51 protein-coding genes (1 of these 51 running past the window's edge) are annotated in these 56,807 nt (G+C 67.9%); 36 read left to right on the forward strand and 15 right to left on the reverse strand.

All coding sequences use genetic code 11. The annotated features are described in order from the left end of the window. Positions 1-216 precede the first annotated feature (216 nt). The gene (locus AC1DJ5_RS06300; RefSeq protein WP_441456069.1) at positions 217-606 is read left to right on the forward strand and encodes a DUF805 domain-containing protein; all 390 of its coding nucleotides are present in this window, start codon (positions 217-219) and stop codon (positions 604-606) included. 195 nt (positions 607-801) lie between these two features. Here AC1DJ5_RS06300 and AC1DJ5_RS06305 read toward each other — a convergent pair whose 3' ends face one another. Next, positions 802-1,530 carry a hypothetical protein gene (locus AC1DJ5_RS06305; RefSeq protein ID WP_477020031.1) on the reverse strand — a complete coding sequence of 243 codons (729 nt, stop codon included), beginning with the start codon at positions 1,528-1,530 and terminating at the stop codon, positions 802-804. A 450-nt stretch (positions 1,531-1,980) separates the two neighbouring features. Here AC1DJ5_RS06305 and AC1DJ5_RS06310 point away from each other — a divergent pair, with 450 nt between their 5' ends. Then, a complete protein-coding gene (locus tag AC1DJ5_RS06310; RefSeq protein WP_477020032.1) occupies positions 1,981-3,840 on the forward strand; it encodes a hypothetical protein in 1,860 nt (619 codons plus the stop codon). 327 nt (positions 3,841-4,167) lie between these two features. Here AC1DJ5_RS06310 and AC1DJ5_RS06315 read toward each other — a convergent pair whose 3' ends face one another. Then, complete coding sequence (locus AC1DJ5_RS06315; RefSeq protein WP_477020033.1) at positions 4,168-4,611, reverse strand: hypothetical protein; 444 nt, start codon at positions 4,609-4,611, stop codon at positions 4,168-4,170. Between the two features lie 216 nt (positions 4,612-4,827). On the opposite strand from AC1DJ5_RS06315, the gene AC1DJ5_RS06320 reads away from it, so the two are divergent. The 14 genes from AC1DJ5_RS06320 to AC1DJ5_RS06385 all read left to right on the forward strand — a co-directional run bounded on the left by AC1DJ5_RS06320 (position 4,828) and on the right by AC1DJ5_RS06385 (position 19,519). Next, positions 4,828-6,192 (forward strand): hypothetical protein, encoded by a 1,365-nt coding sequence (locus AC1DJ5_RS06320; RefSeq protein WP_477020034.1) that lies wholly within the window; start codon positions 4,828-4,830, stop codon positions 6,190-6,192. Between the two features lie 18 nt (positions 6,193-6,210). After that, positions 6,211-7,026, forward strand: a complete 816-nt coding sequence (gene ccmI / locus AC1DJ5_RS06325) for a c-type cytochrome biogenesis protein CcmI (protein WP_477020035.1) — start codon at positions 6,211-6,213, stop codon at positions 7,024-7,026. A gap of 34 nt (positions 7,027-7,060) precedes the next feature. Further along, positions 7,061-7,549, forward strand: coding sequence for a cytochrome c maturation protein CcmE (ccmE, locus tag AC1DJ5_RS06330; RefSeq protein WP_477020036.1), 489 nt, complete (start codon positions 7,061-7,063; stop codon positions 7,547-7,549). Beyond that, positions 7,546-9,534 carry a heme lyase CcmF/NrfE family subunit gene (locus tag AC1DJ5_RS06335; protein ID WP_477020169.1) on the forward strand — a complete coding sequence of 663 codons (1,989 nt, stop codon included), beginning with the start codon at positions 7,546-7,548 and terminating at the stop codon, positions 9,532-9,534. The genes ccmE and AC1DJ5_RS06335 overlap by 4 nt, the downstream gene beginning before the upstream one ends. Then, the gene (locus tag AC1DJ5_RS06340; RefSeq protein ID WP_441456074.1) at positions 9,531-10,007 is read left to right on the forward strand and encodes a cytochrome c-type biogenesis protein; all 477 of its coding nucleotides are present in this window, start codon (positions 9,531-9,533) and stop codon (positions 10,005-10,007) included. Before AC1DJ5_RS06335 ends, AC1DJ5_RS06340 begins: the two co-directional genes overlap by 4 nt. Positions 10,008-10,336: 329 nt before the next feature. Next, on the forward strand, positions 10,337-11,896 hold the full coding sequence (locus tag AC1DJ5_RS06345; protein WP_477020037.1) for a Do family serine endopeptidase: 1,560 nt from the start codon (positions 10,337-10,339) through the stop codon (positions 11,894-11,896). Positions 11,897-11,962: 66 nt separating this feature from the next. Beyond that, positions 11,963-12,634 carry a response regulator transcription factor gene (locus AC1DJ5_RS06350; RefSeq protein WP_441456076.1) on the forward strand — a complete coding sequence of 224 codons (672 nt, stop codon included), beginning with the start codon at positions 11,963-11,965 and terminating at the stop codon, positions 12,632-12,634. Between the two features lie 21 nt (positions 12,635-12,655). Continuing rightward, a complete protein-coding gene (locus AC1DJ5_RS06355; RefSeq protein WP_477020038.1) occupies positions 12,656-14,071 on the forward strand; it encodes a sensor histidine kinase in 1,416 nt (471 codons plus the stop codon). Continuing rightward, positions 14,071-16,959 carry a bifunctional [glutamine synthetase] adenylyltransferase/[glutamine synthetase]-adenylyl-L-tyrosine phosphorylase gene (locus tag AC1DJ5_RS06360; protein ID WP_477020039.1) on the forward strand — a complete coding sequence of 963 codons (2,889 nt, stop codon included), beginning with the start codon at positions 14,071-14,073 and terminating at the stop codon, positions 16,957-16,959. The genes AC1DJ5_RS06355 and AC1DJ5_RS06360 overlap by 1 nt, the downstream gene beginning before the upstream one ends. 85 nt (positions 16,960-17,044) lie before the next feature. Beyond that, entirely contained in the window at positions 17,045-17,464 is a 420-nt protein-coding gene (locus AC1DJ5_RS06365; RefSeq protein ID WP_441456079.1) for a hypothetical protein, read from the forward strand. A 63-nt stretch (positions 17,465-17,527) separates the two neighbouring features. Next, on the forward strand, positions 17,528-18,121 hold the full coding sequence (locus tag AC1DJ5_RS06370) for an RNA polymerase sigma factor (protein ID WP_477020040.1): 594 nt from the start codon (positions 17,528-17,530) through the stop codon (positions 18,119-18,121). A 16-nt stretch (positions 18,122-18,137) separates the two neighbouring features. After that, on the forward strand, positions 18,138-18,569 hold the full coding sequence (locus AC1DJ5_RS06375; protein ID WP_441456081.1) for a hypothetical protein: 432 nt from the start codon (positions 18,138-18,140) through the stop codon (positions 18,567-18,569). A gap of 11 nt (positions 18,570-18,580) precedes the next feature. Then, complete coding sequence (locus AC1DJ5_RS06380) at positions 18,581-19,096, forward strand: periplasmic heavy metal sensor (RefSeq protein WP_441456082.1); 516 nt, start codon at positions 18,581-18,583, stop codon at positions 19,094-19,096. Positions 19,097-19,243: 147 nt separating this feature from the next. After that, the gene (locus AC1DJ5_RS06385) at positions 19,244-19,519 is read left to right on the forward strand and encodes an endonuclease domain-containing protein (protein WP_441456083.1); all 276 of its coding nucleotides are present in this window, start codon (positions 19,244-19,246) and stop codon (positions 19,517-19,519) included. Positions 19,520-19,541: 22 nt separating this feature from the next. Here the strand turns inward: AC1DJ5_RS06385 and AC1DJ5_RS06390 are convergent, their stop codons facing one another. From AC1DJ5_RS06390 to AC1DJ5_RS06400, 3 genes are all read right to left on the reverse strand, one after another. After that, entirely contained in the window at positions 19,542-21,956 is a 2,415-nt protein-coding gene (locus tag AC1DJ5_RS06390) for an ATP-binding protein (RefSeq protein WP_477020041.1), read from the reverse strand. A 106-nt stretch (positions 21,957-22,062) separates the two neighbouring features. Next, positions 22,063-22,641 (reverse strand): hypothetical protein, encoded by a 579-nt coding sequence (locus AC1DJ5_RS06395; RefSeq protein ID WP_477020042.1) that lies wholly within the window; start codon positions 22,639-22,641, stop codon positions 22,063-22,065. An 84-nt stretch (positions 22,642-22,725) separates the two neighbouring features. Further along, complete coding sequence (locus AC1DJ5_RS06400; protein WP_441456086.1) at positions 22,726-23,139, reverse strand: CBS domain-containing protein; 414 nt, start codon at positions 23,137-23,139, stop codon at positions 22,726-22,728. A gap of 125 nt (positions 23,140-23,264) precedes the next feature. Here AC1DJ5_RS06400 and AC1DJ5_RS06405 point away from each other — a divergent pair, with 125 nt between their 5' ends. From AC1DJ5_RS06405 to AC1DJ5_RS06425, 5 genes are all read left to right on the forward strand, one after another. Continuing rightward, positions 23,265-24,353, forward strand: a complete 1,089-nt coding sequence (locus tag AC1DJ5_RS06405; RefSeq protein WP_441456087.1) for a flavodoxin family protein — start codon at positions 23,265-23,267, stop codon at positions 24,351-24,353. A 59-nt stretch (positions 24,354-24,412) separates the two neighbouring features. Next, on the forward strand, positions 24,413-26,269 hold the full coding sequence (locus AC1DJ5_RS06410) for a monovalent cation:proton antiporter-2 (CPA2) family protein (protein ID WP_477020043.1): 1,857 nt from the start codon (positions 24,413-24,415) through the stop codon (positions 26,267-26,269). Between the two features lie 3 nt (positions 26,270-26,272). Next, entirely contained in the window at positions 26,273-27,583 is a 1,311-nt protein-coding gene (locus AC1DJ5_RS06415) for a nicotinate phosphoribosyltransferase (RefSeq protein WP_441456090.1), read from the forward strand. A gap of 77 nt (positions 27,584-27,660) precedes the next feature. Beyond that, the gene (locus AC1DJ5_RS06420; RefSeq protein ID WP_441456091.1) at positions 27,661-28,233 is read left to right on the forward strand and encodes an NADPH-dependent FMN reductase; all 573 of its coding nucleotides are present in this window, start codon (positions 27,661-27,663) and stop codon (positions 28,231-28,233) included. Positions 28,234-28,285: 52 nt separating this feature from the next. Further along, positions 28,286-29,731, forward strand: coding sequence for a cryptochrome/photolyase family protein (locus AC1DJ5_RS06425; protein WP_477020044.1), 1,446 nt, complete (start codon positions 28,286-28,288; stop codon positions 29,729-29,731). Here AC1DJ5_RS06425 and AC1DJ5_RS06430 read toward each other — a convergent pair. The 4 genes from AC1DJ5_RS06430 to AC1DJ5_RS06445 all read right to left on the reverse strand — a co-directional run bounded on the left by AC1DJ5_RS06430 (position 29,728) and on the right by AC1DJ5_RS06445 (position 32,080). After that, the gene (locus tag AC1DJ5_RS06430) at positions 29,728-30,321 is read right to left on the reverse strand and encodes a response regulator transcription factor (protein WP_477020045.1); all 594 of its coding nucleotides are present in this window, start codon (positions 30,319-30,321) and stop codon (positions 29,728-29,730) included. The two genes, AC1DJ5_RS06425 and AC1DJ5_RS06430, sit on opposite strands and share 4 nt — an antisense overlap. Positions 30,322-30,405: 84 nt before the next feature. Then, positions 30,406-31,053, reverse strand: coding sequence for a helix-turn-helix domain-containing protein (locus tag AC1DJ5_RS06435; protein ID WP_441456094.1), 648 nt, complete (start codon positions 31,051-31,053; stop codon positions 30,406-30,408). An 85-nt stretch (positions 31,054-31,138) separates the two neighbouring features. Then, positions 31,139-31,798 carry a sensor histidine kinase gene (locus AC1DJ5_RS06440; RefSeq protein WP_477020046.1) on the reverse strand — a complete coding sequence of 220 codons (660 nt, stop codon included), beginning with the start codon at positions 31,796-31,798 and terminating at the stop codon, positions 31,139-31,141. Between the two features lie 84 nt (positions 31,799-31,882). Continuing rightward, on the reverse strand, positions 31,883-32,080 hold the full coding sequence (locus AC1DJ5_RS06445) for a hypothetical protein (RefSeq protein WP_477020047.1): 198 nt from the start codon (positions 32,078-32,080) through the stop codon (positions 31,883-31,885). A gap of 155 nt (positions 32,081-32,235) precedes the next feature. On the opposite strand from AC1DJ5_RS06445, the gene AC1DJ5_RS06450 reads away from it, so the two are divergent. The 3 genes from AC1DJ5_RS06450 to AC1DJ5_RS06460 all read left to right on the forward strand — a co-directional run bounded on the left by AC1DJ5_RS06450 (position 32,236) and on the right by AC1DJ5_RS06460 (position 33,964). Next, the gene (locus tag AC1DJ5_RS06450) at positions 32,236-32,646 is read left to right on the forward strand and encodes a hypothetical protein (RefSeq protein ID WP_477020048.1); all 411 of its coding nucleotides are present in this window, start codon (positions 32,236-32,238) and stop codon (positions 32,644-32,646) included. Further along, positions 32,646-32,843: a helix-turn-helix transcriptional regulator gene (locus tag AC1DJ5_RS06455; protein ID WP_114817898.1), complete on the forward strand. Its 198-nt coding sequence runs from the start codon at positions 32,646-32,648 to the stop codon at positions 32,841-32,843. The genes AC1DJ5_RS06450 and AC1DJ5_RS06455 overlap by 1 nt, the downstream gene beginning before the upstream one ends. A 191-nt stretch (positions 32,844-33,034) precedes the next feature. Next, positions 33,035-33,964 carry an alpha/beta fold hydrolase gene (locus AC1DJ5_RS06460; RefSeq protein WP_477020049.1) on the forward strand — a complete coding sequence of 310 codons (930 nt, stop codon included), beginning with the start codon at positions 33,035-33,037 and terminating at the stop codon, positions 33,962-33,964. 183 nt (positions 33,965-34,147) lie between these two features. Here AC1DJ5_RS06460 and AC1DJ5_RS06465 read toward each other — a convergent pair whose 3' ends face one another. From AC1DJ5_RS06465 to AC1DJ5_RS06475, 3 genes are read right to left on the reverse strand one after another with little or no spacing between them, the layout of a single operon-like run. Continuing rightward, on the reverse strand, positions 34,148-34,975 hold the full coding sequence (locus tag AC1DJ5_RS06465; protein ID WP_477020050.1) for a DUF3298 and DUF4163 domain-containing protein: 828 nt from the start codon (positions 34,973-34,975) through the stop codon (positions 34,148-34,150). Positions 34,976-35,001: 26 nt separating this feature from the next. Continuing rightward, positions 35,002-36,024 carry a UbiA family prenyltransferase gene (locus tag AC1DJ5_RS06470; RefSeq protein WP_477020051.1) on the reverse strand — a complete coding sequence of 341 codons (1,023 nt, stop codon included), beginning with the start codon at positions 36,022-36,024 and terminating at the stop codon, positions 35,002-35,004. Next, positions 36,021-36,773, reverse strand: coding sequence for a LytTR family DNA-binding domain-containing protein (locus AC1DJ5_RS06475; RefSeq protein ID WP_477020052.1), 753 nt, complete (start codon positions 36,771-36,773; stop codon positions 36,021-36,023). The genes AC1DJ5_RS06470 and AC1DJ5_RS06475 overlap by 4 nt, the downstream gene beginning before the upstream one ends. A 227-nt stretch (positions 36,774-37,000) precedes the next feature. Here AC1DJ5_RS06475 and AC1DJ5_RS06480 point away from each other — a divergent pair, with 227 nt between their 5' ends. Then, positions 37,001-38,278, forward strand: a complete 1,278-nt coding sequence (locus AC1DJ5_RS06480; protein WP_441456102.1) for an acyltransferase family protein — start codon at positions 37,001-37,003, stop codon at positions 38,276-38,278. Positions 38,279-38,325: 47 nt separating this feature from the next. On the opposite strand, the gene ppk2 is transcribed toward AC1DJ5_RS06480, so the two are convergent. After that, entirely contained in the window at positions 38,326-39,069 is a 744-nt protein-coding gene (gene ppk2, locus AC1DJ5_RS06485) for a polyphosphate kinase 2 (RefSeq protein WP_441456103.1), read from the reverse strand. A gap of 327 nt (positions 39,070-39,396) precedes the next feature. Between ppk2 and AC1DJ5_RS06490 the strand changes: the two genes are divergently transcribed. Continuing rightward, positions 39,397-39,600: a cold-shock protein gene (locus AC1DJ5_RS06490; RefSeq protein WP_441456168.1), complete on the forward strand. Its 204-nt coding sequence runs from the start codon at positions 39,397-39,399 to the stop codon at positions 39,598-39,600. 188 nt (positions 39,601-39,788) lie between these two features. On the opposite strand, the gene gluQRS is transcribed toward AC1DJ5_RS06490, so the two are convergent. Both gluQRS and AC1DJ5_RS06500 read right to left on the reverse strand, forming a co-directional pair. After that, positions 39,789-40,637: a tRNA glutamyl-Q(34) synthetase GluQRS gene (gluQRS, locus tag AC1DJ5_RS06495; protein ID WP_477020053.1), complete on the reverse strand. Its 849-nt coding sequence runs from the start codon at positions 40,635-40,637 to the stop codon at positions 39,789-39,791. Between the two features lie 7 nt (positions 40,638-40,644). Continuing rightward, positions 40,645-41,778 (reverse strand): JmjC domain-containing protein, encoded by a 1,134-nt coding sequence (locus AC1DJ5_RS06500; RefSeq protein ID WP_477020054.1) that lies wholly within the window; start codon positions 41,776-41,778, stop codon positions 40,645-40,647. Between the two features lie 47 nt (positions 41,779-41,825). Between AC1DJ5_RS06500 and AC1DJ5_RS06505 the strand changes: the two genes are divergently transcribed. The 10 genes from AC1DJ5_RS06505 to AC1DJ5_RS06550 form a co-directional block, all read left to right on the forward strand. After that, positions 41,826-42,482 carry a DNA-3-methyladenine glycosylase family protein gene (locus AC1DJ5_RS06505; RefSeq protein WP_477020170.1) on the forward strand — a complete coding sequence of 219 codons (657 nt, stop codon included), beginning with the start codon at positions 41,826-41,828 and terminating at the stop codon, positions 42,480-42,482. Then, positions 42,428-43,129, forward strand: a complete 702-nt coding sequence (locus tag AC1DJ5_RS06510) for a trimeric intracellular cation channel family protein (RefSeq protein WP_477020055.1) — start codon at positions 42,428-42,430, stop codon at positions 43,127-43,129. Before AC1DJ5_RS06505 ends, AC1DJ5_RS06510 begins: the two co-directional genes overlap by 55 nt. A 140-nt stretch (positions 43,130-43,269) precedes the next feature. Continuing rightward, positions 43,270-43,842 (forward strand): HNH endonuclease, encoded by a 573-nt coding sequence (locus AC1DJ5_RS06515; protein ID WP_441456107.1) that lies wholly within the window; start codon positions 43,270-43,272, stop codon positions 43,840-43,842. A gap of 113 nt (positions 43,843-43,955) precedes the next feature. Next, positions 43,956-44,198: a hypothetical protein gene (locus AC1DJ5_RS06520; RefSeq protein ID WP_441456108.1), complete on the forward strand. Its 243-nt coding sequence runs from the start codon at positions 43,956-43,958 to the stop codon at positions 44,196-44,198. Between the two features lie 286 nt (positions 44,199-44,484). Next, the gene (locus AC1DJ5_RS06525; protein ID WP_477020056.1) at positions 44,485-45,522 is read left to right on the forward strand and encodes a hypothetical protein; all 1,038 of its coding nucleotides are present in this window, start codon (positions 44,485-44,487) and stop codon (positions 45,520-45,522) included. Between the two features lie 105 nt (positions 45,523-45,627). Continuing rightward, complete coding sequence (locus AC1DJ5_RS06530; protein WP_477020057.1) at positions 45,628-47,061, forward strand: ComEC/Rec2 family competence protein; 1,434 nt, start codon at positions 45,628-45,630, stop codon at positions 47,059-47,061. Between the two features lie 19 nt (positions 47,062-47,080). After that, entirely contained in the window at positions 47,081-51,370 is a 4,290-nt protein-coding gene (locus tag AC1DJ5_RS06535; RefSeq protein ID WP_477020058.1) for a DUF6603 domain-containing protein, read from the forward strand. Continuing rightward, a complete protein-coding gene (locus AC1DJ5_RS06540) occupies positions 51,360-52,862 on the forward strand; it encodes a hypothetical protein (protein WP_477020059.1) in 1,503 nt (500 codons plus the stop codon). The genes AC1DJ5_RS06535 and AC1DJ5_RS06540 overlap by 11 nt, the downstream gene beginning before the upstream one ends. After that, complete coding sequence (locus tag AC1DJ5_RS06545) at positions 52,862-53,722, forward strand: hypothetical protein (RefSeq protein ID WP_477020060.1); 861 nt, start codon at positions 52,862-52,864, stop codon at positions 53,720-53,722. Before AC1DJ5_RS06540 ends, AC1DJ5_RS06545 begins: the two co-directional genes overlap by 1 nt. A gap of 5 nt (positions 53,723-53,727) precedes the next feature. Beyond that, on the forward strand, positions 53,728-56,807 hold the 5' portion of the coding sequence (locus AC1DJ5_RS06550; RefSeq protein ID WP_477020061.1) for a hypothetical protein. Its footprint extends 676 nt past the window's final position; only the first 3,080 of its 3,756 coding nucleotides appear in the window; the start codon lies at positions 53,728-53,730; the stop codon falls past the right edge of the window.

Consider the following 56,807-nt stretch of genomic DNA (forward strand, 5'->3'; position numbering starts at 1 on the left):
GAACTCATCGACTCGCCCGCCTTCCAGCGATCCCAGATTTCAGCCCGCTGGGCCGCCGAGTAATAGATCCGCCGCCGCTGCTTCATCGCCCACGCTCCATCTCCGAAGAAAAGTTAGCGTGTTGCGTTCACCGGTTGAGCCCACCGTGGTTAGCGGACATTGCGGTCGGGAAATCCTATCGCCTATAGGCACCACCTAGTCTGAGGGGGCACTTAAATGGAATTTCTCGAACATCGCTTCAATCGCGCGACCTATTGGCTCTGTTTGGCGATCCTGGCCGCTATCGCAACTTCGCTAGAGCTTTCGGGCGTGAATGTAGGGGGGATGGGCTTTGTCTTGGCGCTTCTCTACGTCTTTCGCGTGCACGACCTCGGCTGGAGTGGAAAATGGGTGTTGCTGTACTACTTCATCCAGATCGCGGCCGGAGTGATCGCTGGATTCACCATTCAACCGGACCACTTCCCCATCTTGGCCATAGTGGAGGGCGTGATCGTGGTTGCTGTCACCATCGCTTTAGGCAGCCTTCCCGGAGAAAAAGTGTCGAACCCATACGGAGCGCCCCCACCTCCCGGCCTATCCTTTAAGGGTCGAGAAACGACGAAATAGGTCCGAGGACCACCTACGTTTCAAATGCTGCCCCTTGGCTACACAGCCACCCGACGGATGTCCGCAATGGGTCGATTTGCGACATAGGCATCTGGCCCGAAACCGGACCTTGGCCAGCCGGCCCGAAAGCCGGACGCCCCCAACTTCAGCTAGGGGTGGGTAGTGGACATCAGCTTTCGAAAAACGGCGAGTCGCCTAGTCGCACGCCGACGGGGGGGCGTTACCGGGAGCGGTCCCGCAAATGTATCCCGCCATTCTGGCCGAGTTGATTTCATAGCCGTGGTCGCCCCGGACCAAGTCTTCCCTGTGCGGGAGGCCGCCTGTCTGGGTGACCGGCACGCTCAGGGTCTCGGGCCAGCGCTCAATGGTCCGTGACATCAGCCGGTCACGGAAGCGCCGCGTCAGCGTCGGGTCCCTACCTTGGGTGAAAGATATCCACACATGGCCGAAGTGAAACTGGTCGGAAACGCGAGCCTCGACTTGGCGGATATCACCGCCGCGATAGACGGTGGCATCGATCGACCTGCGAAGTTCGGGTGACATCTCAGGCCAGCGCTCCATTTCGTCTGCCGTCTCGACACTTAGGTCGAGCCCCTCGGCCTCCGCCGCTGCGGTGAGGAGGGTCAGGAAGTCGGCCCGCTCCACCGCCGTGGTCAGCGGCACCTCGAAGGCCGCCACTGCCCTCATGCTTTCGGGCTGAGGGACGGGCTGGCAGGCTCGTATGCAGCCGGCAGGCAATGAGATGGCAAGCAGCACTGAAGCAGTGGCACCGATCGGGAAGCACGATGAACCCGTTCGCCATGACGGCGGACCGAGTCGGCGCGCAGCGATCCAGACAAACCAGAGCCCAAGCGTGCCGCTGAGCGTCGCCACGATGGCGAATCCGAGCACCGTGGGAATGATAAAGATTATCTCGCTGCCCAATAGCGGACGTCCCCTTGTGAATGGCTTCAGGCAGTCCGTTCTGTCCAGGAGCGTGTCAGAAACCTAGCACCATTACGGCCATCACAAGCAGACTGGTTCGAAGACCGCTATGGGTCGGTTTGCGACAATAGCCCAGGGGCTGGCCGACCTCCGCCGGCCAGCGATGTCATCAACCGCAGGGCTTCGTCAATTAGGGCTTGGCCAGCCCCCACCAGCCAACCGCGCACGTCTTGCGCCTCAAGTGCCCAGCCGATCACGACCATGACAAGTTCGTGCACGCTTTTGCGGTACCTTTCAGGTTCATGCGGCAAGGAGATTGGGAGCTTTCTGTTCTTCAACTCATGGGCTGATGCTTTTGTCGGGACCGGCAGTGTCCTGATCGAGGGAGGTTAGGGTTGGACAGGGCCGTATAACGCTGATCTATCTGTTGAGGCAGGTGAGGATCGGGTCATGTCGAACGGGATCGTGGGCGCGATGCTCGGGGGCCAGCAGGCCGAGGCCAGCGGCAAGGCCGAGGCGCCCCGCGTCGCCAGCCAGGCCGGCAGCGTGGCCGCCGACCTCGCCATGAACCTCGCGAGCACCGATCCGGAAGTGGCCAAGAAGGCCTCGGAATTCTTGGACGAACAGGCGCAGATTTTGCGCCTTCAAAGAGACGAGATCCCCGAGGAGTGGCGGCTGCGGCGCGGCCAGATGATGGGCCAGGCCAAGGAGGCCAAGGTCCGCCGTCTGGGACAGATGATCCGGGTCGCTCTTCAGGTCATCACGGCGGGGTTCGGGCTGATCTTCGCCCTCTTCGTCCTGGGGGTCATCTATTCGGCCTCGCAGTCGCGCACTCTGGTGATCGACGCCTTTGACGCGCCGCCGGCGCTCGCCGCGCGGGGCATCAGCGGCAAGGTGGCGGCCAGCGGTCTGCTCGACGCCATCTCGGTCATCCAGGACGCCACGAGGTCCGCCTCGGCCAAGCGCAAGGTCGCCAGCGCCTGGACGGGCGCCATCAATGTCGAAGTGCCCCAGACCGGGCTGTCGATCAGCGAGATCGAACGGCTGCTGCGGGCGCGGCTGGGCAACGACACCCATATTTCCGGCGATCTCGTGCAGCAGAGCGACGGCTCGCTGACTCTGACCGTTCGCGGCAACGGGATCCGCCCCAAAGCCTTCACCGGGGGGCCCGACGCCCTGCAGGCGCTGACGACCAAGGCGGCGGAATACGCCTATGGCGAGGCCGAGCCCGCCCTCTATTCAGCCTATCTGATATCGTCCGACCGATCCGCCGAGGCCGACGCCTTCCTGGCCCAGGCCTATCCACGCGCCCCGGACGAGGCGAAAGCCTCGTTGGCCAATAATTGGGGCTATGCCCTGGAGAACCTGGGACGCCCCGTCGAGGCGATCGCCAAATATCGGCTTTCCCTTCGGCTGAAGCCCGACAATTGGGTGGCGCAGGGCAATTTCGTCGCGGTGTTGGCGACATTCGAAGGCGAAGAGGCGGCCTGGCGGGCGAGCGAGGAGATGCGCCGCCTGGCGGCCAGCCGTCCGAAGTCCAACCAGCCGCGCGGGACCGATTGGCTCAACCCGCAATATCTGTCGCAGGACGCCGGCAGTCAGCTGGCGACGTTGACCAGCCGCGATCCCAAGCGCGGGGCCACGGTGGAGAGCCCCGGGCCAATGGCCGCGGAGGCCTTTGGCCGGTTGCACGACTGGCAAGGCGCCGCCACCGCCCTGACGTCGTCGGAGCAGGGCGCGCCTTCGACGACGATGGTACGCAGTCACATCGCCGGGCTTCGCGCTCTGGAGGCCGGCAATTCGGCGGCGGCGGTCGCTCCTTTGGAGGCCGCCTATCAGGTCTGGCTGGCGGACACGGAACAGCAGATCAACTACCCGGACATGCCCTGCTACCTGGGCCTCGCCTATGGTTTGACGGGACGCGCGACCGAGGCGGAGGCGGTGTTCGCCAAGACCGGCCGTTGGGTCAAATGCGCGAGCTTCCGCGCCGATGCGATCGAGCGCGGCGGTGATCGCGCAGCGGCGGACGCCGCCTACGCCCAGGCCGTGGCGCTGGCCCCGTCGCTGCCCTTCGCCTACCAGCGCTGGGGGCTGGCGCTGATGGCGCGCGGCGACCACGCCGCCGCCCAGATCAAGTTCGCCGCCGCCCATCAGCGAGGCCCTCGTTGGGCGGATCCCCTCAAGGCCTGGGGCGACAGCCTGACGGCCCAGAGAGGCAGCCGCGAGGCGTCGAAAAAATACGCCGAGGCTCTGAGACACGCGCCCCAGTGGCTTGAACTCCAACGCGCAGAGGCCGCAGCCGGGCGTTAGCTGCGGCGGCCAAGGGCGGGCAGCGGAGTTATGGCGCAATCGCATCCCGGCGCATGATCGCCGGTGTGCCTAGCGGACCGGTATGCAGCCTTGCAATCCCGTCGCAAGCAGCAAGGCGACTGCAATCTTGGCAAGATGTGTCGGCATCGGCTGCTCCAGTTTCCACGAGGGATGTTACATGGGGTAGCCCGCCCGACAAACGGGTCCCTTCCTAACTTCGCCTATGGGTCGATTTCAGTCCTGGGCTTCGGCAGGCCAAAGAGCGGACATCGGCGTCCAGGCCAAAGAGCGGACGCCACTTTTGTCAGCTAAGGGTGGTTAGCGGACTTAGCCGTCACTTTGAAAAAACGTCAGCGCATACTCGTGCTCGTCAACGAGCAGAGAGACGTCAAAATGCCTGTCAGGAAAATCCTGCCTCAGCTTGGCCGTGTACGTCTGTGAGAGAACCTCACCGAGACGGACCACTCGACGATAGAGAAGCTCGGTGTCTTCTTCGTTGGTAAACAGATCGCCGATGCCGAGATAGTTTATTGCTGCCTCGATGTTGCATCGTGGTCGCCTGTCTTGTTTTTCCCACGAGCGCAAATTCTCGAGGTTAAAACCGTCGCGCAAGATGTACCCTTCGAATTCTACGAAGCGGGGCCAAAATAGCTCGCTGTACGCCAGCGCGCTATCCGAGGTGGCGATTGAGTAGACGTAGTCCAGCGGAGCGATCCCCTCACCGCCATTCCAGTCACGAAGCTCGGGGAGCAGGTCGGGTAGCTGATCCATGATCGGAGTCGTATCGGCTTTTGGCTACTCTCGTCTATGTCCGCTGAGGGTCGAAAGCCGCAATAGGCCTAAGGGTCGTAAACGGACTTCCGTAACGCGGGTCGCTGCCGCGCGAGGCGCGCTGACCCCGTCCCGCCCGGATCCAAAGGCCCTGTTAACCCGAACGGCGCACCCTCGGCCCCATGGTCGGGAATCGTTTCGGCCCGAGGAGCATCCATGGCGGACCTGTCGGCCGCACAGAGGGCCGCCCTGGCCCAGCTGATCGCGCGATGCCCCGACGCGATGTTGCCGCCGCTCGACGCGCTGGCGGCGACGATGACGGGCGACCGGGCCTGGGCGTTACGCGACATGGTCGAGGCCGAGGTGCTGGACCGGCGTCGGCGCGACGCGGCCTTTGGGCCTCTGGCGCTCTTGTTCCAACCGCGCGCCGACGGACTGGCGGGCTTGAGTTTTCCTGCGGCGGTTCCGGCGCGGCTGTGGCGGCTGGCTGTCCGCAATGAACCTGAACTGTTGCCGCAACTGGACCGCGAAGACGAGCTGTCGCGCATGGTCGCCGACCGCCTGTGCCTGAGCGGCGCCTCGGCGGTGCGCGACCAGGCCGAGGTCGTGTGGCCGGGGGGGACGGCGAGCGAGGTCGAGGAACTGGCCGCCTGTTTCGATCTGGCGGGGCTGGCGCGACGCAGCCTGACCCATCTGGAGACCTGGCTGGGTCGACCGGCGCCGGAGGCGACGGCGGAGCTGAAGCTGGCCCTGCGTCAGGCGGCGGCGATCGCCCCGGACGGGGCGTCGCGGCTGATGGAGATCTTTTTCGCCCAGTTGTCGGACGCGCGGACGATGCTGCGGCTGGTGGCTCAGGCCACGCCCGCCGCCGGGCGCGAGACCGTGGTGGGCGAGAGCGAACTGGCCGTCTTCGTCGACCGGGTGGTGACGGCGTTAGCCCACCGCGCGGCCGAGGCGGCGGCCTTTGATCCGACCGCGCCGGGCGCCGACGCGGCCTTGCTGAAGGCCGACCTGGACTGGTGCGCCGAGACCTTGGCCGAGATCGACGTCACCCTGCCGCTGCGTCCTGACAGCGCCTGGGGCAAGGCGGTGCGGCAGGCGCGGTTGAAGATCGTCGCGCGCCTGTCCGAGCTGTTCAGCGCCGCCGAGCGGGCGGCGGAGGCGGTGCTGCCGGTCGAGCGCACGGCGATGGCGGGACGAATGACGCGGCCGACGCCGCGACTGGATGAGGCGGTCGACGCCGAGGCGGCGGCCAGGGCGAAGGCTCTGGCGGCGGTGATCGGCCTGGTGCGCGGGCCGGCGACGGTGTTCGGCTGCGAGGCCGAGCGGCGTCAGACGGCGGAGGGGCTGACCGGGCGGTTGGCGACCTGGGCCGACGAAGCGATCGAACGGCTAAACGACGGCGTGGTCCCAAACCAGGCGATCGCGCGCAAACGCATCGCCCTGACCGTCGAGCTGCTGGGGCTGATCGGGGCCAAGGAGGCGGGCCGGACCGTGCGGCGACGCCTGACGGTGGCCGGCGCGGCGCCGAGCGTTTTGACCGATGGTGCGACTCCGCGAGCCTCGCGTCAGGTCGCCTGATCCGCTAGAGCGGCGGGCATGACGATCTTCTGGATCATGACGGGATTGGCCACGGCCCTGGCCGGGCTGGTGGTGCTGGCCGGCGCGCGGCGCGGCGCGGACGCGGAAGGCGCGGTCGACCGCGACGCCGCGGGGCGCGAACTGGCCGAGCTGGACCGGCTGAAGACGCGCGGCCTGCTGGATGAGGCGGGCTGGACCGCCGCGCGGGCCGAGGCGGGACGACGGCTGCTGGCGGCGCGGCGCGACGCGCGCGCGCCCGTGGTCGGATCGAAGGATCGGCTATGGGTTCTGGGCGGCATCGGCCTGACGGCGGTCGCGGCGCTGGGCCTCTATCTAGGGACCGGCGCGCCGGGGATGCCGGATCAGGCCTACGAGACCCGCGTGCGCCAATGGGCGCAGTCGCCCGAGACGCTGGAGCCGGCCCAGATCGCCGCCGTGATCGGCCGCGTCGTCAAGGATCGCCCCGACGACCATCGCGCCCTGACCATGCTGGGCGCCGCGCGATTCGAGGCGGGCGACCCCATCGGCGCGGCCTCGGCCTTCCGTCGGGCCCTGGCGCTCCAGCCGGACGACGCCCAGAGCTGGGCGCGGCTGGGCGAAAGCCTGGTGCGAGCCAACGAGGGCGCGGTCGGCGGCGACGCCGAGGCGGCCTTCCGCGAGGCGCTGAAGCGCGACCCGGATCAGTTGGGGGCGCGTTATTTCCTCGGCGAAGCGGCGCTGAAGCGCGGCGACAAGGCCGCAGCGGCGGCGGCCTGGGGCCCGCTGATCGCGGCGCTGGAGCCGAACGATCCGCGTCGGGCGGACCTGCAAAAAAGACTGGGCGGGGCCGGATGACGGCCTTGCTGCAACCTATCTGTGATGTCCTGACATGAGCTGGCTTCCCAAATCGCCGAAGGCGCGTCGTCGCCTGTGGGTCGTGGTCGTCGCGGCGCCCGTGCTGGCGCTGGCGGTCGGCCTGTCGCTGTGGGCCATGAAGGACAACGTCACCTATTTCTTCTCGCCGTCCGAGGCGACGGCGGACAAGGCCCCGGCGGGGCGGGTGATCCGCCTGGGCGGACTGGTCGAGGCCGGCAGCGTGGTCAAGGGCGCGGACGGGACCGTAGTCTTCGTCGTCACCGACAATGTGGGGACCACCCAGGTCCTCTATCACGGCGATCTGCCCGACCTGTTCCGCGAGGGGCAGGGGATCGTGGCGCAAGGCGCCTTCCAGCCCGACCGCACCTTCAAGGCCAGCCAGGTGCTGGCCAAGCACGACGAGACCTATATGCCGCGTGAAGTCGCCGACCGGCTGAAGGCCAAGGGCGAGTGGCGACCCGCAACGGGCGAAGCGCCTGCAGCCGCGAGCCGCAGCCTGTGATCGTCGAACTGGGGGCCTATGCGCTGATCCTGGCGCTGGCGCTGGCGACCCTGACCACATTGCTGGCCACGGTCGGTCGACTGCGTCTCAGTCCGGTGCTGGCGGGGGCGGGCGGCGGGGCGCTGATCGCCTCGGCGCTGGCGACATTGCTGGCCTTCGCGGTGCTGATCTACGCCTTCGCCGTGTCGGACTTCTCGGTGTCGAACGTGGCCATGAACAGCCACACCGACAAGCCGATGCTCTACAAGGTCGCCGCCGCCTGGGGCAGCCATGAGGGCTCGCTGGTGCTGTGGTGCCTGGTCATGACCGGCTTCGGCGCGGCGCTGGCCCTGGCGCGCGGCCTGCCGTTCGGGCTCAAGACCTCGGCGGTGGCGGTGCAGGGCGCGCTGTCGATGCTGTTCCTGGCCTTCGCCGTCTTCACCTCCAACCCCTTTGCCCGTCTGGATCCGGCCCCGGTGCAGGGCGCGTCGCTGAACCCCCTGTTGCAGGACCCGGCGCTGGCCTTCCATCCGCCGCTGCTCTACGCGGGCTATGTGGGGTTTTCGGTCTGTTTCTCGCTGGCGGTCGCCGCCCTGATCGAGAAGCGGGTCGATCCGGCCTGGGGCCGCTGGGTGCGGCCGTGGGCGCTGGCGTCCTGGGCCTTGCTGACGGTCGGCATCACCCTGGGGGCCTTCTGGGCCTATTACGAACTGGGCTGGGGCGGCTGGTGGTTCTGGGACCCGGTCGAGAACGCCAGCTTCATGCCGTGGCTGGCCGGCGCGGCCCTGCTGCACTCGGCCATCGTCACCGAGCGGCGCGGGGCGCTGGCGGGGTGGACGGTGTTCCTGGCCCTCCTGGCCTTCACCTTCTCCATGCTGGGGGCGTTTCTGGTGCGCTCAGGCGTGCTGACCTCGGTCCACGCCTTCGCCGTGGATCCGGAGCGGGGCATGATGCTGCTGGTCATCCTGGGCGCAGCGGCGGGCGCGGCCTTCATCCTGTTCGCGCTGCGGGCGCCGGGGCTGAAGAGCGGGGCGGCCTTTGCGCCGGTCAGCCGCGAAGGCGCGCTGGTGCTGAACAACCTGTTCCTGACGGCGGCGGCGGCGACGGTGCTGCTGGGGACGCTTTATCCGCTGATCCTCGAGGGGATTTCGGGCGCGACCATTTCGGTAGGCCCGCCCTATTTCGCCGCGACCTTCGTGCCGCTGATGGTGGTGGCCTGTCTGATCCTGCCCGCCGGGCCCCTGCTGGCGTGGAAGCGCGGCGACCTGAAGGGGGCCGTGCAGCGGCTGTGGCTGGCGGCGGGTCTGGCGGTTGTGGCGGCGTTCGCGGCCTTCATGCTGTTCGAGCCGAAGAAGGCGCTGGCGGCGGCGGGACTGGGCGTGGGGGCCTGGCTGATCCTGGGCGCGCTGGCTGAACTGGGCGTTCGGACCAAGGCGTTCCGCGCGCCGGTGGCTGAGACCCTGCGCCGCGCCAAGGGTCTGCCGCTGGGCGCCTGGGGCATGACCCTGGCCCATGCCGGTCTGGGCGTCTTCATCCTGGGGGCCGTGGTCGAGACCAGCTTCAAGGCTGAGGCGGCAGCGGCCATCCCCCTGGGCGGCGAGGTGTCGGCGGGACCGTGGAAGGTGACGCTAGACGCGGTGCAGGTGATCGAGGGGCCGAATTATCTGGCCGAGCAGGGGCGGCTGACCGTCGCCCCGCTGGCTGGCGACGCGGTCGAGCGCGAGATCACCGCCGAGCGCCGTTTCTTCCCGGCGGGCGGGCAGACGACGACCGAGGTGGGTCTCGACTTCCGCGGGCTGGACGACGTCTATGTGGTCATGGGCGAACGCGCGGCGACCGACAAGAACGAGCCGGCCTGGACGGTGCGGGTCTATTACAATCCCTGGGCGCGGCTGATCTTCCTGGGCCCGGCCATCATGGCGCTGGGCGGGGTGCTGTCCCTGCTGGACCGGCGGCTGCGGGTCGGGGCGGGATCGCGTCGGAAGAACGGGGAGGCCAAGGCGTGAGGCGCCTGGCGTCCCTGACCGGCGCGCTGACTCTGATGGCGGGCGCCGCGCTGGCTGAACCGCCGCCGGCGCCAGACCGGCCTCTGCCCGACGCGGCGCAGGAGGCGCGGGCGCGGGCCCTGTTCGGCGACATCCGCTGCGTCGTCTGCCAGCACGAATCCATCGCCGACAGCCCGGCGGGCATCGCCGCCGACATGCGCCGTCTGGTGCGCGAGGAGATCGCGTCGGGCAAGAGCGATCTGGCCGTGCGTCAGGACCTGGTGCGGCGCTATGGCGACTACATCCTGTTCCAGCCGCCGGTGCGGGCGGGGACCTGGCTGCTGTGGTTCGGGCCGTTCGCCCTGGTGCTGGGCGCGGGGGGGCTGTTCGTCTGGCGGGCGCGTCGTCGCCGCGCCGAGGTCGCGCCGCTGACGGCGGAGGAAGAGCAAGCGCTGGCGGAACTGACGGCCGAGTCTGACGAAGCCGGACGCTGACGTCAGCCTCTGCCCTATCTCCCGCTCATCCCGGCGGACGCCGCGATCCAGAGCTTTAGCTATGAGCACCCCCTCGGAAATCTGGGCTGTCCAGCCACACGCAGCACGTGCGGTTCATACTGGATCCCGGCGTCCGCCGGGATGAGCGGTTTTGGGGCTGCCTATATAAATCGTCAGGCTTCGCCGCGATCCTGACGCACCTGCGCCACACGGGGAACGTCGATCGGGAACAACCATTGCGAGGGCGCATTGGCTTAGGCCGAAACGCCCTATATCCATGGGCGAACGGAGCTTTCGGAGCTCCGGCTTTCAGGACTGCAAGGACGACGATGCTGAAGCGCAAGGAGTTCATTCTGGGGGCGGCCGTCGGCCTGTCCTTCGCCGCGGTGGCGACGGCGGGCGGGGTCATCAGCTGGCCGGGCGCCCATGCGGCCCCGGCGGCGGTCAGCGGACGGCTGGCCCCCTCGGCCGGCGCCGCGGGCGCCGCCTTCGCGCCGCCGCAGGGCGCGCCGCTCAGCTTCGCCGACATCTTCCAGCAGGTCGCGCCCGCCGTGGTGCAGATCGACGTCAAGACGCGGGTGCCCAAGCCCAGCGGCCAGACGATCCAGATTCCGGGCTTCGGCGCCGTGCCGATTCCGGGCGCGCCGCGCGGCGGCTCGGGCGAAGACAGCGAGGACAACTCGACCACGGCCCTGGGCGCCGGGTCGGGCTTCTTCATCTCGGCTGACGGCTACATCGTCACCAACAACCACGTCGTCGAGAACGCCGAGGAGATCAAGGTCAAGCTGAGCGACGAGCGCGAGCTGACCGCGCGCCTGATCGGCCGCGACCCGCTGACCGACCTGGCCGTCATCAAGGTTGAAGGCGGAAACTTCCCCTTCGTCTCGTTCGAGGACAAGGCCGAGCCGCGCGTCGGCGACTGGGTCATCGCCGTGGGCAACCCCTTCGGCCTGGGCGGCACGGCCACGGCCGGCATCGTTTCGGCCAAGGCCCGCGACATCGGCGGCAACGAGAACCCCTATACCGACTTCCTCCAGATCGACGCCGCCATCAACCGGGGCAACTCGGGCGGGCCGACCTTCGACATCTATGGCCGCGTGATCGGCGTCAACTCGGCCATCTATTCGCCGACGGGCGGCTCGGTGGGCATCGGCTTCGCCATTCCGGCGGGCATCGCCAAGGCCACGACGGACCGTCTGATGCGCGGTGAGACGATCGAGCGCGGCTATCTGGGCGTCACCATCGGCGATCTGACCAGCGACTACCGCGAGAGCCTGGGCTTGCCCGACGCGACCAAGGGCGCCTTTATCACCGACGTCACCAAGGGATCGCCGGGCGCGAGCGCGGGGCTTCTGCCGGGCGACATCGTCGTCTCCATCAACGGCCGCAGCATCCGGGGCAGCAACGAGCTGACGCGCACGGTCGGTGCGGTGCAGCCCGGCGAGACGCTGAGGCTGGAGTTGTTGCGCGAAGGTCGCCGCCAGACCGTGAACGTCCGGGCGGGCACGCGTCCGGCCAATCTCGGCGCGCCTGACGCCGGCAAGGACCCGGAGGCGGAGACGCCCAATGCGCCGGCGGCGGTGGGCGAGGCGGTCGAGGGGCTGACGGTGGCGCCGATCAGCGCGGCCCTGCGCAGCCGCTATGAACTTTCCGACGATCAGCAGGGCCTGGTCATCACCGCCGTCGCTCAGCAATCGCGGGCCGGACGGCTCGGCTTCCAGCCGGGCATGGTCGTCATGCAGGCCGACAGCCGTCGCGTCAGTTCGGTCAAGGAACTGCAGGAGGCCGTCGCGCGGGTGAAGTCCGCCGGTCGCACCGGCGTTCTGCTGCTGGTGCGGACGGCGAACGGCAACAATCCGGTCGTCCTGCCCTTCGCCAAGTCTGAATAAGGCGTAACTCACAGGATCGGCGGCGATGCGCTAACATCGCCGCCGAATCTTTTTTCGGAGGGGCCTATGCGTATTCTGGTGGTCGAGGACGACGCTGAGGCGGCGGCTGCGATGGTGCGGGGTCTGAGCGAGGCCGGGCACGAGGTCACGCACGCCGTGGACGGCGCCTTCGGTCTGCTGGAATCGCAGAAGGGCGGCTACGACGTCTATGTCGTGGACCGCATGATGCCGCGTCTGGACGGCGTCGGCATGGTCGAGACGGTGCGCAAGGGCGGCGATCAGACGCCGGTCCTGTTCCTGTCGGCCCTGGGCGAGGTCGAGGACCGGGTCACGGGTCTGAAGGCCGGGGCCGACGACTATCTGGTCAAGCCCTACGCCTTCGCCGAACTGATCGCCCGGGTCGAGGCCCTGGCGCGCCGTCGCGAGACGGGCGGGGTCCAGACCGTGCTCAAGGTCGGCGACCTGGAAATGAACCTGATCGCCCGCACCGTGCATCGCGGCGCGGCCGAGATCGACCTGCAGCCGCGCGAGTTCCAGCTGCTGGAATTCCTGATGCGCCACGCGGGCCAGTCGGTGACGCGCACCATGCTGCTGGAGAAGGTCTGGGAATACCATTTCGACCCCCAGACCAACGTCATCGACGTCCACATCAGCCGCCTGCGCTCCAAGATCGACAAGGGCTTCGACAAGGCCATGCTGCAGACCGTGCGCGGCGCGGGGTATCGGCTGGAGGCGTAAGCCTCCTGCCGCCCGCCTGACGTGAAACTGCCCTCCCTTTTTCGGCGGACGCCGTTTCGGCTGACGCTGCTGTTTCTGGCGCTGTTCGTGACCACGGCCAGCGCGGTGCTGGCCTATGTCTATGTCGCCTCGGCGTCGGAGGCGCGGGCCAAGGCCGAGGCGGGGGTGCGGGCCGAGGTCGAGGCGCTGACGGCGGTGTACCGCACGCGCGGCGTCGACGCCCTCAACAAGGCGCTGGTCGACCGGACGCTGCGGGGCGGCTCTTACCTCTATCTGCTGATGGACAAGGATCGGAAGACGATCACCGGCAACATCTCGACCTCGCCGCTGGAGCCGGGCGAGGCAGTGGCGAGCGGGCGTTGGGACAATTTCCGCCTGACCGACACCGACGACGAGGGGCGGGTCCGCAAACGTCAGGCGATCGGCGTGGAAATGCCGCTGACGGGCGGCGAACAGCTGTTCGTCGGCGAGGACATCGGCGACATCGAAGCCTATCTGGCGCGGCTGACCCAGGCCCTGTGGGGGGCCATGGTCATGGTTCTGGTGCTCGGAGTCGGCGGCGGCCTGGTGATCAGCCGCCGGGTCGAAAAGTCGATGAGCGGGCTGAACCGGGTGGTGGCGGCGGTGCAGGACGGCGACCTCAAGGTGCGGGCGCCGGTCAAGAACTCGGGCGACGAACTGGACGAACTGGGCCAGGGGCTGAACACCATGCTGGATCGGCTGGAGGCCTCGATGGCCTCGATCCGCCACGCCGGGGACGCCATCGCCCATGACCTGCGCTCGCCGCTGACGCGGATGCGGGCCAAGCTGGAGGTGGCGCTGATCGACGCCGAGGCGGGCAAGGTGTCGGGCGTCGACGCCCTGGGCATCGCCCTGGACGAAGCGGACGCCCTGCTCAAGACCTTCAACACGGTTCTGGCCATCGCCCGGCTGCAGGCTGGCGGGGCGCCCGATCCCAAGGTGTTCGACGCCGCCGAACTGGCGACCGACATGGCCGAGCTGTACGAGCCGGCCAGCGAGGACAAGGGGCTGGAGTTCTCGGCCGAGATCGAGCGCGGCCTGATGATCGAGGGCAACCAGCCCTTCCTGGCGCAGGCCCTGGCCAACATCATCGACAATGCGGTCAAGTACACGCCGTCGGGCGGGGCGGTGAAGCTGCGGGCGCGGCGGCGGTCGTCGGGTGAGATCGAGTTTTCCGTCACCGACACCGGGCCGGGCGTGCCTGACGAGGATCACGACCGGGTGCTGCAACGCTTCGTCCGGCTGGACAACAGCCGCACCGAGCCGGGCTCGGGTCTGGGCCTGTCGCTGGTGACGGCGGTGGCCGAGGCGCACGGCGGCCGGGTGCAGCTGGACGAGGGGCCGGGCGCCTATGGCGATCAGGGGCCGGGTCTGCGGGTGGCCCTGATCCTGCCGCCGGCAAACGGGACGAATTGATGAGCGATCTGCTGGGGCCGAGGCTGCGGCCGTGCGGGTCGGTGCGCGACGCGATGGCTGCGGGGCGCATCCATGAGCGGCTGGCCGAGGCGGCGGCCCCTTCATCTGAGGGGGGCGGCTGGCGCGCGACGCTGGATGGGGCCTGGGGCGCGCTGGAGCCGGTGTTTGCGGCCTCGCCTTATTTGGCCGGACTGGCGCGGCGCTGGCCCGAGCGGCTGCGGCAAGTTCTGGAGACGACGCCCGAGGCGCGGCTGGCCGAAATCCTGGCGGACACCGAGGCCGTCGACGGCCCGGCGGACGAGGCCAAGGCGCCGCTGCGGCATCTGAAGGCCGAACTGCATCTGCTGACGGCCCTGGCCGATCTGGGCGGGGTCTGGGACCTGGATCAGGTGACGGGCGCCCTGTCGCGCTTCGCGGACGCCACGGCCCAGGCGGCGCTGCGCTGTCTGGCCCATGACCAGAGGCGGCGCGGCAAGCTGACCTCGGCGGCCGACGATCCGCGCGGTCCCGTGCCGGGCCTATTCGTCCTGGCCATGGGCAAGGGTGGGGCGTTCGAGCTGAACTATTCCTCGGACATCGACCTGTCGCTCTTCTTCGAGCCGGAGGCGCTGGAGAGCGCGCTGGGCGAGGGCGTGGAGGCGCAGAGCTTTGTGAACCGGCTGGCCCAGGGGCTGACCAGTCTGCTGACCGAGCGGACGGCGGACGGCTACGTCTTCCGCGTGGACCTGCGACTGCGGCCCGATCCGTCCTCGACCCCGCCGGTGGTCGCCGCGCCTATGGCCTTGGCCTATTACGAATCCGTCGGCCAGAATTGGGAGCGGGCGGCCTTCATCAAGGCGCGGGTCTGCGCCGGGGACAGGACCGAGGGGGCGGATTTCCTGAAGGCGCTGACACCCTTCGTCTGGCGCCGCAGCCTGGACTATCAGGCCGTGCTGGACATCCAGTCGATCAAGAAACAGATCCACGTTCACAAGACCGGCGAGGGGCTGGAGGCGGCGGGCGCCAATCTGAAGCTGGGCCGGGGCGGCATTCGGGAGATCGAGTTCTACGTCCAGACCCAGCAGCTGATCCTGGGCGGGCGCGACAAGGGGCTGCGTTCGTCGCGCACGCTGGAGGCGCTGGACGCCCTGACCCAGCGGGGCCATGTCGCCGTCGAGGCGCGCGACGAACTGGCCGCCGCCTATGTGACCTTGCGGGGTCTAGAGCACCGGGTGCAGATGCTGGCCGACGAGCAGAGCCACGTTTTGCCGGTCGATCCCGAACGCCGGGCCGATGTGGCGGCGCTGGCGGGCGAGGGCGATCTCGGCCTGTTCGACGCCGGGGTCGAGAGCCTGCTGATGGGGGTCAATCAGCGCTATGGCGAGCTGTTCGAGGGCGGCGAGGAGCTGTCGTCGCCTTACGGCAGTCTGGTCTTCACCGGGGTCGAGAACGATCCGGGCACGTTGGAGACCCTGAGCCGCATGGGCTTCTCCGAGCCCGCGACCGTGTCCGACACCATCCGCAGCTGGCACCACGGGCGCATCCCGGCGACGCGGACGGCGCGGGGGCGCGAGCTGTTCACGAGGCTGGCCCCGCAACTGCTGGCGGCGGTGGCGAAGACCGGAGCGCCGGACGCGGCGTTTCGACGGTTCGCCGTCTTCTTCTCGGGCCTGAGCGCCGGCGTGCAGGTGCAGGCCCTGTTCCTGAACCAGCCGTCGCTGTTCGATCTGGTGGTCGGGGTCATGGCCTTTGCCCCGCGTCTGGCGCGGGCGCTGGGGCGGCAACCGCAGGCCTTGGACGGGGTGCTGGACGCGCGTTTCCTCACGGCCCTCGGCACGGACACGGGTCTGGCCGACCAGGTGGTGCGCGAGGCGCATGAGGCCGGCGATTTCGAGGGGGCCATGAACGCCGTGCGCCGCCTGCACCGCGAACAGGTGTTTCGCATCGGCATGCACATCATCACCGGCCGGACCACGGCCGAGCAGGCCGGGCTGTCCAACACCTCGCTGGCCGACGCCTGCATGCGGGCGCTGGCCCCGGCGGCCCTGGCCGAGGCCGAGCGGATGGGCGGGACCTTCCCCGGCGCGGTCGCCGTGGTGGCGCTGGGCAAGGCTGGCTCGCGCGAGATGACGGCGGGGTCGGACCTGGACCTGATGACGGTCTATGCCGCGCCGCCCGAGGCGACCTCGGCGGACAAGGGCTGGAGCGCGGACCATTTCTACGGCCGTTTCACGCAACGCTTTATCGCCGCCCTGTCGGCGCACACGGCCGAGGGCGGGCTGTATGAGGTGGACATGCGGCTGCGGCCGACGGGGTCAAAGGGGCCGGTGTCGGTGCGGCTGGAGGCGCTGGACGAATACTACGCCGAGGAGGCCGTGACCTGGGAGTTCATGGCCCTGACGCGCGGGCGGCTGGTCTGGGCCAGCGACGCGGAGTTTGGCGCACGGGTCGAGGCGACGCTGGAGGCGGCGCTGCGGCGGCCGCGTCCCGGCGTGGACGTGGCGCGCGACGTGCGGGCCATGCGCGACCTGATGGACCGCGAGCGGCGGCCCAAGGGGTTCTGGGACCTGAAGCTGTCGGCGGGGGCGCAGGTCGACGCCGAGTTCGTCGCCCAGTACCGCCAACTGTGCGCGGCGGCGGCGGGCGCGCCGCTGACGGTGTCGACGCTGGAGGCGCTGAAGGCCGATCCCGTCCTGGCCGAGAGCTGGCGCACGCATCAGCAGCTGGGCCAGCTGATGGCCTGCGCCTTCGAGGGGGGCGGCGACCCGGAGGTCGAGCCGGCGGGCTTCCAGCGGCAACTGGCCGAAAGCGTGGGCGCAGCGGACTTCGAGGGGCTGAAGGCGCAACTGATCGACCTTCGCTTACGGGCGCGGCGGGCGTTCGAAGCGGCCCTGCCGCGGGAAAGCTGATCGTCGGCGACGGAAACCACGAAGCGCTACGTTCATTCTCTCGAGTGGGACGCTTTTGGGCCCCGAACCCTTGGAGACCATCGAGATGAAGAAGACCCTTGGCGGCGTCGCCGTCTTCGTAATCGCCGCCGCCGTCGGCGGCGGGGCCTTCGCCCAGGCCGCAGCGCCGCGCGCGGCCGCCCCCGCCGTGGACAAACCGGTCACTCAGGCCGCCTATGTCCAGCGCCGGATCGAACCGCTGCGCGCCGCCGACGCCAACCATGACGGCACGGTCACCGTCGAGGAAGCGCGCGCCGCGCGTGAGGCGCGCGACAGCGGCCCTGACCGCGCCGTCGTGATCGCCGAGGCCGAGCAGAAGGCCCGCCAGTCCTTCGCGCGTATGGACGCGGATCACGACGGCTTGCTGACCAGAGCGGAACGTCGGGCTGACAGCGAGCGTCGCGCGGCGCGACGGGCCGCCCGTCCCGCTGCGGCGGCGTCGCCTTCGACGCCCGCTTCGGAGTAAGGAAGATGTCGGGGAAGGCGGTCCGTCCGTCGGCCCGTTTCGTGAACGGCGAAAGAGGCTGGATTGGCGAAGATCGCCGACCCCGACGAGGAACTGGTGCGGCGCGTAGGTCAGGGCGACCCCGCGGCGATTCAGGCCATGCTCGCACGCAAGCTGCCGCGCATGCTGACGCTGGCGCAGCGGATGCTGGGCGACGCGACGGAGGCTGAGGACGTGGCGCAGGAGGCGATGCTGAGAGCCTGGCGACAGGCGCCGCGCTGGACGCCCGGTCAGGCCAAGTTCGACACCTGGCTGCACCGGGTGGGGCTGAACCTTTGCTACGACCGGCTGCGGCGACGGCGCGAGATCGCGACGGAGGCGCCGCCGGATCGGCCCGACGACGGCCCAGCGCCGGACCGGGGGCTGCTGGCGATGGAGACCGGCGTGCGGGTCGAGGCGGCGATGGCGAAACTGCCCGAGCGGCAGCGCGAGGCCATCGTCCTGTGTCACTATCAGGAACTGGGAAATATCGAGGCGGCGGGGCTGATGAACGTCAGCGTCGAGGCCCTGGAAAGCCTGCTGTCGCGCGGACGGCGGGCGCTGCGGCGGACGCTGGCGGACATTGCGCCTCTTGGGGCGCCGAACGCGGCCGATGCAGCGACAGCGACGAATGGGTAAGGCGGGGGCTGGAACCATGACGATGACGTACGAGCGTTTTGAATATCTGGCCGACGCCTATGGCGGCGACCTGCGGCGCTGGCCCGAGGCCGAGCGCGAGGCGGCGCGCGCTCTGACAGCCGTCGACGCACGCGCGGCGGCGCTGTTGGCGCAGGCCGACCGGCTGGACGCCCTGCTGGGCGCCGCGCCGCGTCCGGTCGCGTCGCACGTCCTGCGCGAACAGGTGATCGCCAGCGCGGCGGGCGCGGGCCTGAGGACGCGACGCCGAGGGGGCGTGGGGACCCTGGCCTGGCTGTCGGCGGGCGCCGGATGGGCGGCGGCGGCCTGCGCGGGGGTGGTGTTCGGCGTCGCCCTGACCAGCCATATGACCGCCAATGTGCGGGCGGACGCGGTCCTCTATCAGGCCAGTCTGGCCGGCGCCGACGACACGGAGGTTCTGGGCGGATGACGTCGCGGAGTTTGAAGATCGCTCTGGCCGTGTCGGTCGCCCTCAACGTCTTCGGCGTGGCCACGGGCGGGGCCGTCTGGGTGATGCGCGAGAAGGTCGGGGCCTGGATGGCCGACGCCAACCGTTCGCCGCGGGGAGAGCCGGTGTGGGACGTGGTCGAGCGGCTGGCCCCCGCGGTGCGGGATCAGGTCAAACGCGATCTGCGGGCCAACGCCATGCTGGCGCGGCCTGATTTCGAGGAGGCGCGGGAGGCGCGGCGCGAGGCCATCGCCCTGACCGGGGCCGAGACCTTTGATCCTGTGGCGGTCGCCGCCCTGCTGGAGCGGTCGCGGGCGTCCGAGATGCGCGGCCGCTCGCGGCTGGAGGCGGGGGCGGTGGAGATTCTGGGCCGGTTGAGCCCAGCAGATCGCAAGGCCCTGGCGCCGATCCTGTCGCGGCACAGGGCGCGCAAGCCTGAGAAGCCGGCGGCGCCCGTGGCGCCGACGCCGGCTGAGGCGCCGGTTCAGATGAGCGGCGCTCAATCCTGAAATCCTCCCCCGCTTTGCAGGGGAGGATCGCAATAATGGCCAAGCTGTGAGAGCCTCAACATCATGAGAGCCACGGTCCTCACCGAAAAGCGCGCTCGCCGCCTGCGCCGCGCCCTGACCCCGCCCGAGGCGGCGCTCTGAGTTCGCTTGCGCGCACGACGATCGGGTCTGCCTGCGTTTCGCCGCCAGCACCCTTTTGGTCCCTATATCCTCGACTTCTATTGTGCCCGCCTGGGTTTGGCGGTCGAGATCGACGGCCTGATCCACGGCATGGGAAATGCGCCTGCCCACGACACCCGCCGCGACGCCTGGCTACGCTCACAAGGAGTCGAGATACTCCGCTACCCCGCCGCCGACGTTCTTGCCGAGGCCGACGAAGTCGCCGGGTCCATCTGGACCCTGGTCCTGTCCCGCATCCGCTGACGCCAGCACCAATTCTCCGGGCTCAGGCCGCGCGCGACTGAACCCGCTGCGGGGTCGACCCGGCCGGGGCCATCGCGCCCTCGGGCGCGCGGATCGGCAGGTCGAACCAGACGGTGGTGCCGCGGCCCGGCTCGCTCTCGATGATCATATGGGCGCGGTGCAGTTCGATCAGGGACTTGGTCAGGGCCAGGCCCAGGCCGGTGCCTTGCGTGGTCTTGGAGTGCTGACCCTCGACCTGTTCGAAGGGCTGGGCCAGCCGCTCGAGGTCCATGGCGGCGATGCCGATGCCGGTGTCGGTCACCGAGACGCGGACGTGATCGGGGTCTTGAAGCGCGACGCTCACGGTGACGGCCCCGCCCTCGGGCGTGAACTTCACCGCATTGGAGATCAGGTTCAGCAGCACCTGCTTCAACCCGCGATGATCGGCCTCGATCTGAACGGCGTCGGGGGCGACCAGGGCCAGGGTCAGGCCCGCCTCCATCGCCTTGCCGCGCATCAGACGGATGGCGTCGTTGCACAGGCCGTTCAGCGACAGGGCCTCGTAGTGCAGGGTCAGCTTGCCGGCCTCGATCTTGGCCATGTCGAGGATGTCGTTGATCAGGCTGAGCAGGTGCTGGCCCGAGGTGTGGATGTCGGCGGCGTAGCCCTTGTAGCGACGGTCGCCCATCGGCCCGAACATCTCGCCGGCCATGATCTCGGAGAAGCCGTTGATGGCGTTCAGCGGGGTGCGCAGTTCGTGGCTCATATTGGCCAGAAATTCGGACTTGGCCTGGTTGGCGGCCTCGGCCCGGGTCATGGCGACCTCGTACTTTCGGGCCAGTAGGGACAGTTTGGCCTCGCGGTCTTCCAGCGCTGCGACCATGCCGCGCAGTTCGTCGGCGGCGCGGCGGCGCTCGGCCTCCTGACGACGGATGACGGTGATGTCGGCGGCGATGACCACGGTGCCGCCGTCGCCAGTGAAGCGCTCGGCCATCTGCAGCCAGCGGCCGTCCTTCAACTCGACCTCGCGCACCCCGGCGCGGCCGCTGGCCGAGGGGTGTTCGGCCTTGACAGCCTTGGCGGCGATCAGGTTCAGGGCGTCCTTCTGGGCGCCGCGGCGGACCACGCCCGCCGGGAAGGCGAAGGCGTCCTGGAAGGCCTGGTTCCACAGGATCAGACGGCCCCGGCGGTCGAACAGGACGAAGGCGTCGGAGACGCTTTCGATGCCGTCGCGCAGCCGGTTCTCGGCGGCCTGGGCCTGGGCCTTGGCGCGGCGGGCTTCGGTGATGTCCAGCGCCACGCCCATCAGGCTGACATAGCCGCCGTCGCGGCGCGGCTGGCGCGACTGGCCGCGCGCGTCGATCCAGCGCACGCCCCCGGCCTTGAGCGGCACGGGGAAGGTCACGTCGAACGCGCCGTGCGCCGCCGCCCTGTCGAGAGCGTGAACCAGGGTCTCGCGATAGCGCGGATGGACCCGTTCGATCAGGGCCTGGGTTGTCAGAACCGTACCGGCCTCCACCTCGAGCAGGGCGGCCATATAGTCGGACAGGACGACCTCGCCGCCCGCCAGATCCCATTCCCAGACGCCGCAACGCGCGGCTTCGACCGCGACCCGGAACCGGCGCTCGGTGTCGGCCCAGCGGCGACCGGTGCGGGCCTGGCGCCAGTTCTGCAAGGCGACGATCACCAGGAACAGCACCATCAACAGCAGCGGTCCGGCCAGCAGCCAGACGTCGTCCAGCCAGGCCGAAGGTCCGCCCGGAACCTGTACGGTCGCCACCGTCGCCAGGTCAGTGGCGCCGATCGGGGCCGAGGCGGTCAGTCGCGCGCGGCCGTCCGGCCCCTTCACGGCCCTGGCGCTTGCGGCCGGGGCCTGTCCGGCGGGGACGATGGTCAGGGTCGCGCCGTCCAGCGCGGCGGGCGCCGGGGGCAGGGGCGTGCGGGCGACGATCGACAGGCCGTCGCCTACCGGTCGGTGGATCAGGAGGGCATTGTCCTGAAGCGTGAAACGCTCGGCGACGCTCGAGGCCGCCGGGGTCTTCGGCGCGGCCCGGGCCGACAGGCGCCCGCCGACGGCGGCCACGGCCTCGCCGTCGCGGTCCACTACGGCGAAGGCGGTGTCGGGGGCCAGGGCGCGGGCGCGGTCCAGGGCTTCGACCGCCTGATCGGGCCGGGCGGCCAGGTCGCGCGCGGCGAGCGTCAGGGCGCCCGCGACCAGGGCGGTCTGGCCTTCGATCCGGGCCGCCGCCAACTGGGCCTCCAGCGCCAACCTCTCGATCCGACCGGCCTGGATCTCGCGCTGCGGGCGGGCGTCGCTGCGGATCACCAGCAGGGCGTAGGCGACGATGGTCAGGGCGGCGGCGAGCAGCAGGACGCGCACCCAGGGCGTGCTGGCCCGGGTGGCCTGGTCCGTGGCGCGTCGGCCCGGCCCGTAGCTGCGACGCTCGGTGCCCCGCAAGGCGCCCTCCATCTCAAGATGGGGAGAATCTAGGCTGCGTCGCGGATTCCTGTCGAGGCCTGACGGCCAGGCTTTTCGCCTGTCGGGCGAACGCCCTTGCGGCGGATCAAGCGGCCTGGGTCGCATCCGGGGCCGAGGCGCGGACGGGCTCGGGCGGCGGCGCGAGGACTTCGGTGATCTGCACCAGAATTTCGCGGGCGCGGCGGGCTAGGCGCACGCTTTCCGGCGGCGCGTCTTCGGGGGATTCCGAGACGGTCTCGACGAGCTCGCGGGCCAGGTCCAGCAGTTCGGGCGAGGCGGCGATCAGGCGCGACTGGAACTCGATGCGTTCGGGGTCGCGGTCGTATTCGGCGCCGGGCACGCGCCAGCCGCCCCAGTCGGCCTTGTCGGTGACCACGACGGGATAGCTGCCCGGGAAGGGATGGTGGGCGCAGTCCGCCGGCTCCTGCCACTTGTTGCGGGCGCGCAGCACGCGCCAGTCGCCCAGGGTGGCGGCCGCCGTGTCCTCGGCGGGCAGCTGCAGTTCAGTGCCCATGAATTCGCGGCCGAGGCCGACGTCGTAGGTGATGCGCACGGGCTCGTCGAAGCCCTTGGCCCAGACGGGCTGGACCTGCTCGATCTGGGCCCAGACGCCGACGCTCTCGACCCAGACCTTCTGGCCCTTTTGAAACTGCGCGCGCGCCATGCGGTCTCTCCCCTGCGAAGAGGCCAGCATGGACAACAGCCGTTATCGTCCGGTTCCGCGACGTGGTTAGCGGATGGTGAACCTTCAGTTCGGGCGCGAGATCTCTTCCAGCGCCTCGCCCGCATAGCGCTCCTTGACCCGAGTCGACAGGTCGCCCAGCGACACCACGCCGACCAGGCGGCCGTCCTTGTCCACGACGGGCAGGCGCCGCACCTGACGCGAACTCATCAGGTCCAGCGCGACCGCGAGGTCGTCGTCGGCTCGGACCACGAGGGGGTCGCGGCTGAGGAACTCGACTACGCGGGCGGTGGGCGCGGCGCCCGCCGCGACGGCGCGCACGGCGATGTCGCGGTCGGTGATCGCCCCGACCAGCCTGTCGCCGTCGGCCACCGGAATAAAGCCGAAATCGCCGGACGCCATGCGCGCGGCGACCTCCTGAAGGGTGTCGTGGGGACGGGCGACCTGCACGTCCCGGCTCATCACGTCGCGGATTTTCACGGGTCTCTCCTTGGTCAGACAGCTGTTCGGCTTGGCGGTAAGAACCCGCGCCTACGAACCCGGTTCCGGCGGAACGGGGGGCGAGGCGGGGCCGTTAGCTGAGCGCCGCCCCGACGGAGGACAGGATGACCGACGCTGTGAACACGCCCGAACCGCGCCAGGGCATGCCGTCGCCTGAACTGAGCCGCGAGGAATTCACCGGCCGATTTTTGAGCCGCTATCGGGACCCGGCGTTCGACACGGTTCGAGAGGCGCTGGACAAGATCGCCGCCGTCGCCTGGGACGGCTATATCGAGGGCCGCAAGAGTCCGGTGACGCGCAAGGCCGGCCCCGGCTACGCCGACCCCGACTACGACCTGTCCGTCGACTGGATCAACGCCCACGCCGCGATCGAGGCGGCCCAGGTCCGCCACGGCGACCCGAACGGCCCGCTGCGCGTCCTGCTGATCAACGGCTCGTCGCGATCCGAGCACACCTGTCCCGGCGAAATGTCCAAGAGCTGGCGGCTGACCATGATCGCCGAGCAGGCGCTGAAGGCGGCGGGGACGGAGACGACGGTGCTGGACCTGTCACGGCTGGCCTCGGAGTTCGGGCGCGACATCCACCCCTGCAAGGCCTGCTTCTCGACGGCGGCGGCGCTCTGTCACTGGCCGTGCAGCTGTTATCCCAACTATTCGCTGGGCCAGGTCCACGACTGGATGAACGACATCTATCCGATGTGGGTCGAGGCGCACGGCGTCTTCGTCGTCACCCCGGTCAACTGGTATCAGGTCTCCAGCCCGATGAAGCTGATGATGGACCGGCTGGTCTGCGCCGACGGCGGCAATCCCGATCCGACCCTGACGCACGGCAAGGACGCCAGGAAGGCCAAGGCGGTCGAACTGGCGGGCTGGGCCTATCCGCGCCATCTGGAGGGGCGAATCTTCTCGGTCGTAGTGCACGGCGACGTGGAGGGCGCCGAGAACGTCAGGCGCTTTGTGGCCGACTGGCTGACCTCGATGAAGCTGACGCCGGCGGGCCCGGACGCCGTGTTGGACCGCTACATCGGCTATTGGGAGCCCTACGCCACCAGTCACGACGCGCTCGACAAGGACATCGCCATCCAGGCCGAGGTGCGGATCGCCGCCGAGGAGTTGGCGCGGGCCATCAAGGCCCGGCGCGAAGGGCGGCTGGACCCGACCGACACGGGGCTGGAGAGCCCCCGTCAGAAATAGCGCCCTCGCCATCGCGACGCTTCGTCCCCACAATGGAGGCTCAGACTAAAGGGTGAGCGATGGCCGAGGCGTCGACGGGACTGGATCTGGGCCATGTGGCCGCGCTGCTGGCGGCCGGGGTCGTGGCGGTGCCTGTCTTCCGCAAGATCGGGCTGGGCTCGGTGCTGGGCTATCTGGCGGCGGGCGCGGCCATCGGCCCGTTCGGACTGGCCCTGTTCCGCGAGCCGGAAGTCATCCTGCACGTCGCCGAGTTCGGCGTGGTCATCTTCCTGTTCATCATCGGACTGGAGATGCGGCCGAAACGCTTGTGGGGGATGCGCAAGGAGATCTTCGGCCTGGGGGCGACCCAGGTCGGGCTGGCGGGTTTGGCGCTGACGCTGGTCGCCATGGCGGCGGGCGTATCGGCGCCGGTGGCCTTCGTCGGGGCCATGGGCTTCGTCATGTCCTCGACCGCCGTCATCGTGCAGATGCTGGAGGAGCGGGGCGACCTGCCGACGCCGCAGGGGCAGAGGGCGGTGTCCATCCTGCTGTTCGAGGACCTGGCCATCGTGCCGCTGCTGGCCATCGTTGCGGTGCTGGCCGTCTCCGTAGGCTCCGCGCACGAGAGCGCTGCGCCGCTGTGGCAGACCATCGGCCTGGCGGTCGCGGCGGTCGCGGGGGTGCTGGTCATCGGCCGCTACGCCATCAATCCGGTCTTCCGCTTCCTGGCGCAGAACGGCGGGCGCGAGGTGATGACGGCCGCCGCCCTGCTGGTGGTGGCGGGCACGGCCTGGATCATGAACGAGGTCGGCCTGTCGATGGCCATGGGGGCTTTCCTGGCCGGGGTGCTGCTGTCCGATTCGACCTTCCGGCATCAGCTGGAGGCTGACGTGGAGCCGTTCCGCGCCATCCTTCTGGGCCTGTTCTTCCTGTCGGTGGGCATGGCGCTGGACATCGGCGTGGTGATTTCCGACTGGCGCATCGTGGTCGCCGGCCTGCTGGCCTTCATGGTCGTCAAGGCGGCGGTCATCTATGTTGTGGCGCGGCTGTTCAAGGCTCGCCATCACGAAGCGGTGGAGCGCGGGGCCCTGTTTGCGCAGGGCGGCGAGTTCGCCTTTGTCCTCTATGGCGCGGCAGCGGCCGGCGGGGTCATCGACGGCCAGGCCAGCGCGGCGCTGACGGCCATCGTCATCCTGTCCATGGCCCTGACGCCGCTGACGACCCTGGCGCTGAAGCGCTGGCTGCCCGAGGAGGCGGGACTGTCGCCCGAGGAGGCCGAGGGCGTGGATTCGGCCGAGGGCCTGCGCGGGCAGGTGCTGATCATCGGCTTCGGCCGCTTCGCCCAGGTGGTGTCGCAACCCTTGCTGGTCCGCGACGTGGACGTGTCGATCATCGAGAACGACGTGGAGATGATCCAGGCGGCGGGCGACTTCGGCTTCAAGGTCTATTACGGCGACGGCACCCGTCTGGACACGCTGCGGGCCTCGGGCGCGGGCAAGGCCGAGGCGGTGCTGGTCTGCGTCGACAAACCGGAGGCCGCCGACCGCATCGTGCAACTGGTCAAGTCGGAGTTTCCGGGGGTCAAGCTGTTCGTGCGCGCCTTCGACCGGGGCCATTCGCTGCGCCTGATCGCGGCGGGCGTCGAATACAATATCCGCGAGACCTTCGAGTCCGCGCTGAAGTTCGGCGAGGCGGTGCTGGTCGATCTGGGCGTGTCTGAGGACGAGGCGGCCGAGACCATCGCCGACGTGCGTCGCCGCGACGCCGCGCGGCTGGACCTGCAGGTCACGGGCGGCATGGCGGCCGGGCGGTCGCTGATGCGCGGAAACATGCCGACGCCCCAGCCGGAGCCCTATATCAAGCCGCGACGGGTCGGGCGGATCCTGAACGAGAACGAGGCCGGCCCGCCCGCGCCCGACGCGGAAACGACGGACTGAGACATGGCGAACGTCGACCTGGCCAAGCGGGCCTATGATCACGGCTGGCGGCTGGACCCCATCGTCCGCAGCCTGCTGGACACCGACTTCTACAAGCTGCTGATGCTGCAGCTGATCTGGCGGCGGCATCGCGACGTGCCGGTGACCTTCTCGGTCATCAACCGCACGACCGGCGTGCGGCTGGCCGAGGAGGTGGACGAGGGCGAACTGCGGGCGCAGCTGGATCATGCGCGGACGCTGCGGTTCTCGAACCGCGAACTGATCTGGTTGGGCGGCAACACCTTTTACGGCAAGAAGTCGATCTTCAGCCCCGACTTCCTGGCCTGGCTGGCCGATTACCGCCTGCCGGAATACGACTTGGCGCGCGGCGCGGACGGCCAGTTCCGGCTGGAGTTCGCAGGGACCTGGGCCGAGGTCACGCTGTGGGAGATCCCGGCGCTGGCGATTCTCAACGAGTTGCGCAGCCGTCGGGCGCTGCGCCGCCTGGGTCGGTTCGAGCTGGACGTTCTCTATGCCCGCGCCAAGACGAAACTTTGGGGCAAGGTCGAGCGTCTGAGGACGCTGGACGGCCTGTCCCTGTCGGACTTCGGCACGCGGCGGCGGCACGGCTTCCTGTGGCAGGGCTGGTGCGTCGAGGCGCTGAAGGAGGGGCTGGGCTCGGCCTTCATCGGCACGTCCAACGTCCTGCTGGCCATGAACAACGACCTGGAGGCCATTGGCACCAACGGCCATGAACTGCCCATGGTGCTGGCGGCCCTGGCGGGGGACGACGACGCGGCCCTGCGCCGTGCGCCCTATCAGGTGCTGGAGGAATGGCGGGGGGCCTATGACGGCAATCTGCTGGTGGCCCTGCCCGACGCGTTCGGGACAAGAGCCTTCCTGGCCGACGCGCCCAACTGGCTGGCCGACTGGAAGGGCTTTCGTCCTGACTCCGCGCCGCCGATCGAGGGCGGAGAGGAGATCCTGAACTGGTGGGCGTCCCAGGGGCGCGACCCGCGCGAGCGGCTGCTGGTGCTGGCCGACGGGCTGGATGTGGACGGGATCGAGGCGGCTCACGCCCACTTCAAGGGGCGGGTGCGGACCAGCTTCGGCTGGGGCACCAATCTGACCAACGACTTCCGCGACTGCGCCCCCGCGCCCATGCCCGAGCTGACGCCCATCTCCCTGGTCTGCAAGGTGACGCGCGCGGCGGGGCGTTCGGCGGTCAAGCTGTCGGACAACGTCGAGAAGGCCACCGGCGACCGGGCCGAGATCGAGCGCTATCTGCGGGTCTTCGGCGAGGCGGGGCGGACGGCGCGCGCGGTCACGGTCTGAGGCGGAACCCGCGCGCCTGACGAAGCATTTCTTCGGAGGCGGCGGTCGGCGTCGTCTCTCCCAGCAGGATGCGCGTCATGACCACCTACAACGTCGGCTACATCATCGGCAGCCTGGCCAAGGGCTCGATCAACCGGAAACTGGCCCAGGCCCTGATCAAGGTCGCGCCCGAGAAGCTGAAATTCCACGAGATTTCGTTCAAGGACCTGCCGCTCTATTCCTACGATTACGACGCCGACTATCCGGCCGTGGCGAATGACTTCAAGGCGGCGATCAAGGGCTCCGACGCCATCCTGTTCGTGACGCCGGAATACAACCGCTCCATCCCCGGCGGGCTGAAAAACGCCATCGATTGGGCCAGCCGCCCCTATGGAACCAACAGTTTCGCCAACAAGCCGACGGCGGTGATCGGAAGCTCGCCGGGCGCCATCGGCACGGCCGTCGCCCAGCAGAGCCTGCGGAGCGTCATGGGCTTCCTGCAGGCCCCGCAGATGAACGCGCCAGAGGCCTATATCCAGTTCACGCCGGGCCTGGTCGACGACGCCGGAAACATCACCGTGCCCGAGACGGAGAAGTTCCTGCGCGACTATATGGAATCCTTCCACCAGTTCATCGCCCGGGTGCTGACGGTCTTGCCGCGCGACGCCTGATCCAGCAGGGAGGCGGGACCGTATTCCGGTCGCCCAGCGTCAGGACCGCCTCTTGCCCGCCTCTCCGCCCGTCATCCTGTGGTTCCGCCGCGATCTGCGGCTGACCGACAACCCCGCGCTGCACCACGCCGTGGCGACGGGTCGGCCGGTGCTGCCGGTCTATGTCCTGGACGAGCGGCTGGAGGGGCGGCCCATCGGCGGGGCCTCGCGCTGGTGGCTGGACCGGTCGCTGCGGGCGCTGGACGCCGACCTGAGGACGCGCGGGGGGCGGTTGATCCTGCGGCGCGGCGACGCCGAGGCCGAACTGCGTCGGCTGATCGCCGAGACGGGCGCCGCGCAGGTCTTCATGAACCGCCTGTTCGAGCCCGAGGCCTTCGCCCGCGACGCCGACATCGCCCACGGCCTGAAGGCCGACGGGATCGAATGCCGGGGCTTCAACGCGACGCTGCTGTGCCGACCGGGAGCGGTGCTGAACGGATCGGGCCAGCCCTACAAGGTGTTCACGCCCTTTCTGAAGGCCCTGCTGGCGACGGCCGAGGCGCCGGCGGCGCTCAATGCGCCCGAGACCGTCACGGTTCCGGACGGCGTGGCCGGCGAGGCGGTCGAGGACTGGGGCCTGCATCCGACGCGACCCGACTGGTCGACCGGCTTTGTCGGGACGCCCGGCGAGGCGGGGGCGCGGGCGGCGCTGGACGCCTTCGTCGCGGGCGGGCTGAAGACCTACGCCGTCGACCGCGACCGGCCCGACCGGGCGGGTACCAGCGGCCTGTCGGCGCATCTGCACTGGGGCGAGATCGGTCCTTGGCGGGCGGTGACGGCGGTGCGGCGGGCCGCCGCCGCCGGTCGCGTCGCTTCTGCCGAGGCGGAGAAGTTCGTCGCCGAGATCGGCTGGCGGGAATTCTCGGCCCACCTGCTGCACCACTTTCCCTATCTGCCAGAGCGCGCCTTCCGACCGGAATACGACGCCATGGCCTGGCGCGACGATCCCGAGGCTCTGGCGGCGTGGAAGGCGGGACGGACCGGCTATCCGCTGGTCGACGCCGGGATGCGCCAGCTGTGGGCGACAGGGACGATGCACAACCGGGTGCGGATGGTGGTCGCCTCCTTCCTGATCAAGCATCTGCTGATCGACTGGCGCGCAGGCGAGGCCTGGTTCTGGGACACGCTGACCGACGCCGACCTGGCCAGCAATGTGCAGAACTGGCAGTGGGTCGCCGGGTCCGGGGCCGACGCCGCCCCCTATTTCCGCATCTTCAATCCGGTGGCGCAGGGCGAGAAATTCGATCCCGAGGGTCGCTATGTTCGCCGCTGGGCGCCCGAGATCGCGCGCCTGCCGGATCGCTGGCTGCAGGCGCCGTGGACCGCGCCGTCGGCGGTGCTGGCCGAGGCGGGGGTGCGGCTGGGCGTCGACTACCCCAGGCCGATCGTCGATCACGCCGCGGCGCGCGAACGGGCCTTGGCGGCGCTGAAGCGCGTCAGCTGGGGCGAAGCGGACTAGTAGCCGGCCGCCAGGGCGAGGCGCAGCAGGTCGGCGACCGTATGGGTTCCGGTCTTGGTCATCAGGTGGGCGCGATAGACTTCGACGGTGCGGGGGCTGATGCCCAGGTCCTGGGCGATGACCTTGTTGCCGCGACCCGCCGCCACGCCGCGCAGGACCTCGCGTTCGCGCCCGGAAAGCCGCTCCAGCCGGGCCGCGGGCGGGGGAGGCGGCGTCGCGCGTCGGCTGTCCAGCGCCCCCGTGACGGCGGCGATCAGGCGCTCGGGCGTCACGGGCTTTTCGAGGACATCGAGGGCGCCCGCGCGCACGGCCTCCACCGCCAGGGGCACGTCGGCGTAGGCGGTGATGACGAGGATGGGCAGCGGCGCCTCGTCGCGCGCCGTCAGATGATGGATCAACGCCAGCCCGTCCAGCCCCGGCAGCCGCATGTCGGTCAGGAGACAGGCGTTCGTCATGCGGCCCTCCGTCGCCAGAAAGGCCTCGGCCGAGCCATAGGGTCGCGCGTCCAGTCCGCGCGCGTCGAGCGTCGCCCACAGCAGCAACCGCGTGGCTGGATCGTCATCGACGATGTGAACGACAGGTCGAAGCATGGCGGTTCCGCAATCGGGACAGGGAACACAACGGCCCGCATCGATTCCGGTTCTCCGGTCGGTTTGACGATGATCAAGACGGGATCAGCGCGAGGCCAGCCGCTCCAGCGACGACCGCTTCAGGATGTGGAACTCGCGGCAGGAGGAAAAGGCCACCCAGCCGTCGTTCTGAAACTGGCCGAGGGCGCGCGACACTGTCTCGATGGCCAGGCCCAGATAGTCGGCGATGTCCTGACGACTCATCAGCAGGGCCGTGTTCTCAGTCGCGCTGCGGGCGGCGACGTCCAGCAGGAAGCTGGCGATCTTCTCGCGGGCGGTGCGGCGGCCCAGCATGGCCAGGTGATCCTGGGTGCGGGCCAGTTCCAGAAGGGCGGCCTGGGTCAGGGTATGCTGGTGAAGGGCCGACCACTGGGCGCCGCGCCCGAAGGCGACTGCCTCGCTCGGACCCAGCGCCTCTGCGGAAAACCGGTGATGAGCGCCGGGCTCCAGCCCGAACAGGTCGCCGGGATAGTAGAAGCCGCCGATCTGGCGTCGGCCTTCCAAGGAATGGCGGATGGTGCGCACCGCGCCGCTGAGCAGGACATAGACGAACGTCGCCTCGTCGCCCTCGACATAGATCGGCTCGTCCGCGCCGTAGGTCAGCCTGACGTCGATGTCGCCATAGGGGCGCAAGGCAGGGCGCGGCGCGACCGCGAAAGGCAGGGCGTGAACCATCATAGAAAGACCTCGCATTCCCGATCCCTGTCCCCCGACCCCTGTCCTATGGGATGGATCGCCGGTCTCTCGAAATTCCGGGCGCGTGCTTATGGGAAGGCGCCTAATCCGTTCGGGTGGCGAGGGCGTCAATTGCCGGGTGGGCGCCGGGCATGCGCACCTCGAACTGTACGCCGGGATCCCGCGCCTTGACGGCCAGGGCGCCGCCGGTCTCACGCACCATGCGGGCGATCAGCGACAGGCCGAAACCGGCGTTGGCCTCGGGATGAGCCGCATCGGGAAAGCCCACGCCGTCGTCGCTGACGGCCAGACGGCACCCTTCGGGCGTCGGCTCCAGCAGGACGTCGACCGTCCCGCTGCGCCCCGCCAGGCCGTGTTCGAAAGCGTTGCCGACCAGTTCGGCGGTGATCAGGCCGAGGGCGGAGGCCAGGCCGGCGGACGCCGTCAGAGGCCGCATGTCCAGCACCAGATTCGCCCCCTCGCGGCCGTCGATCTCGGCGACGTCGCGGCAGATGTCGGCGAGGAATTCATCCAGATGGACCTCGACCCCCTGTTCATGCGTTTGCAGGCGTTGGTGCAGGCGGATGATGACCCGCACGCGGCGGGTCGCCTCATTGAGGGCGGCGGCGACCGGCGTGTCGGCCGAGCGCGCCTGGAGCATCAGCAGGGAGGCCACGGACTGCAGGCTGTTGCCGATCTGGTGATGGGCGGCGCGGACCTGATCAAAGGCATTCGCGTGGTCGGGCGTGGGCGTCATCGGCATTCGCCTCCTCTCGGCGCGCAGCCTAGCGCGTGCGTCCGAGGGACGACTTGACGGTCGTCATTTCGCTCGGCCCGCTCGGTCGGTTCAGGCCCCCGGGTCCAGCGACCAGCCGCGCGAGCGCTTGTCCTCCTGGTCCTCCAGTTCGCGCGTCGTCGGCACCGTGTATTCCGCCAGCAGGGTCAGACCCGATCGGGGGAAGTAGGTGCGGCTCGGATCGCCGACGATGACGCGGGTTCCGTTGGCCCGCGCCCGTTTCAGCCAAGCCAGCACCGCCTCGGCCATGGGCTTTTCATAGAAGACGTCGCCGGCGCAGATCAGGTCGGCGGACGTGGGATGACGGCGAGGCCGCTGCGTCAGGCTGGCCTGACGAAAGGTCAGGTTGACATGACATATTGATCATGTAAGGTAGGCCTTACATTCAGTCAGGAGCGCCTGTCATGACGAACTGCCCGCCAAATGTCCAAACCTCCGCCGCCCGGCGTTACCGACTGCGGACCCTCGCCTTCATGGTTCCCTATGTGGCGATCTGCGTGGCGATGATGACGACCGACGTCTTTGATGGCGTCATGGGCCGTGCGGCGGCCTGGCTTCTGGCCCTGGCGGTCGCCGCGCCGATCGCCGGTCAGATCTGGGCGGTGCTCAGCTTCATGCGCGACAGTGACGAGTTCGTCCGCGCCGTCACCGCCAAGCAGTTCATCGTCGCCTCCGGCATCGCCATGGCGCTGTTCACCTTCTGGGGCTTCGCCGAGAACTTCGCCGGAGCGCCCCACGCCGAGGGCTGGCTGATCGTGCCGCTGTTCTGGGGCGCTTTTGGAGCGGTCGCAGTCTTCATCCGATCGTCGAACTGATGAAGAACAAGCTGAAACTGCTGCGCGTCGAGCGCAACTGGACCCAGGAACAGCTGGGGCAGGCGCTGGGGGTCTCGCGTCAGGCCGTCAACGCCCTGGAGACCGAGAAGCACGACCCCTCGTTGGACCTCGCCTACCGTATCGCCGCCCTGTTCGCGCGGCCGGTGGAAGAGGTTTTCGAGAACCCGCACGGCTGAAGTATCTGTCAGCTTAACCTTACATTTCCGCCTTTGCTTTCCGCCGTCATCCTCGGGCTTGACCCGAGGATCGAGCCTAGCCGCGCGCTCTGCATTGCTGAGGTCGCGCAGACGGACAACCCGATCCTCGCGTCAAGCCCGAGTATGACGGTGGAGAGAGGGGCTTTTCTGAAGACCTGAAAGGAAACGTCATGTTCAATTCTGCTTCTTCGTCCAGGACCCTGCGCGCCCTCCTGCTGGCCTCGGTTGTCACCCTGGCCGCCGGCAACGTCTTCTCGACCGCCCATGCTGAACGGGCGCGTCTGGAAGCCCCCGCCTTTACCTCCGACCGGTTGTCGGTCGAGGTGATCGGGCAAGGCCCCGACGTCATCCTGATCCCGGGTTTCGCTTCCTCGCGGGAGGCGTGGCGACCGCTGGCGCAGCGGCTGGCGGCGACGCACCGGGTGCATCTGGTGCAACTGGCGGGCTTCGCCGGGGAGCCGTGGAGGCATGGCGACGGGGCCTTCGTCCAGCCGGCGGTCGATGAACTGGCCCGCTATGCGGCGACGCTGAACCGGCCCGCGATCATCGGCCATTCCATGGGGGGCTTCAGCGCCCTGATGCTGGCGCAGCAATACCCCGAGGCGGTCGGGCGGGTGATGAGCGTCGACAGTCTGCCCTTCTTCAGCGCCATGTTCGGGCCGCAGGTAAATGCGGAAAACGCCCGGCCCTTCGCCGATCAGGCGGCGGCGGCGATCCTCGGCGCGGACGAGACCGCCTTCCGCCAGCAGCAGGAACAGACAGCGGTCGGCATGATGAAGACCGAGGCGGCGCGTCCGGCCATGGTCGAATGGTCGATGGCGTCGGACCGCCACGCCATGGCCTCGGCCATCCGCGAGGTGATGACCACCGACGTGCGGCCCGGTCTGGCCGCCATGACCACGCCGGTCTGGGCCGTCTATGCCTCGGACGCGAACGGCGGGGCGCCCGCCGCCGGGGCCGACGCCCTGTGGAGCCGCGAATATGCGGGCCTGCCGGGGGTGAAGCTGGTCCGGGTGGACGATACCCGGCACTTCATCATGACCGACCAGCCGGCGCGGCTGGAGGCCCTGGTGAATGAGTTCCTGGCGGACGGAAAGTAGAGCGATCCTCCCACGCGCAGCGGGGGAGGGGGACCGCGACGGCGCAGCCGGCGGGGTGGAGGGGGCGAGAGGCACGCGCCGCCCTCATGCTGTCGAGCGCCAGCCTGTTTCCGCCCCCTCCACCATGCTGCGCATGGTCCCCCTCCCCCGTGAACGGGGGAGGATCAGGGACGTGCTGTTGGCTTACTTCGGCCGCAGGTCCTCGGTCACGTCGCCGGTCTTGAGCGGCTGGCCGGCGAACTCGGCGGCGTAGGCCGGGGCGAGCAGGGTCTGGAAGGCCGAGGCGGGCAGGGTGAGGTAGTAGGCCCCCTCGACGTAGGGGCCGACCGCATAGGCGTCGAGCAGGAAGGTCAGGCCGCCGGCCTTGCCTGCCGTGGCGCCGGGGGCGAGGACCACGGCCACGTCCTTCAGCTTGGGGCAGCTCCAGGTGTCGCCGCCGACCTTGACCGGTTGGGCGCCGGGGCGGGCCTTCTTGGCGGTGTTGACGGCGGCGCACAGGCTGCGTTCCAGCGCGCTCAGGTCGGCGCCCTTGGCGAAGAGGTCGGCGGGGGCGATGCGGCGCTTCTCGGTCTTGTCCCACAACAGGGCCGTGGCCACCGTGTTGGGGTGGGCGCCGCCCGAATAGTCGAAGTCGGTGCGCATGGCGCTGAACAGGCGGCCGGTCTGGACCGGGTCGCCATAGACGATGGTCTTCTCATACGGCCCCATGGCGCTGTCGCCGCCGGCCTCGGTGCGGTCGGCCTGGGCGCCCTCGGCGTACTTGCCGAGGTCGGCGACTTCCTGACGATAAAGGCCGGCGTAGAGCTCGGGCTGGGTCTTGATCGCTTCGGGCAGGGTCAGGCTGACCTTGGCGTAGGGGGTGACGCTTTCGTATTTCAGCGGGCCGGCAGCGGTGGCCTCCGCGGCGGCCTTCGGGGCCTCGGGCGCGGTCTTCTCGGCGCGCTGGCAGGCGCCCAGGGTCGCAGCGACGGCGGCGGTCAGGAGGAGAACGCGGAGGCGGTACGAGGTCATTCGAGGTTCCTTGGGGGAGGGTGCGATCAGAAAGCTAGGCCGTTGAACGCGATCGCGGCCAGAAGGATCAATCCAGCTTCACGATTTGATTTGAACAGGCGCAGGCACAGGACGCCGTCCTCGGGTTTCAGGGCCTTCACCTGCCAGGCCAGATGCAGGGCGTAGAGGACCAGACCCGCGTAGAAGATCGGTCCCAGACCGGCGGCGACGCCCGCCGCGCCCGCCAGAAGCACGGCCAGGACGTAGAAGACGGCCACGCCCGGCTTGACCTGCGACCCCAGACGCCGGGCCGAGGATTTGACCCCGGCCATGACGTCGTCCTCGATGTCCTGCAGCGCGTAGATGGTGTCGTAGCCGAGGGTCCAGAAGACGCCGCCCGCATAGAGAAGCCCCGCCGACAGGGCGAGGTGCCCCATGCGGTTCAGGCCCTCGGCCATCCAGTAGGCGTCGCCGCTGGCGCGGACGTCCAGCACATAGAGCCAGCCCAGGGCGAACAGACCCCCGGTCGCCGCCGCGAAGCCCAGCAGGGCGCCCCAGTTGAAGGTCAGGCCCAGCCAGGCCTGGGGCCACCAGGTGATGCGCTTCATGAAGGGATAGGCCGCGACCAGACCCAGCGACAGGGCGCCGAGCAGGACGGACATGAGGTTCATGGTCAGCAGGATGCACAGGCTGATCAGGCACAGACCCGCCACGAAGGCCCAGGCCTGCTTGACGCTGATCTGGCCCGCAGGAATAGGGCGCAGGGCAGTGCGGGCCACCTGGGCGTCGAAGTCGCGGTCGGCGATGTCGTTCACCGCGCAGCCCGCGCCGCGCATCAGCGCAGCGCCTATGGCGAAGCCCGCCACCAGCCACAGCTCATAGCCGCCGAAGGGCCGGTCGTACTGGTTCAGGGCCAGCATGATCCCCTGCCAGCCGGGCAGCAGCAGCAGCCAGATGCCGATGGGGCGGTCGAACCGGCCCAGCTTCAGCCACGGCTTCAGCGCTTCGGGGGCGTAGCGGTCCACCCAGTTCTGGCGGGCGGCGTCGGGAAGCGGGGCGGTGATGTTCATGCCTGGGGTCTTAGACCCTCGGCTCTCAGCCGGTCCAGCGCTGGCGTATAGCGGCGCGACAGCGGCGCCTCCAGCGATCCCAGTTCGACGGTCCAGTCGCCGGAGCCTTCGGGGCGCAGGCCGCTCATCCGCGCGGCGTTGATCAACCAGGAGCGGTGCGTGCGCACGAAGCCGCAGCGCTCCAGTTCCACCTCGACGGCGGCCAGGGTGGCGCGCATCAGCGGGCGGCGGCCGTCGGCCAGGATGAACTCGACGTAGTTGCCGGCCGAGGTGGCGGCCAGGATGTCGTCGAGCGGCGCGCGGATCAGACGGGCGCCGTCGCGGATGTCGAAGCTGACGGGCCGCACCGGGGTCTCGCGCGCCTCGCGCAGGCTGCGTACGGCCCAGAAGACGCCGACGAACAGGGCGTAGCTGAGCAGGTCCTTGCGGAGCTCATAGACGAACCGCTCGACCGGCGGGCCATAGTCGTAGGTCTCGCCCAGGGCCGCATAGACGCCGTGGCGCATGGCCACCATCAGGCCGACGTGCAGCAGGCTGTAGAGGGCGGCGACGCCCAGGTGGACGGCGACGAACCGGCCGCGTCCGCGCCAGCCGTCGTCCAGCATGGACGGCGGAGCGACGGCGGCGGCCAGCCAGGGCAGCCAGATCAGCAGGGCCAGCGCCGCTGCGCTGGTGCCCTCCCACACCCAGGGCGCCCAGAGCCGCAGAGACGGGGAATCGGTCAGCACCGTCATGGCGTTGACCACCATGAAGGCGGCCGTGATGCCGAGAATGATCGTCCAGCCGACGATCAGGTCGTGCCGGTCAGCGCTCGTCAGATGGACGCGCGCGCCATTCGCCCCCGAGGCGTCGCCGTTCGTCCCAGGCCCCGTTCGCCCGGCCCCGCGAGGCCTCCGTCCGGCCCGCGCCGGTTGCGGCTCTGCGGGCCGAAATGAGAGCCCTGACCCCGCATTTTCATTCATCAGAGGTCGTCCCCATGCCCGCTCTCCCGTCCCCACCGCCGCCGCGCCGCCATGATCTGGATTGGATCCGCGTCGGCGCCTTCATGCTGCTGATCCTCTACCATGTCGGCATGTTCTACGTGCCATGGGACTGGCATGTGAACAGCCCCCATCCGGTCGAGGCGCTGGAGCCTCTGATGCAACTGACCAACCCCTGGCGGCTGACCCTGCTGTTCGTGGTGTCCGGGGCGGCGACGCGCTTCCTGTTCGACGGCTTCGCGCGGCAGGGGGAGGGAAGCGCCCGTCGCTTCGCCGGGTCGCGGACGTTGCGGCTGCTGCCGCCGCTGGTCTTCGCCATGTTCGTGATCGTGCCGCCCCAGAGCTATTACGAAGTGGTCGAGGCCGCGCGGGGGCTGGGCGTCGCCGATCCGGCGCATTCGCCGTGGCTGGCCGGCTTCTGGCTGAAATACGCCACCGCTTCGGGCGGCTGGTGCGACGCCGACGGCTGTCTGATCACGCCGACGTGGAACCACATGTGGTTCGTCGCCTATCTGCTGATCTATAGCCTGGCGCTGGCGAGCCTGCTGATGCTGGGTCAGCGTCTGCTGCCCGCCCTGCAGTCGGGCCTGGAGCGCGTGCTCAAGGGCTGGGGGCTGCTGATCTGGCCCATCGTCTGGCTGGCCCTGATCCGCTGGGCGTTGGCGCCGGCCTTCCCCGTCACCCACGCCCTGGTCGACGACTGGTACAACCACGCCCTGTCGTTCAGCGCCTTCCTGTTCGGTTTTCTCAGCGCCCGGTCGGACGTCCTGAAGGCGGGCTATGAGCGGCTGCGCCGACCGGCCCTGATCCTGGCGGTCGTCGCCTGGGCGGGGTGGGCGTTCTACGCCTGGACGTTCCGCGCCGACGACGCCGTGCCGCCCGAGGCCCTGAAGACCGCCATGCGTCTGGTTTACGCCGCCGACCAATGGGCCTTCATCGTCGCCATCCTGGGCTATGGCGCGCGCTATCTGAACCGGGGCGGGCCACTGTTGCGCTACCTGACGGTCGGGGTCTTCCCCTTCTACATCGTGCACCAGACGATCATCGTCGTCGCCGCCCACCACCTGGCCCCGTTCGGCCTGCCGCAACCGCTGGAGGCGGGGCTGCTGATCGCGGGAACCTTCCTGGGCTGTTTCGCGACCTATGAGATCGCGCGCCGTCTGGGCTGGCTGGGCCTGCTGCTGGGGGTGCGGCCCGCGACGGCGAAGGCGGTCCGCCGACCCTCGACACCGGGCCTTGAGGCCTCTGAAGCCCTGGGCGGTTCGGAGCCCTGAGGGCAGGGGCCGCGGCAAGGCCGAGGGCCGCCGTCTGTTCGGCGGGCCTATTTCGCCAGCCGGCCCTTGGCCTTGTCGGCGCTGAAGACGATGTCGGAATCGGCCTTCTTGGCTTCCAGCCCCGGACAGTTCAGCTGGTGCAGGACGTGGCGGATGATGTTCAGCCGAGCCTTCTTCTTGTCGTCGGTGGCGACCACCGTCCAGGGCGCATAGTCGAAATGGGTGCGTTCCAGCATCTGGTCGCGTGCGGCGGAATAGTCGCTCCAGTGCTTCTGGGCCTCGGCGTCCAGCGGCGAGACCTTGAAACGCTTCAGCGGATGGGTGGTGCGTTCCTCCAGTCGGCGAGATTGCTCATCGCGCGAAATGTCCAGCCACAGCTTGATCAGGGTCGTGCCGGACTGGGTCAGCATCCGCTCGAAATGCGGCGCGTCGTGCAGGAAGCGTTCGTGCTGCGCGGGGGTGCAGAAGCCCATCACCGGCTCGACTCCGGCGCGATTGTACCAGGAGCGGTTGAAGAAGACCGTCTCGCCCGCCGCGGGCAGGTGGGCGGCGTAGCGCTGGAAATACCACTGGGTCAGTTCGCGGTCGCTGGGCTTGGGCAGGGCGACGACGCGCGTCTGGCGCGGGGCCATGTATTCCGTCATCCGCTTGATCGCGCCGTCCTTGCCGGCGGCGTCGCGACCCTCGAACACGATCACGATCTTCAGGCCCTGATCGATGGCCCAGGCCTGGGTCTCGACCAACTGAATCTGCAAGGCTTCCAGCGTGTCGGCGTAGTTGTCCTTGGCCATCGGGGTCGTCCTTTGCCGTCGTAACGGGAAGAGCTTGCGGCTATTTTAACGCGCGCGCCAGCCCACGACGCCCCACGGTTCGCGCGTCGCTTCGCGGACCGTGGCTTTTCGACCCGCGTTCGACTTTAACCAACCGGCGGCGTCGGGCGTTTCGCTTTCCAGTTGACGCGCTGTGGATAGTCGGGTGACAAAGTGGCGCAGTCCGGATTTTGCGCGGGGTCCAAACCCGCGTCTCGCTCCTTCGCCTGAACGAGCTTGTCCAGATGGGCTGACGGATTCTCCTGCATGGAAATCCGCCTGGCAAAGCGCGTTTACGGAGACGCTAAGATGGCGACCGGCACGGTCAAGTGGTTCAACCCCACCAAGGGCTATGGCTTCATTCAGCCCGACGACGGCGGCTCGGACGTTTTCGTCCACGTCACCGCTGTTCAAAAAGCTGGCCTGCAAGGCCTCGATGAAAACTCCAAGGTCGAATACGAGCTGGAAAACCAGCGCGGCAAGACCTCGGCAGTGGAACTCAAGGTTCTCTAAGGCCGACGAACCCGCTTCGGGTTCAGACGATCGAAAGGCGCGGAACCTGCCGGTTCCGCGCCTTTCTTTATTCTGGGAAGAGAAGGGCGCTAACGCGCGGCTCGCGGAGCCGCGCTGCTTGAGCGGCATTTTTGGGCGCTATCGGGCGGTCGCCCTACTTGAGTGCGACGAGGCGGCGTCGCCTCCGTTCAGAACCCCAGCTCGGCCCGAAGCGCCTCTGCTGACAGGCCGGCGGCGCGAAGCTCGGCCAGGGTCACCGACCGGTCGCGCTTGGCGTAGCGGCGGCCGTCGGGGCCGAGCAGCAGACGGTGGTGGCGATAGACGGGGGCGGGCCAGCCCATCAGGGCCTGGATCAGCCGCTGGATATGGGTCGCCTCGAACAGGTCCAGGCCGCGGATGACGTGGGTGACGCCTTGCAGGGCGTCGTCGTGGGCGACCGCCAGGTGATAGGCGGTCCCGGCGTCCTTGCGGGCCAGCACCACGTCGCCCGCCGTCTCGGGTCGGGCGCGGATCAGGCCGGTCTCGCCATCGGGGCCGCAGCCTTCCTCGACGAAGGACAGGGCGTTCCAGGCGGCCTCGCCCAAGGCTTCATGCGCCCGGTCCAGCGACAGCCGCCAGGCGTAGGGACGCCCCTCGGTCAGCAGGCGGGCTTCTTCGTCGGGTGCGTGCGGGCCAGGTCGGACGGCTTCGGCGGGGCCGTGCGGGGCGTCGCCGATGGCGTCGAGGATGTCCTTGCGGGTGCGGAAGCAGCGGTACAGCAGGCCGCGCATGTTCAGGGCGTCGATGACGGCGGCGTAGTCGGCCAGATGCTCGGACTGGCGCCGCACCGGCGTCTCCCAGTCCAGCCCCAGCCAGGCTAGGTCCTCGAAGATGGCCGCCTCGAACTCCGGCTTGCAGCGGGTGGGGTCGATGTCCTCGATCCGCAGCACGAACCGTCCGCCCGCCGCCTTGGCCGCCGTCCAGGCGGTCAGGGCCGAGAAGGCGTGGCCCCGGTGCAGGCGGCCGGTGGGCGAGGGGGCGAAGCGGGTGGCGAACATGGGCGGGTCAGAACCGCTTGAGGGCGCCGGCCTTCTCGGCCTGTTCGACGGCGGCGCGGATGTCGGCTTCCGCCACGAAATCGAATTGGGCGATCAATTCCTCCAGCGCGAAATCCGGCTGGGACAGGGCCCAGTGCATCGCGTGGGCCACGGGACCGGCGAAGGCGGGCCCTTGCAGGCCTGAGGGTCGGTACGCTGTCAGCGTCAACGGCTGTGGCAGGGCGAAGCGCGCCGGGCGGGGGACCAGTCGTTCCTGCGTCATCGCCACCTCGTCCCGAAAATCAGGCAGGGCCGCCAGCCGAGCCAGGCGTTGACCGAGGTCGGCAAGGTGAGCCTGCAGCGCCCGGCCGTCGTCCTTGTCCGCGGGCGGCATGAAGGCGCGGAAAGCCGGGTCCTGCATCGCCGCCTGCTCCAGCAGCGAGAAGACGATTCGCCCGTAGAGGGGCGTGACGGAGAAGGTGACGTGCAGCGAGGCGCCGTCCTGGGCCAGGGCGTCGTGATACCAACCGCGCGGAAGATACAGGACGTCGCCGGGCCGCATCCGCACCTCGGTTATGACTTGCCCCCGGCTCTGTTCCAGCCAGCGGCGGGTCTCGGGCGTGTCGGGCAGGAAGTCGACGGGCGCCGCGGCCCGGTTCTCATACAGACGCCAGACCTTCTCGCCCTCGACCTGAAGGGCGAAGACGTCGTGCAGGTCGTAGTGGGTTCCGAAGGCCTGGACGCCCTTGAACGAGCAGTACAGGTTGACCCCGACGGCGGCGGCGAAGGCGCGGCCCAGCATGGCTGCGGCGTTCGCCAGTGGCGGGGTCAGTTCCTGCGCATCGCCGGCGATGACGCTGGCTCCCGTAGCCAGGAGGACTGCGACCTTGCCGGGGTCTGGACGCATCACCGAGCCGGACTGGGTCTGGACGGGGCGGCAATATTGATCGGGCGATACGGCGACGGCGTCGCGGACCAGTTTGAGGCTCTGCGCGGTCCAGATCGACGACTGGTTCAACAGGGCGTTGAAGCCGGTCCAATCCAGCAGTTCGCGCTTCGCCGCCCCGTCGCCTGCGGAAATGTGCAGCGGTTTTCGGCCGTGAAACTCGGCGAAGAAACGATCGGGGGTGATCGGGTGAAGAAGTTCGTCCAGAGTATCCATTGGCCGCCACGCTAGAGCGGCGCCTTATCCCTGTCGATACAGACATCATGGCCATCGCCCCGTCCGCCCCGTCCATCGCCGCCGCCCGCGAGACCCTGGCCGCCGCCGATCCGGCGTTGGCGCGGGCGCACGTCCAGACGCCGGTATTCGAGTGGCGGCTGCGGCCCGGCGGATACGAGGGGCTGTTCCGCATGATCGTCGAGCAGCAGGTCTCGGTCGCCGCCGCCGCCTCGATCTGGAAACGGACGGTCGAGGGGCTGGGCGGGACGGTGACGCCGGACGCCGTGCTGGCGCTGGATGTGGAGACGCTGCGCACCTTCGGCCTGTCGGGGCAGAAGGCCAAATACGGCCACGAGATCGCCCTGGCCCATGCCGAGGGCCGAATCGACTTTGATCATCTGGAGCGGCTGGACGACGCCGAGGCCGTCGCCGCCCTGGTCGCCATCAAGGGGGTCGGCAAGTGGACGGCCGAGACCTTCCTGATGTTCTGCGAGGGGCGCCTCGACGTCTTTCCCGGCGGCGACGTGGCCCTGCAGGAGGCGATGCGCTGGGCCGATGCGGTCGAGGCTCGGCCGAACGAGAAACAGGCCTATGCCCGGGCGGAAATCTGGCGACCGCATCGCGGGGTGGCGGCGCATCTGCTCTGGGGATGGTATGGGGCGGTGAAGCGCGGCGATATCGCGCTGGAGGACCTGTCGATTTGAATCCGCTGACGAACGCCGACCTGACCCGGCCCGAGACCGTCCTGCCGCTGCTGGACTTTGCGGGGGTGGCTGTCTTCGCCGCCACCGGGGCACTGGCCGCCGCGCGCGAGAAGCACGATCTGGTGACCTTCGCCTTTTTCGGCGCCATCACCGGGGTCGGCGGCGGGACGCTGCGCGATCTGCTGATCGGAGCGCCGGTCTTCTGGGTGCAGGACTGGCGCTATATCGCCGTCTGCCTGCTGGCGGCGGCGGCCTTCTGGGTGCTGGGGGCGCGGACGTGGCGTTTCCGGGCCCTGCTGTGGCTGGACGCGGTCGGGCTGGCGGCCTACGGCGTCATGGGGGCGGCCAAGGCGGGCTCCTATGGCGTGGCGCCGCTGATCTGCATCGTCATGGGCGTGCTGACGGCCTGTTTCGGCGGGGTCGTGCGCGACGTGCTGGCCGGCCAGCCGTCGATCCTGCTGCGGCGCGAACTGAACATCACCGCCGCCCTGCTGTCAGGCGGGCTGTTCGTGGTGCTGAAGGCGATGACGGTTCCGACTTGGCCGGCGGTGGGCGTGGCGGTGGCGGCGGGCTTCGCCCTGCGGGCCGGCGCCCTCTTGAGGGGATGGAGCCTGCCGGCCTTCCCCAGCGCGCCGGCGCGAGGCTGAGGCCGCGTCACGAAAACGCTGCATACCGGTCATGGCGATGAGCGGGAATCGGGCGTAGTCTTCTTTGGGTAAGACTAGGGAAGGAGACGTGTCCTCACTCCTGTCGCTTTGATCTCCCCCCGTATGCGCGGGAGGGCCTGATGCAGGTCCTGTCCCGCCCCCCGTCCGGCTGGCCCGCCCTGGTGCTGAACGCCGATTTTCGCCCTTTGTCCTATTACCCGCTGTCGATCTGGCCCTGGGAAGAAGTGGTCAAGGCCGTCTGGCAGGAACGCGTCGACGTGGTCGCCACCTATGACAAGGTGGTGCGCAGCCCGTCGATGGAGATGCAACTGCCCAGCGTCATCTCGCTGAAATCCTACGTCGATCAGGACCGCAAGCCCGCCTTCACCCGCTTCAACGTCTTCCTGCGCGACGGCTTCGCCTGCCAGTATTGCGGCGAGACCGGCCTAGCCCAGGAACTGACCTTCGACCACGTCATCCCCCGCTCGCGCGGCGGCCGCACCACCTGGCAGAACATCGTCGCCGCCTGCGGCCCCTGCAATCTGCGAAAGGGCGGCCGCACGCCGCAGCAGGCGGGAATGCCCCTGCTGCGCCGCGCCGCTCACCAGCCCAACGCCTGGGAACTGCAGGAAGCCGGCCGCCGCTTCCCGCCCCACTTCCTGCACCAGAGCTGGCTCGACTACCTCTACTGGGACATCGAGCTCGAACCCTAGGGTTCACCGGTGTTGCCTTTCGTTACCCAAGCGTCTGATTGTTAGGTATTTTGTGGGAAAGGGGATGCAGGTAGTTGCCGCTTATCCTCCGATTTGCTCCCGTTTGGTGACCGTTGACCAAATCGCCAGAAGGGCGAGACGGGCTTGGCGATCTCTATCTCGCGCAAGGTGTGGCCACGAAGACGGAGATGACGCTCCGAGCGGCCCGGATCCGGGTTGCGCGGCACATCAAGCCGCTGCTCGGGTCGAAGAAGATCGCCGACGTCATGGGCGGCGACATTCAGCGATTGATGATTGAGGTGTCCGTCTTGCCGGCCTCGGCGGATGAGGTCCGCTGCTCGGTGTCTGGGACCTGAATCTCGCACGTCAACATTACCCCAGGTTGATTAAAGGAAAAAATTATCCTTAAGGTGTATTGCGTCCCCGGAAAATTCGGATAACGATAAGATGTCGGGTTCAGAGAGTTCGCATTTTTGAAGGGCGAACAGGTAACCGGCACATGAACCAATCACAAATCGCGCGATTTATGGCGCGAGCGCGTCTTGTTGCGGGCAAAAAGGTCGGCAGTAATTTCCTGTATATTGCAGGAGAATGACGGTCTGTGCCCTAACGTCTGTGAGTTAACGCTTGGAGGAGCGAAACATGGCACAGTATAATGGCGTGCTATTGCGTCAAAACTTACAGGATCAGGGGTTGTTGCCCCGAACGGGCGGGTGGACCGCGAGCCCCGACCTGATCTCGGCCGGAGCCGCGCCGGTCCAGAATCCCACGGCTGTATTCACGTCCCCGGCCAGCTACGCCACGGATCCAACCAAGCCGGCCGTCTTCAAGGCGACGAATTACTTCTACCTGCGTGGCCAGAACTTGGGCGCGACAGCCGTTTCGGCCGAGGCGCGCATCTTTTACGCTCCGTCGTCCCTGTTCCTCTACCCCCAACAGTGGTTGGACAACGCTATGCAGACGGCGCGGGGCGAGACGGTGAGCAAGATCGAAGCCATCCCGCCGGGCGGGATCGCGGTGACCACCGACCCCCTTATCTGGAAGCCGGACTTCACCAGCGAACACTTCTGCCTCGTCGGCTTTATCTCGACCGCCGCCTATCCGTTCGAGAGTCAGAAACCGGCCGCGATCACCTCTCTGGACGATCTGGCGGCCTGGGTCGGCGCTACCGGCGGTACGGGCTGGCACAATGTGCAGTTTACGAGCGTCGGTCAGCCGACCTTCACGAAATACACGACCTATCCGGCCTCCGCGACGCCTGCGAAGATCATATTCGCAGTCACCTGCATCGACTGCCCGATCGGTTCACAAGTGTCGTTTTCCTGCGGCACGCCCCTGCCGGACGGCACCTACATCCACCTGCCGCCGACGACGGTGACCAAGTCGGACCAGTTCGGCGTGGTTCTGGAGTACGTGGTTCCGGCGGGCTGGACCTCTCCGATCTCGTATTCCTACACCGACAACGGACTGCCCCCTGGCAAGAACTTCAGCGTGTCGATGAGCGCTTCCATCAAGGAAACCAGACCGGGCGGACACGCCTTCTCGGCCTTCGCCCGACCGGCCGCCGAGGTGTTTCCCAACCACCACGCGCTGCATCCGACCACCTTTGAGCTGATGGACATGCCGGTGAGCATGCTGGTGCCGGTGGGCAGCGACATGACCAAGATCGCAGAATCCTGACATGGCGGCTGCGTGCTCCGGGGCGCAGCCGCGGCTCGGTCGCCGGGGGCCGCTTGAGGCGGCGGTCCTCGGTTCCATCCCGTGAAATGATGTGGGGGACTGCGAATGGCCGCCATCCCGTCAGGGCTGACCCACACGTTCGGCGTCATTGCAAACCGTGGAAAGGTCTTCGACACGCCCGATTCTCCAACGGACACATATTACGGCTTCCTCGCCGATATTGAGGATGTCGTGTCCGCCAGGAGCGGGGAGACACTGTGGTCGGTGCAGTTCGACCTGGTTCCTCTAGAATGGATGGAATCCGCCGTCCTCGCCCAAAGCGATAAGTCCCGGACGCCGCCGCCGGATGGGCCTGTCACCCTGCTGATCTTCGACGACGCCAGGCCGGACCACATCGCTGATGCGCTATCGACCCCGGTCCCCGAGGTCGTCCCGGGGGGCTGGTACATCATCACGCTCGGCAAGGGCGGGGTCGGGGCAAGCCGGGCGCCGCCGACCTGGGCGCCGAAGGTCCAAAAACTCAGCGCCCGCGGCCTCCGGGCCAAGCGACGCGATGCGCTCCGGCTCTCCCGCCGGTTTAGACCGGTCGGAAAATTCTCCTACGCCAAGATCCAAGCGATGCTGGCCGCCATGGCGGTCCGCGAGATCGGCGTGATGGATGTTGGCCAAGCCTCGTGCAACCTCATCTACGACGCCAACGGCGTTCCGCAGGCCTACGTGGACGTCGGCCTTCCGATGCATCGAAACTTGGGCAGCCTGCCGCCCCCCAACGGATTGGGGAACGTGGAGGTCATCAATCCTGGCCCTTGCCTGGCGCATAGTCCCCCGGTGATCCTGACCCACTTCCATTGGGACCACTATTCGATGCCGATGATGTCGGCGAACCGGGGCGCGCTGATCGACCGGGACTGGGTGGTGCCGAACCAGGTCCGAGGCGTGGCGGCGAATAATATTCTGAACGCTGTAGGCGCGGCGAGGAATGGGAACGTCCATGTCTTCCCCGCAGCCTTGCCCGGCGTCATCGGCGGCAACGTCGCGATTATCCAGTGCCGTCCCCGTGCCTACATGGCGGGCGGCAATCTCAACAATTCCGGGCTGGCTGTGGTCGTCACGATCAACGGTCAGATGCAACATGCCATGCTCCCCGGCGATGCGGCGTTTCAGGCCATTCGGGGCCTGGGCGCGTTCCCCAATATGAGATGGTTGGTCGCGTCCCACCACGGGTCGGACGTCGATTTGATCCAGGCGCACATTCCCGCCCCACAGGCCGCCAACCAGGGCCGTTTGGCCTATTCCTACGGCATCAATGGAGGTCCGCCGGGGGGCGTCCATTGCTACGGCCACCCGCGCGCTGCGGCGATCGCGGATTATCTGGCGGTCGGCTGGGGGCATGCGGGGGCGGTGGCCAGCACCGCCGAAACGGGACCAAACACCAACGTGCCGGGGCGCGGCAACATCATGATGTGCCACAGCACCATCCCGCCGCCATGCCGCGTGCTCCACTGCCCGTTCCACATCTTCCCCAAGATCCTGGTCTGAGTTTGAGAGCCGGAAGCACATGCCCAGGATCTCCACCTATGACGCGCTCGTCACCCTGACCTCCGGCCTGAAGGTCGGCGACACCCTCACGATCGGGCCCGACGACGTATCGCCATCCCTGTTCGCGGCGCTGCAGGACATGGCCTTGGTATTTGACCTGACCCTGGCCAGAATCGCCGTGATCGTTGATCAGCCCGCGTCGGTCACCCTGGAAGGAGCGGCGTCCCTGTTCGGCTTGGCGGCCCTGACGACCACGCTCAAGTTCACGCCGTTGACGGAAGGGGCGCTGTCCGGTCCCTTTCTGATGGAGGTCGCCGCCGGACCCGTCGCGGGCGCCAGGTGGGATCTGGGCAGCGACTTCGGTCTCATCGACGTCAGCCTGGATTTCTCGCCCAATCCGGTTGCCAACAACTACCTCGCAAGCATGGGCTGCGCTCTGGTCGTGGGATCTAACGGATCGCTGATCTTGCCGGTCCGGGTCGATCTTCCCGCCTATCCGGATCTGGACTGGCTCGTGACCGGCGATTTCTCGCCGCAGCCGTTGACGGCGGATGCCTTCGCCGCACTCGCCGGCGACCTGTCGCTGTCCGCCTATCTGCCTTCGCCGCTGGACAAGCTCGCGAAGTTCGGGCTCATCGAAGTACAGACGGCCTTCAGCGTCGGCGCAGTTCGCCTGTCATACGCCTGGTTCGTGGTCTCCTACACCGACCCTTGGTCGGTTCTGGACATCATCGAGGTGCCCGCGAACGGCGTCTCCCTCAAGTTCATGGTGGACTTCCAGGACGCCCGTCAGAGCTATGTCGAACTGGAGGCGCAGTTCGAGATCGCAACCGTCCCGATCGATATCGGGGCCCATTTCTCGCCGGACGACTTCTTCGTCTGGGGCCGTCTTCAGGACAACAGGACGGTCGGCATCACCGCCCTGTTCGAGCATTTTCACCTCATCCTGCCGGCACGTTTCCCGGAAATTGAGATCGACCGGCTGTCGCTGTTGGCGAATATCAGCGCCTCGACCTACGACTTTGAACTGGTTGCGCAGATCGACGTCGGCGCGTCGCTGAAGCTGAACGACCTGACCGCCAGAGTTCATGTCGCGACCCAGCCCGCGACAACAGTCGCCGCCGATTTCTGCGGAACCATTGTCCTGTCGGCCGACGCGACGGTTTTCCTTGAAGCCAAATACGAAGGGGGCGGCGCGGGACTGACGCTGATTGGCGACGCCGAGAACATACCGATCAAGACCCTGATCAAATACTGGGCCGACGAGTTCGGCATCGATCGGATTCCCGAGCCCATCAGGTCTTTGATCTTGAAGACACTGACGATCAGCTACAATACCGCGACGGGCGATCTGCATTTCAAATGCGTGGGGGATTTCACCGTCTACGCGACGCCGGTCGAGGTCACCTTCACCGTGGACGTCGTGCACGCTGCGGGCGGACGCACGGTTCATGGGGACGCGATTTCCGGCGCCAAGGGGTACAGCGCGCTCTTCGGCGGGACGGTGACCTTCTCGGGTCTGCAGTTCGATATCCGGTTCAATACCAAGGATACGGGCGAGAAGATTTTCATCGCCGACTATGTCGACGCCGGAACGGCCCATGAGGTCCGGCTGCATGATCTGGTGGCGGAGATTTCGACCGATCTGGCCAGCGTAATTCCCGAGGACATTTCGATCGGGCTGAACGTCGTCAAATTTGCCTGGTTGAAAGACACTGCCGGGGTCAATCATTTCCTGTTCGGGGTCGAACTCGGCGCCGAGATCGGCCTGACCGACATTCCCCTGATCGGGGATAATCTGCCCGCGGAGGCGACGGTCAAATTCGACCGGCTTCAGTTCAGCTATTCCGCCTCGACCCTGTCGAAGGAACAGGCGGCTTCGATCAACGCCCTTCTGCCCAAGGGGGTCAGCAAGATTCCGGAGGCGGGGCTCGATCAGGGCGTGCTGATCGCCGGCGTCCTGCAACTCGGGACCCACAGCAAGCCGATCTCGCTGTCCATTCCAACCGGCAAGGCGGCGACCGGCCTTGCTGTTGCGGCGGCCCCGCCGCCCGTTTCGCTGTCGATCAACGTCCAGAAGCAATTCGGACCGGTCGCGATCCAGAAGCTGGGCCTGACGTACGATAAACAGGTCCTGTATGTGACCGGCGACATCACTCTGGCCGGGGAGTTGCTCTCGATCGGCCTGCTCGGGCTGGGGATCGGGTCGAACATCACCCGGTTCGCGCCCGCGGTGACCTTGTCGGGCCTGACGATCACGGTCGACAACGGGCCCGTTCAGGTCCGCGGCGGTCTGCTCGGCACGATCGATCCCCTGAACTTCTACGGCGCCCTGTCGGTCACCGTGCCCTCGCTGTCGATCAGCGCCCTGGGCGGATACGCCCAGGTCGGCCCGGACCCGTCCTTCTTTCTCTACGCGGCCGTGAACAAGCCACTGTTCGGTTATCCGTTCTTCTATGTCGACGGCCTGGCGGGCGGCCTCGGCTTCAACCGGGATCTTCTGATCCCCGATATCGACGGCGTGGCGGATTTTCCGCTGATCAGATGGGCCATGGGCAAGGATACGCCCCCGGCCGACCCCTCCGGAAACGTCGCGAGCCAGATCGACACGGTCATCACCTCTCTCGGATCCAATATACCTCCCCGGGTCGGGGAATACTGGATCGCGGCGGGCGTCAAATTCTCCTCGTTCAGCATCCTGCACTCCTTCGCCCTGGTGACGGTGTCGTTCGGCACCGACTTCAAGGTGGCCCTGCTCGGATTGACGACCGCCAGCCTTCCGCCCCGCACGGACTCCGGGCGGCCGCCTATCTGCTATGTCGAAATGGCGGTCGAAGCCGTCTTCTCCCCGGACAACGGGATTCTCCAGGTCGCGGCCAAGCTGACGCCGGCGTCTCACATCCTGAACGACGACTGCCGGTTGACGGGCGGATTCGCCTACTACACCTGGTTCAAGGACAATCCCCGGGGGGACGCCGCGTCATATAGGGCGGGCGACTTCGTCGTGACCCTGGGCGGCTACAATCCCGCCTTCCTTCGGCCCGCCTATTTCCCGGTGGAGCCGCGGCTGGGCTTCACCTGGCAGGTCGATGGCAACACCAGCATCAAGGGCGGCATATATTTCGCGCTGACGCCGTCGACCATGATGGCCGGCGGGCGGCTGGAGGCGGTGTGGGAGAGCGGCGACCTGAGGGCGTGGTTCATCGCCCACGCTGACTTCCTTCTGTGCTGGAAGCCGTTCCACTACGAGATCGACATCGGCCTCAGCATTGGAGTCTCGTACAAACTGGACCTCTGGTTCACCAGTGTGACCCTCTCGGTCAGTCTGGGGGTCGATCTTTCTCTGTGGGGGCCCGCGTTCGGAGGCTCCATCTACGTCGATCTGTCAGTGATTTCGTTCACGGTTGGGATCGGCAATACTCACAAGCCCGCGCCCCAGCCGATCGGGTGGGACGAGTTCAAGACCTCGTTCCTGCCGAATGGGCAGACGGCGGGCCTGCTGGCGTCGACGGCCGGTGCGTCCGCCCCGACCGACCGTTATTGCCACTCAAGCGTCGCTGCCGGGCTGGTCGCTGACATGACCGCAGCCAAGGCCACCTCAACGGACCCGGACTGGGTGGTCAACCCCGAGACCGTGCAACTCGTCACCTTTACGGCTATCCCCGCAAAGTCGGCCAGCCTGACCACGGCGGGCGGCGTCACGGTGCCGCTGCCTGTAGGACAGTCAGACTTCGGGGTCGGTCCTGTTGGCGTGAGCATCGGCCATCTGACCTCCGATCATGGCATCACGGTCCAGAAGCTGGTCCACGGGGCGCCTGATCCGAAATTCGACTTCTCAGTCCACGCGATCATTACGCCGGTGACGGCGAATGTCCCGACGGCCGCCTGGGCTGGAGCGCTGGTGGTCAATCCGAGCATCAGCCAGGTCAATAACACCCCCGCCAACATCAGTGATGTTCTGGTCGGCTTCGTAATCAGTATGAAGCCGAGGAAGCCGGATCACACGCCCCTGCCGATCGTCATGTCGATCCTCGAGCATGAGTCGGAAGGCGTGGTCGCCTTCAACTGGATGGCGCCTACGGTCGCCTCGACGGACCCTTTCGACCAGTCCGCGGCCATGAAGACCTTCGCGGACACCCTCGTTTCGGCTGCCGCCGCACGTGCGGCGATCATAGCGGCGATCAACGCCCCGGGCCTGGATCTCGGGGTCGACGCCGACGTCGATGTCAGCCTGCTGGTCAAGGAGGCGTCCGCAACCCTGCTGGATCCCCCGACGCTCAGATACCTGGGAGAAGAACGTGTCGCCTAATGGCCAGAGAGGCGCCCGTTCGCGAGGGAGCGTGAAACTCGCAGACGAAGAAGCGGGCAAGATCACCTTCATTGCCAGCCATCGTCCCGCACTGGAGGACGGCGAGTATGTCCTGTCAGTCGTTCAGGCGGTCGCAAATACCGATCCGAAGGCCCCTCCTAAGGCCGTCTTCGACGAATCCTGGATCAACACGCGGAAATTCCAAGTCCGCGGCGAGCGCTTCGCTATCGACAGCGCCGAGATCAGCGGGATCTTTCCTCCGGCGGCGAGCACGGGCGAATACTCGAATGTGCTGCCTCAGGTGGTGTTCAATCGCCTGACCCTGCCTTGGGAACGCAGCGTGGGGGATGCGGCGAACGGTTCTTGGCTGGCCTTGCTGCTCTTCGACGAAGACGACTCCGTTCCCGAAATCCTGTCGGTCATGGCTGGCGACCTAACGCCCGCTCCGTTCCCGCGCAAGAAGGGGGGCGCCGACCAGCCCAGTCGGCTGCCGGCGGACACGGTCTCCTATCCGGGGCTGGCCTTCGACTATGGCGAGTTTCCCTATCAGCCCTGCACCGTGATCGACGTTCCGGTGACTCTGTTCAACCAGGTCGTGCCGGGACTGGTCGACATGCCGTGGCTTTCCCACGCGCGCGTCGTCACGCCCGACAATCCCGCGAGGATGGGGCTTGCGGCGGAGGTCGAGGGGGTCGAGACCTCCGTGATCATGGCCAACAGGCTGCCCCGGCCCAATATGCGCTGCACCGTTCATCTGGTCTCGCTGGAGCAGACAGCGTGCTGGCTTCCGACCGGGGATGACTACACGTCGGCCGCAATCACGCTTCCCAGCGGGGCGCCGGCCACGGCTGTCCGTCTGCTCTCGCTGACCAGCTGGAGTTACCAATCCGTCGATCCGGAACAGACCTTCACCGGCCTGCTCAAAGCGCTGGACGCCGAGGACGGACTGCGCGTGTTCGCCCTCGCCAACGCCAGCACGGGCGCAGGACCGGCCACCGCCTATGTCGCCAATGCATTGCAGATGGGATACGCGCCCCTGGACCACCAAACCCGGCAGGGCAGTAAGACGGTGTCCTGGTATCGGGGTCCGTTCGCGCCCTTCGCCGTGACGCCCGAAAGCATCATTCCAGCGCCCGGCGACAGCGGCCAGCCCGCTCCCATCGCTACCTCTGACGAAGCGCTGCGCTACGATCCCGAGACCGGAATGATGGACATCTCCTATTCGGCCGCGTGGGAGATCGGGCGCCTGCTGGCGCTTCAGGACAAGGGCTTTTCTCAGTCCCTTTACAACTGGAAGCGCGGCAACACTCAAGCCGTGGTCGCCGCCTTCGAACGGCGGGTGCTGGAAAGCGAACTGGGTGAGGCGTTGGGCCTCACGGCCGTGCGTCATGCCACCGAGCCCCTGCTTATGCACCATAGCGTGGCCGAGTTCATCCGAACCCGGCTGAAGCCCCATACCGCGCGCGGCCCGCGCGCCCGGGGGGTGAAGTGATGGCGCGGCTGATCAACCGAACCCTGCATCTTCAAGGGCTCGTCCAGATGCTCGGCGGGCGCGAGGCCATCGCCGCCGCGACGGCCGATATTGATCCCACGGTGCAACTCAGCGACTGGCTGAAGCGCCTCGGCCGGCTGCACGGCCTTCCATATCGCTACATGGTTCCCAACGACCGGTTCCTGCCCGACGAGTCGATCCGCTTCTTCCAGCTAGACTTCAATTGGATCTATGCCCTCATTGAGGGTGCCTGCAGCATCGGGCACTCGGGCCAGACCGATGCGGTGCAGCACGCCATCACCCGTTGGAAGCTGCACGATACGGCCCAGATAGAGGCGGCGGGCGCGGCTCCCGGATCCGTAACGGGTTTCCTGTTGCGGTCCCAGATCGTGCCGGGATGGCCCAGGCTCGAGATACTGCCCTTTGACGACAAGGGCGTCGAACTGGTCGACGTGGTTCGCAGGGAGCTACTGTCGCCCTCGATCCTTCTGTTTATGGTCGCGGGGACGATCGATCATGTGATCATTCGCGAGCCGTCGATCGGGCTCCACTCCGGCATCGATATCGATGGCGGCAAACCGCTCCGCTATGTGACCGTTCCCAAAGCGGCGCCGCCCGGCACGAGTCCGGGTGATCAGATTGCGGGCGTATCGGCGCCGGTCGGATTCCGCCCCGGGGGACAGAGGGTTCTGCGGCTCGGGGCGCTGGCCGAACGGATACAGGACCTCCTCAGCAAGAATGATGCGAACGAGGGTCCTGACGGCAAACCCTTGCCCTTCACCTCGGCCGAGTTCGCGCTCGAGATGATCGAGGGGACGCAGGCCGTGACGTTCCGCGTCGGTGCGGCGGCAGGAGAGTAAACGGCATGACATCGCATCGTTCCGCTCTAGTGGTCCCGGTCGATCTGGCGGCGCTCTGCGTCGGCGAAACAGACGTCAACGGCTCCTCTGTCCAGCCTTACGGCACGAAGGATTTCGCCCGCCTGGCGCCGGATTTCTCATTGCTGCCATATGCCGAGAAAGGCGTGGCCCGTAATTCCGGCCCCTACATCAGCGCCCAGGTCCTCGCCACGGCGTTCCAGCCCGCATCGCAGCCGCTGGGGGTCGGCGTTCACCTTCACTGGGCGCTGCCCGAGGCGCTTACGCATGGCGCACAGGCGGCGACGGGCAAGGTCGAATTTCCGCCCGCACCCAATCGCTGGATGGTCGTGCGGGTGGCGTCGAACACCGCCGACCCGGTCGCGCCGGTCACCGACATCAACGCTTGGATCATCGAAAGCGACAGGCTGTGGGACAGGGAGGGCCAGACCGTTCCGCTCCCCAACCGGAACCGGACCAGCCTGGACATTCCGATCAAGCCGATACCGACCGCCGCCAGCAACAGGTCGTTCAGGACGCTGGGACAGGTCTTCCCTTATGCCGGCTGGACCGAGGATCCATCTGCGGACCGAGCCCAGCTGACCGCGCTGGGCTTCGGCGATGTCCAGTATGCGGCGACCTATGAATACTGCGCCAACGTGTTCGGTCTGTGGGATACGCTCGAGGACCTCGACGCCGGGTGTTTCCCGCCCGCGACCACGCGCCTTTCCTATCGTCTGATCGGCTGGCACGCGGAAATCGGCGATGATCCGCTGTCGCGGGTGAAATACCCTGCCGATGGAAACCGTCAGGAACAGATCGCCGCGATCGAAGCGCAGCTGAAGTGGGTGTTTCCGTTCTCGGACGATGCACCGTTTCCCACCCGGACCGTTTACAGCGCTCTGCTGACTGAGGTGCCGTGGGATCCCGGCAATCACTACATCGATCCGAGGACGCCTTCAGCGGATCTGGAGATCGCCGTGGGCAACACCAGCTGCGAGGCGGTGTCCGCCCTGCTGGCGGCTCAGCCGGGCCTCGAATCTCTGCCCAATGTCGAGATCGTCCTGAATGCCTTGCAGGCCGGCCTTCTCAGCCGGCTGAGCCTGCCCGGAGGGTTGGCGGACATGGACGAGGTTCTGCATCAGAAGGGCTTCGCCAGTTCCAATGTGGACCAGACTTGGGTGATCACCTCGGACGCGACCAAAGGCGCCGGCCTCGGCGGCGAAATCCCGCCGGAGCAGATGCTGTCGGCGGCCCGGAACCAGTCCCTGGAACTGCCGGCTGGAACAGGAGCTGCGCTGGATGCGCTCAACAAGGCTCAGTCCGCGCTTGATCGGATGACACAGGAAACGGCCAGCCTGCGCGGGCGGATTTTCGCCGACTGGTGCCGTTATATGTCGATCGAGTACGCGCCGCCGCCGCCCGGCCTGATTTCTCCAAACGATGCCCGCGTCTTCATCGAGGCTGAAATCGCAGAACTGAAGACCCTGCTGACGTCGGCGGCCGCGATGCAGACCGAAGTGTCGACCAGGGCGGAGGCGCTCAGGCGATCACTCGGAGAGGGCTATACGCTCGATACGTCCGATGGTTCGCGCTACTGGGCGCCAAGCGATCCGGTCGTTCTCGTTTCGGGCGCCGACGTCAGGCCATCCTACCGCGGCCGGATGCCTGATGCGAGGGACGCCGACGGGAATCTGATCTGCAGGATGGACGCGGGGATCGTCAGTGCGATGATCGCGGGCGACGCCCCATTTGCGGTCCATGCCGCCGACCTGCCGATTTTGCCCGCTGCTGGACCGACCGTGCTCGCTGAAGTGCTGCCCGCTCTGGTCGGGGAGGCCTTCTTCGCCGATCCTTGGCAAGCCCCGGTGCTGGCGGCGACTGTCGCGGCCTTGGGCGGGGACAGCAACCCCGCCAAGGCCGATTATCCGGGCCTGATCGCCGCCATCGCAGCCGCACAGCGCGTCGAAAGCGGACCGGACGTCCCGGTGATCACCTTCGTAGGCGACCCGATCCTGCCCGGGTCGGCCAAACCGTGGAGCCCGCCCTGGATTCCCATAATCCTGCAATGGCAGACCAGCTTCTATCCTAACGAACTACCGGTCTATGACCCTGACTTCATCCTCGACGCCTATGAGCTCGACGAGGCCGATATCGATCTGCGGTTCAAGGGGGGCATTCCGGTCGATCCCACGACCGTGCGGACCTATCAGGGCACGATCGTGCTGTCGCATGGCGTCGAGATCGACCTGGCTCAGCAGATCAGAACGTATCTGACGAACTTCCCGGACGACAATGTGGACGGGGAACTGAAGACCATCCTCGATGAGCTCGACCTGTCGGCCCAGGCCCAGGCACTGAACGGGTTCAATCAGGCCTTCCTGATGCTGGACCACGTCTTGCAGATGGAGGTTTCGGACCCCCTCGCCATCCTGCAGGGCCTGTTCTTCTCCAGATTCACGAACCAAGACGTGAAGGATGCGGTGGCCGGCTTCAACGTCAACTCACCGAAGTTCAACAACACCTTCTGTCCGATCCGCAACGGCGCGCTGTCGATCGACCGGTTAAGGGTGATCGATGCCTTCGGCCAGATTCTCGACCTGGCCGCGCCTCAGGTGATCCGGGCGCAAAGTCTGAAGGCGCCCGACGACGGTCAGGATCTTATCAGTCTGCCGATCCGGTTCACCCAGCCTCTCAGGCTGCAATTCAACTGGCTGGCGGCTGACGACGACCAACTCGAGACTAACAGTGATCCCGTCACCACGCCGGTCATCGGGTGGGTGCTCTACAATCACCTTGACGATGCACTGGCCGTCTATGACACGGCGGGCAGGGCCATCGGGTCGTTCAACCTGCGTGGACCCTTCTGGCAGGGCGCGCCGGGGAATGTCGCCGACTACGGCAAGCCGGTCGAGGATGCGTTCGCCTCCGCCAATCCCCACCTGCGCGCCTTCGCGCTGGGGTTGGCCCGAAGCGCCGATCCGGTGGGATATCTGACGGAGATGCTGGCCGCCATCGACAGGGCCGTCACCTTCATATCGCCCCGCACCTACAAGCAGGACAGCGGACTGGCGATCCTGATCGGACG

It is taken from the genome of Brevundimonas sp. 01N35 (genome assembly GCF_056399785.1).

Coding starts and splice junctions, on each gene's coding strand:
- AC1DJ5_RS06300 (WP_441456069.1), top strand. CDS start 217: ATGGAATTTCTCGAACATCGCTTCAATCGCGCGACCTATTGGCTCTGT.
- AC1DJ5_RS06310 (WP_477020032.1), top strand. CDS start 1,981: ATGTCGAACGGGATCGTGGGCGCGATGCTCGGGGGCCAGCAGGCCGAG.
- AC1DJ5_RS06315 (WP_477020033.1), bottom strand. CDS start 4,611: ATGGATCAGCTACCCGACCTGCTCCCCGAGCTTCGTGACTGGAATGGC.
- AC1DJ5_RS06320 (WP_477020034.1), top strand. CDS start 4,828: ATGGCGGACCTGTCGGCCGCACAGAGGGCCGCCCTGGCCCAGCTGATC.
- ccmI (WP_477020035.1), top strand. CDS start 6,211: ATGACGATCTTCTGGATCATGACGGGATTGGCCACGGCCCTGGCCGGG.
- ccmE (WP_477020036.1), top strand. CDS start 7,061: ATGAGCTGGCTTCCCAAATCGCCGAAGGCGCGTCGTCGCCTGTGGGTC.
- AC1DJ5_RS06345 (WP_477020037.1), top strand. CDS start 10,337: ATGCTGAAGCGCAAGGAGTTCATTCTGGGGGCGGCCGTCGGCCTGTCC.
- AC1DJ5_RS06350 (WP_441456076.1), top strand. CDS start 11,963: ATGCGTATTCTGGTGGTCGAGGACGACGCTGAGGCGGCGGCTGCGATG.
- AC1DJ5_RS06360 (WP_477020039.1), top strand. CDS start 14,071: ATGAGCGATCTGCTGGGGCCGAGGCTGCGGCCGTGCGGGTCGGTGCGC.
- AC1DJ5_RS06365 (WP_441456079.1), top strand. CDS start 17,045: ATGAAGAAGACCCTTGGCGGCGTCGCCGTCTTCGTAATCGCCGCCGCC.
- AC1DJ5_RS06375 (WP_441456081.1), top strand. CDS start 18,138: ATGACGATGACGTACGAGCGTTTTGAATATCTGGCCGACGCCTATGGC.
- AC1DJ5_RS06395 (WP_477020042.1), bottom strand. CDS start 22,641: ATGGCGCGCGCGCAGTTTCAAAAGGGCCAGAAGGTCTGGGTCGAGAGC.
- AC1DJ5_RS06405 (WP_441456087.1), top strand. CDS start 23,265: ATGACCGACGCTGTGAACACGCCCGAACCGCGCCAGGGCATGCCGTCG.
- AC1DJ5_RS06410 (WP_477020043.1), top strand. CDS start 24,413: ATGGCCGAGGCGTCGACGGGACTGGATCTGGGCCATGTGGCCGCGCTG.
- AC1DJ5_RS06415 (WP_441456090.1), top strand. CDS start 26,273: ATGGCGAACGTCGACCTGGCCAAGCGGGCCTATGATCACGGCTGGCGG.
- AC1DJ5_RS06420 (WP_441456091.1), top strand. CDS start 27,661: ATGACCACCTACAACGTCGGCTACATCATCGGCAGCCTGGCCAAGGGC.
- AC1DJ5_RS06430 (WP_477020045.1), bottom strand. CDS start 30,321: ATGCTTCGACCTGTCGTTCACATCGTCGATGACGATCCAGCCACGCGG.
- AC1DJ5_RS06435 (WP_441456094.1), bottom strand. CDS start 31,053: ATGCGAGGTCTTTCTATGATGGTTCACGCCCTGCCTTTCGCGGTCGCG.
- AC1DJ5_RS06440 (WP_477020046.1), bottom strand. CDS start 31,798: ATGCCGATGACGCCCACGCCCGACCACGCGAATGCCTTTGATCAGGTC.
- AC1DJ5_RS06445 (WP_477020047.1), bottom strand. CDS start 32,080: ATGGCCGAGGCGGTGCTGGCTTGGCTGAAACGGGCGCGGGCCAACGGA.
- AC1DJ5_RS06450 (WP_477020048.1), top strand. CDS start 32,236: ATGACGAACTGCCCGCCAAATGTCCAAACCTCCGCCGCCCGGCGTTAC.
- AC1DJ5_RS06455 (WP_114817898.1), top strand. CDS start 32,646: ATGAAGAACAAGCTGAAACTGCTGCGCGTCGAGCGCAACTGGACCCAG.
- AC1DJ5_RS06460 (WP_477020049.1), top strand. CDS start 33,035: ATGTTCAATTCTGCTTCTTCGTCCAGGACCCTGCGCGCCCTCCTGCTG.
- AC1DJ5_RS06465 (WP_477020050.1), bottom strand. CDS start 34,975: ATGACCTCGTACCGCCTCCGCGTTCTCCTCCTGACCGCCGCCGTCGCT.
- AC1DJ5_RS06470 (WP_477020051.1), bottom strand. CDS start 36,024: ATGAACATCACCGCCCCGCTTCCCGACGCCGCCCGCCAGAACTGGGTG.
- AC1DJ5_RS06475 (WP_477020052.1), bottom strand. CDS start 36,773: ATGGTGGTCAACGCCATGACGGTGCTGACCGATTCCCCGTCTCTGCGG.
- AC1DJ5_RS06480 (WP_441456102.1), top strand. CDS start 37,001: ATGCCCGCTCTCCCGTCCCCACCGCCGCCGCGCCGCCATGATCTGGAT.
- ppk2 (WP_441456103.1), bottom strand. CDS start 39,069: ATGGCCAAGGACAACTACGCCGACACGCTGGAAGCCTTGCAGATTCAG.
- AC1DJ5_RS06490 (WP_441456168.1), top strand. CDS start 39,397: ATGGCGACCGGCACGGTCAAGTGGTTCAACCCCACCAAGGGCTATGGC.
- gluQRS (WP_477020053.1), bottom strand. CDS start 40,637: ATGTTCGCCACCCGCTTCGCCCCCTCGCCCACCGGCCGCCTGCACCGG.
- AC1DJ5_RS06500 (WP_477020054.1), bottom strand. CDS start 41,778: ATGGATACTCTGGACGAACTTCTTCACCCGATCACCCCCGATCGTTTC.
- AC1DJ5_RS06505 (WP_477020170.1), top strand. CDS start 41,826: ATGGCCATCGCCCCGTCCGCCCCGTCCATCGCCGCCGCCCGCGAGACC.
- AC1DJ5_RS06510 (WP_477020055.1), top strand. CDS start 42,428: ATGGTATGGGGCGGTGAAGCGCGGCGATATCGCGCTGGAGGACCTGTC.
- AC1DJ5_RS06515 (WP_441456107.1), top strand. CDS start 43,270: ATGCAGGTCCTGTCCCGCCCCCCGTCCGGCTGGCCCGCCCTGGTGCTG.
- AC1DJ5_RS06525 (WP_477020056.1), top strand. CDS start 44,485: ATGGCACAGTATAATGGCGTGCTATTGCGTCAAAACTTACAGGATCAG.
- AC1DJ5_RS06530 (WP_477020057.1), top strand. CDS start 45,628: ATGGCCGCCATCCCGTCAGGGCTGACCCACACGTTCGGCGTCATTGCA.
- AC1DJ5_RS06535 (WP_477020058.1), top strand. CDS start 47,081: ATGCCCAGGATCTCCACCTATGACGCGCTCGTCACCCTGACCTCCGGC.
- AC1DJ5_RS06545 (WP_477020060.1), top strand. CDS start 52,862: ATGGCGCGGCTGATCAACCGAACCCTGCATCTTCAAGGGCTCGTCCAG.